Origin of the sequence: Rhizobium sp. BT-226 (genome assembly GCF_025847085.2) — a bacterium.
Taxonomy (GTDB): Bacteria; Pseudomonadota; Alphaproteobacteria; order Rhizobiales; family Rhizobiaceae; genus Rhizobium; species Rhizobium sophorae.
The window spans coordinates 833,648-891,318 of the sequence record NZ_JAOYTI010000002.1 but is presented as its reverse complement, the minus strand read 5'-3'; the positions used below and the strand labels follow the sequence as shown (position 1 = coordinate 891,318).

Here is a 57,671-nt window from a genome sequence, read left to right as displayed (position 1 = left end):
CGCTTAGCAGTGCGCAGCGTAGGGCGGGCTTGGAACCCCCCTCTGTCCTGCCGGACATCTCCCCCACAAGGGGGGGAGATTGGCAAGGGGAAATGTCTCGACTTTCCTGACTGCTTCGCGCAGGCGCTTTCGTTGTTTGGGGAAACCCTAGCCACTGGTCGATCTCCCCACCTGTGGGGGAGATGCCCGGCAGGGCAGAGGGGGGTATTCCCCGCTGCCACAAGGGTTAGGGTGAGAGGCGGCGAAGTCCTCTTCCATATCGGCCATCGCCGGCTGTCCGCCGCAAATGTCTTGACCCCCGCCGCCCTCCATGGCACCTGTCGCGCCGATAAATCCCAAGCAATCGGTGCCGTTCGATGTCAGCTATCCCAGACCATATGAACCCGAAGCGCTCCTTCCAGGCGCTGATCCTGACCCTGCATAACTACTGGGCGGACAAGGGTTGCGCGGTGCTGCAACCCTACGACATGGAAGTCGGTGCCGGTACGTTCCATCCGGCCACCACGCTGCGCGCCCTCGGCCCGAAGCCGTGGAAGGCGGCCTATGTCCAGCCGTCGCGGCGCCCGTCCGACGGCCGCTATGGCGAAAACCCGAACCGGCTGCAGCATTATTACCAATACCAGGTGATCCTGAAGCCGAACCCGCCCAACCTGCAGGAGCTTTATCTCGGTTCGCTGGCGGCGATCGGCCTCGATCCGCTGCTGCACGACATTCGTTTCGTCGAAGACGACTGGGAAAGCCCGACGCTTGGCGCCTGGGGCCTCGGCTGGGAATGCTGGTGCGACGGCATGGAAGTCTCGCAGTTCACCTATTTCCAGCAGGTCTGCGGCATCGAATGCTCGCCGGTCGCCGGGGAACTGACCTATGGTCTCGAACGCCTCGCCATGTATGTCCAGGGCGTCGACAATGTCTATGATCTGAACTTCAACGGCCGCGACGGCGACGAAAAGATCAGCTATGGCGACGTCTTCCTGCAGGCCGAGCAGGAATATTCGCGCCATAATTTCGAATTCGCCAACACCGAGATGCTGCATCGCCACTTCGTCGATGCCGAGAAGGAATGCCGGGCGCTGCTCGATGCCGGCGCCCCCGGCGACAACGCCAACCAGCGCCTGCACAAATGCGTCTTCCCGGCCTATGACCAGTGCATCAAGGCAAGCCATGTCTTCAACCTGCTCGATGCCCGCGGCGTCATCTCGGTCACCGAGCGCCAGAGCTATATCCTGCGCGTGCGCACGCTTGCCAAGGCCTGTGGCGAAGCCTTCCTGCTGACCGACGCCGGCGGCGTCAACCTGACGAGCGAGGCGGCGTAAAAGCCGTCTCGAAAATTTCCGTCGCTTTCGGCGCTACGCTTCTTTTGTATTGCGCAAACCGCCCCCACATTGTCTTGTGGGTGTTGCGATCACGTTCGGTATCTCTTTTGAAGAGCGGCATTCTTTACTTTAAACATTTGTATGAAAATTCCGCCCCCAGGATGTTGCGCCTTTTAGCATGGCCCATCTTATGCGCCATGCTGTTCGTCCTGACTTCGTGCAGCAATTTCGACAAAGAATTCACCGTCTCTTCGGCAAACACTACGATCGAAGTCTATACCGACGGCAGTGCGTTTGTGTCGGAACACTTCGACATTTTGGTCAAAAAGGCGGAAAATTACGGCGGCGTCTACGTTGATATCCCTCAACGTTTCACGGATGCGTCAGGTGGTGTTCACTGGCGAGATTTCGAACTGGCCGCAGCCCGGCGTGACGGAATCGACGAATATTATTTCAAAGAAAACAATGTGCCGGGCTATTCGGTTTACATAGGAACGGAGCACTGCAAAAGCTGTTCTGCAGATCTGCCCACCGGTGTCACAAAGATCCAGATCGCTTACTGGCTCGGACGCCTGGTTCGTCAGGAAGGCGATCGCGAGGTTCTCTTCCTGCCGGCCTATATGGGCCGCGTGCACGGCCAGGGAGCGAAAAAAACGCTTACTCTAAAACTGCCGCCCGGCGGAACGGTACGCCCCTCGCAACAGGATCGGGCGGCGGCCTATGACATTACGCGGAGCGCACCGAATGAGATCTTGGTATCTATTCCAGTAGGTAAAGCGGATCGAGAGCTGCCGGACATTGAGATCGAATATCCCGCAGGGACCTTTGTGACCGTAACGAGCGGCGAGCGGGTGCAGTGGTGGCTTTCCGATCACTTTCTCCCATTCATAAGCATTTTGGGACCGCTCCTCGCCGGTCTGTTTGTCCTCATTAGATTGGGGCAGAGCTGGCGATTGCCTGCACCTTCAATTGCTGTCGACAGCAAGAAGACGGAGAGCATATCGCCTGCTCTAGCCGCCTATGTGTTTCGGAACTGGAAGCTGGATGCTGCAAAGGCAGCCTTCATGGCGTCTGTCTGCCATCTCGCAATGAAGAGACTGCTTCGCATTTCTGGCCTTGGAGAGAATGCTGAAGCTTCGGATTTGTCTGCCAGGCAGGTGCGCAAGAAGGGCAAAGTGGCGCGCGCCAGATGGTATGGTCTTCCAGCTGTGACGCGTTCGGTGTTTGGTCGAATTGAAGGAGAGCGGCCTATCAATGATCGGCGCACCGTCGTATATGCCCTGTATGGTTTCGAACGTGACTTGCATCAGACAGTCGCTCAGGAATATCGGAAAGTTAGGGGCGGCGCAGATCGAGCAGCGTTGGCGACTTCGGCGACGATTCTAGCTCTTGGCATTGCCACGGCCTATTTGTCGGGCCTCTTGATCTTTTCAGCGGCTATCTGCGGGATATTGTTTATTCTTTTTCTAGTTGTAACAATGTTCCGCCATCCAGAGCGGTTTCCCGCGGCCACCGGCACCTCCGAGCAGTTCAAACAGGCGATTAGTTTGTTTGTGAGTCTTCCAGCGCTGATGATTCTTTCGCTTGGCTATATTGGCATGACTGAGGTGATCGGCGAACAGCAGCCATATCTGGTGGCGATCTTGCTGCACATTGTCGGCATTATCGTCGTTCTGGCGATGCTGCGCATGCCAACGTCGAAGCAGCGGCAGATGCGCAATAACATCCTCAGTTTGCACCGTTATTTCCACGGCGAGATCGATGGCCCGCCAATGTCGATCGAATGCTACGAGCACCATCTGCCCTTCGCCGTCGCGCTTGGTGTCGAGCAACGCTGGACCGAACGTTTCAACCTCTGGCGAGAGAGCGAGAAGATGGATGCCTATGCTCCGGATTGGCGAATAAGTTTTTAGCCGAGCGGTATTTCCAAAGTCTGATCGAAATCAGTCAAAGAATGATTGCGCCAAGATGACTTTGTTATGCCGAATCACTAACGTGCGATCATCAAATCGGGGAGCTCATCTGCATGTATGTGATACTCGCTGTTATCGTTGTCATCGCGCTCTATCTCGTCTTCATTTACAACGGCCTGGTTCGCGCGCGGCAGATGGCGGAAGAGGCCTGGTCGGGCATCGACGTCCAGCTTAAGCGCCGCGCCGACCTGATCCCGAACCTGATCGAGACGGTCAAGGGTTATGCCGCCCATGAAAAGTCGACGCTTGAAGAGGTGGTTGAGCTCCGCAACAAGGCGCAGGCCGTGCCATCGGGCGATGTCGCCGGCAGGGCGCAGGCGGAAGGTCTGCTCGGCCAGGCACTCGGCCGCGTCATTGCGCTCGCCGAAGCCTATCCCGATCTCAAGGCCAACCAGAACTTTGCCGAGCTGCAGGCTTCGCTGGAAACCATGGAAGGCGAGCTGCAGATGGCGCGGCGTTATTACAATGGTGCCGCCCGCGATCTGAACGTCAAGGTCGAAAGCTTCCCGTCCAATCTCGTTGCCGGTCAGTTCGGTTTTGCCAAGCGGGAATATTTCGAAATCACCAACGAGGCCGACCGCGCCGTCCCCACCGTGAAATTCTGACGATCCGGCATTTTGCCTTTGCGAGAAAGCGATTAAGAGCAGGGGCAGATCGCGGCCGGCTATAGCATGTCGCGCAAAAGTGTGCAGCGGTTTTGCGATGACGACATGCGCAAAACCAAATACCTAAAGCGCGGCACGCGCTTTAGAGTCGCCCCATGGACGGAAGAACAGCATGACACGTACAGCCAAACTCACGATCATCCCGCCGGGCAGGCCGCTTTCAGGCCGCGCCATGCCGCCGGGCTCCAAGTCGATCACCAATCGCGCCCTGCTGCTCGCCGGCCTTGCCAAGGGCACGAGCCGGCTGACTGGGGCGCTGAAGAGCGACGATACGCGTTATATGGCCGAAGCGTTGCGCGCCATGGGTGTTGCGATCGACGAACCCGATGACACCACCTTCGTCGTCACCGGCAGCGGCAGGCTCAAGCCGCCGAAAGCGCCGCTCTTCCTTGGCAATGCTGGCACGGCGACCCGCTTCCTGACGGCGGCTGCGGCTTTGGTCGACGGCACCGTCGTCGTCGATGGCGACGAGCATATGCGCAAGCGCCCGATCGGCCCGTTGGTCGAGGCGATGCGCACGCTCGGCATCGACGTGAGTGCCGAGACTGGCTGCCCGCCGGTCACGGTCAAGGGCACCGGCCGCTTCCAGGCCGACCGCATCCGCATCGATGGCGGCCTGTCCAGCCAGTATGTCTCGGCGCTGCTGATGATGGCGGCCGGCGGCGACCGGTCGGTCGATATCGAACTCGTCGGCGAGGATATCGGCGCGCTCGGCTATATCGATCTGACCACCGCGGCGATGAAGGCTTTCGGCGCCAAGGTCGAGAAGACCAGCCCGGTCACCTGGCGCGTCGAGCCGACCGGCTACCGCGCTGCCGACTTCATCGTCGAGCCGGATGCTTCGGCTGCGACCTATCTCTGGGCCGCCGAAGTCCTGACCGGCGGCGCGATCGATCTCGGTGTTCCCTCCGACGCCTTTTCGCAGCCGGATGCGCGCGCCTATGACATCATCGCCAAATTCCCGCATCTGCCGGCAGAGATCGACGGCTCGCAGATGCAGGATGCCGTTCCGACCCTTGCCGTGCTTTCCGCCTTCAACGAGACGCCGGTTCGCTTCGTCGGCATCGCCAACCTGCGCGTCAAGGAATGCGACCGCATCCGGGCGCTCTCGACCGGCCTCAACCGCATTGTTTCAGGCCTGGCCCGCGAAGAGGGCGACGATCTGATCGTGCAATCGGATCCCGCACTTGTGGGCCAGCATCTGCCGGCGGAGATCGACAGCTTCGCCGATCACCGCATCGCCATGAGTTTCGCACTCGCCGGGCTGAAGATCGACGGCATCACCATTCTCGATCCCGATTGCGTCGGCAAGACCTTCCCCGCCTATTGGCGGACGCTGGCAGCACTCGGCGTGACCTATCAGGACCAAGATTGACGAAACACGCAGCCGAGGCTGCCGGCGGGGAGACAGGGATGGGGCGTCGGTTTTTCGGATTTTGTTTTGCACTGCTCTTGATGCTTAGCGCCCCGGCGGCCCTTGCCACGGAGCTGATCGACAGTTTCGTCTCCGACATTGCGCTCGAAAAGAGCGGTGCGATGACGGTGAGGGAAACCGTCATTGTCAATGCCGAGCGCGACCGGATCAAGCACGGCATCTTCCGGGACTTCCCGCTCTATTTCACCGATGCCGGCGGCCGTCGCCGCAGCGTCGACTTCGATGTCATCTCGGTGAAGCGCGACGGCAAGGATGAGCCCTGGCATACGGAAAAGATATCAGGCGGCATCCGCATCTATACGGGCTTGGCCGAGTTGACCGTGACTCCCGGCCTTCACCGCTACGTCTTCACCTACAGGACCAATCGCCAGATCCGCTATTTCGATGATCATGACGAACTCTACTGGAATGCCACCGGCAATGGCTGGCTCTTCCCGATCCTTTCGGCCAGCGCGACGGTGAAGCTGCCGCCCGGGGTCGCTGCCACGGGGACGACCTTTTTCACCGGCCCGAAGGGCGCGACGGAAAAGAATGCCCGCGTCAGCCAAACTGCAGCCGGCCTCGTCTTTTCCACCACCGCGCGCCTCAACCCCAATGATGGCCTGACCTTCGCGATCCGCATGCCGAAAGGGTCGATCGATCCGCCGAGCAAGGATATGGAGAGCACATGGTGGCTGATGGATAACCGCGATTATTTCATCGGCTTCGGCGGCCTGATCCTGGTTTTCGCCTATTATGCGAGATCTTGGCTGAAGGTCGGCCGCGATCCCGCCCGCGGTGTCGTCGTGCCGCGCTGGGATGCACCAGAGGGCATCTCGCCGGCCCTGGTCAACTATATCGACAATAAGGGCTTCTTCGGCGGCGGCTGGACGGCGCTCGCCGCGACCGCCCTCGATCTGGCCGTCCGCGGGTATGTCAAGCTCGAAGACCTCAAGAATTCGATCATCATAAGCGGCACCGGCAGGCCGCTCGGCGGACAAAAATTGCAGGCCGGCGAGAGCGAACTCCTGAAAGCCGCCGGGGCAGCAGGCAGGACGCTGACGATTGACAAAGCCAATGGCGAGCATGTGAGATCGGTGGGTCAGGCCTTCCGCTCGGCGATCGAGAAGGAACACCGCGGCAAATATTACAATTCCAACATCGGCTACACCATCGGCGGCCTCGCGTTCAGTGCCGTCTTCCTGGCGGCGCCGTTCATTGTCGGGTCGCTGGAGCCCGATACGGTCGTGCTGATGCTGATTCCGCTCGCCATCTCGGCCTTCATTGCCGTCTTCGTCGCCACGTTCGCCCGGCCGCTTTATCGCAGCAGGTCGCTGTTCGGCAGGATCGTCGCACTCGTGGTCACCGCCATCATTGTTTTCGTCGGGGTGAGCATCCTTCTGCTCAGCGTTCTCTCCTTTGCCTCTTCGCTCGTGGAACTGCACGAGACGCCGTTGCTCTTTGCTATCGGCGGCATCGTGCTGCTCAACGTCCTCTATTTCTTCATTATGGGCGCGCCGACTCCGCTCGGCGCCAAAATGATGGACGGCATTGACGGCCTGCGGCAATATTTGACGCTTGCCGAGAAGGACCGCATGAACATGGCGGGCGCGCCTGAAATGTCGCCGCAGCATTTCGAGACCCTGCTCCCCTACGCCGTGGCTTTGGGCGTCGAAAAACCTTGGTCACGCACCTTCGAGACCTGGCTTGCGGCCGCTGCCGCCGGCGCGGCTGCGGCCTATGATCCCTCCTGGTACTCCGGCGATTTCGGCAGCGGCAGCTTCTCCGACCACGTCGGCGGGTTCTCCTCGTCGATGGCCTCGACCATTGCTTCGACGATACCCTCGCCGCCGTCGAGTTCATCCTCCGGTTTCTCCAGTGGCGGTTCCTCCGGCGGCGGCTTTTCCGGCGGCGGTGGCGGAGGCGGCGGTGGCGGGGGCTGGTAAGCTTTCTCGCTTGACCTTTCAGCCTGTGGCCCTTAACCGCCTGACGGAACAGGAAAGGGGTGGCGCATGAAGGTTCTGTTGATCGGATCGGGCGGACGCGAGCATGCGCTCGCCTGGAAGCTGGCCCAATCGCCGTTGATGAGCGAATTCTACGCTGCGCCCGGCAATCCCGGCATTGGCGAACACGCCGTCCTCGTGCCGGTCAATATCGAGGATCATGAAGCGGTATCCGCCTTCTGCCGGGACAAGGCGATCGACTTCGTCGTCGTCGGTCCCGAAGCGCCACTCGTCGCCGGCCTCGCCGACCGGTTGCGCGCCGACGGCCTGGCGGTCTTCGGCCCGTCCGCTGCCGCCGCCCAGCTCGAAGGCTCCAAGGGCTTCACCAAGGATATCTGCGCCCGCTACGGCATTCCCACAGGCGCCTATCAGCGCTTCAACAATGCGCCGAAGGCCAAGGCCTATATCCGCGCGCAGGGTGCGCCGATCGTCGTCAAGGCCGACGGCCTGGCCGCCGGCAAGGGCGTGACGGTGGCGATGACGCTCGACGAGGCGCTTGATGCCGTCGACGATTGTTTCGAGGGCGCCTTTGGCGCAGCCGGCGCCGAAGTCGTCGTCGAAGCCTATCTCGACGGCGAGGAGGCGAGCTTCTTCTGCCTCTGCGACGGAAAACACGCGCTGCCGCTCGCAACCGCCCAGGATCACAAGCGGGTGGGCGAGGGCGATACCGGCGTCAATACCGGCGGCATGGGCGCCTATTCGCCGGCGCCTGTGATGACTGCCGAAATGGTCGAGCGCACTATGAAGGAGATCATCGAGCCGACGATGCGCGGCATGGCCGAGAGCGGCCATCCCTTCTCCGGCGTCTTTTTCGCCGGGCTGATGATCACCAAGAAGGGGCCGGAACTGATCGAATACAATGTCCGCTTCGGCGACCCCGAATGCCAGGTGCTGATGATGCGGTTGAAGAGCGATCTCCTGCCGCTGCTGCTCGCCACCGCCAACGGCACGCTCGATCAGGTCAGCGCCGAATGGAGCGACGATCCGGCACTGACGGTGGTCATGGCCTCCAAGGGTTATCCCGGCGCCTACGAGAAGAACACGCCGATTCTCTCCCTGCCGGATGCAGGCGAGGGCGAGAAGGTGTTTCATGCCGGCACGGGTCTGAAGGACGGCGCATTGGTTGCGACCGGCGGCCGTGTGCTGAATGTTACTGCGTCAGACCGCACGGTCGCCGAGGCCAAGGACCGCGCCTACGCGCTGCTTGACAGGGTGCAATGGGAAAACGGCTTCTGCCGGCGCGACATCGGCTGGCGCGCGATCGATCGCGAAACCGGCTCGGAATGAGTATAAACCGGCCCGTTCTTTAAATTTTTACCCTTTCCCCTGACGGGATGGAAACAAAGCCGCGCTAATTTGCTCCGAAGATGAGACGGAGTAACTTTGATGCGTCAGATTTTCCTCGGTGCGGCAATCCTGCTGATGGCAGGTTCTGCGATGGCGTCCTCGATCGAGGTGGTCGGCAAGACTGCGCCGTCCGCTGAAGGCAGCATCGTCACCGAAACCTGCGCCCATTGCCCGCCGCTCCAGGCCGAGCTGACCAAGAGGGACTATACGGTGCCGGAGCTGAAGCCCGGCGTCCTCCAGGCGAGTGAAATCCGCGATGTCGGCGGCGAAAAGAAGATCTATCGCACCGAAGGCTGGATGGGCGGCTCCCCCGTCGTCTTCGTCAGCAAGGCGACCCCGGAAGCGATGCTTGCCGCGGCGCCTCCAGCCCCGCCTGCCGACGGCATCGACATGAGTGCGACGACCGCGGCCGTCATCGGCGGCGACGCCAGGCCCGTTGCAGCCGGGATTGCGGAACAGCCGGCAGCGCTTAACGTTTCCGATTTCAAGCTGCGTTTTTAAAGCAACTTCCAGGCAAAGCGCGAAGCGGTTTTGCCGGGAATTGCGTAAAGCAAAAGTTCCCTGCCCCCGCCTGATCAAGGTTTCGATCGTTTGGGGGTCCACCGCAGGTGGGCCGAATGCACCCTCGATGAGCAGCGGGGGTGCATTCATGTTTTGATGGGCCGGGCAAGCTGAGAACTCGAAAAAGAAGTGATGCTATGCCGACGGATGAAAATCCGGTGGTGCGCCTTGTAACTCTGCCCCCTGATTTTGAGGGAAGTTCACATCGCGTTCAATAAAGTTAAAGCTTTTTTATAGGGTGAGCTTTAACTGTTACTTACCCGGTCGCAGCATGTTTGTTTTAGCAGCGGTAGACGCGCCGTCTTGTTTGGCGCGCTCGCACAGGCGGTAGAAAACCGCACCGGAATGCAGCCATTCATTCCCGTTGCGAGGCGTCATGAAAAATTTGAAGATATCGAAGCAGCTCATATTGCTGGTTGTCGGCCTGATGATCGCCTTTGCGATCGCCACCTCCCTGCAGATCCGCTCCTCGGTCGATGCGATCTACAAGGAGCGCTATGACATGCTGCGCGCCGAGGTTCAGTCGGCGGTCTCCGTTCTCAAGCTTTACCAGGCCAAGGTCACCGCGGGCGAAATGACGCTGGAGGATGCCCAGAAGCAGGCCTATACGACCGTCAACGGGATGAAATACGATCCCGACGGCTATTTCTTCGGCTATAGTTACGACGTCCAGATGATGTTCCACTACGATGCCGCGAAAGTGGGGCAGAACCTGAAGGCCCAGCCGGACAGCAAGGGCAAGCTCTATCGCGAAGAGCTGGTCAAGCTCGGGCAGCAGGGCGGCGGTCTCGTCGAATTTCATTCCACCAGCAAGCCGGGCCAGCCGGTCGGCGATTACCGCAAGACGGCCTATGGACAGGCCTTCGACCCCTGGAAGGTCGTCGTCGTCACCGGCGTCTATATGGACGATCTCGATGCTCAGATAAACAGCACGATCCTGACCGCGCTCTCCGGCAGCATCGTTCTGTTCTTCCTTGCCATGACGGCCGCCTACGTGGTCATTCGCGGCATATCGGGACCTCTCAACAACGTCCATGCCGCGCTGAAGGCTGTCGCCGAAGAGGACGTTTCGATCGCCATTCCGCATATCGGCATGAACAATGAAGTCGGCATGATGGCCAAGGCGACGCTCTCGCTGCAGGAAAAGATCAGGGAGCGCCATCAGATGTCGGATCGCGAGGCGGCCCAGCAGCTGGCGCTGGAAAGCGAGCGCGAAAACAACTTGCGCCAGCAGCAGGACGAGGCAACGCTGCAGGCGCGCGTGGTGACGACGATCGGCCAGGCGCTGGAGATGATCGCCCGCGGCGATCTCACCGTCCGCTGCGCGGATCTCGGCCAGAAATACGCCGCCCTTCGCGACAACTTCAACGATGCGCTGTCGCATCTCGAAGCCGCCATGGCCAAGGTCAGCGCCAAAGGCACCGATATCGGCACCAGCAAGGAAGAGATCCGCCGCGCTTCGAACGAATTGTCGCAGCGCACCGAGCGCCAGGCCGCAAGCCTGGAAGAAACCTCGGCCGCCCTCGACGAACTCACCGTCGCCGTCCGCCAGACGGCCGATGGCGCCCATGAGGCGAGCAAGCGCGTCCATTCGGTCAGCACCGAAGCCACCCGCAGCGATGCGATCGTCACCCAGGCGATCGAGGCGATGAGCGGCATCGAGAAGTCGTCCTCGGAAATCACCAAGATCATCGGTGTCATCGACGAGATCGCCTTCCAGACCAACCTCTTGGCGCTGAATGCCGGCGTCGAGGCGGCTCGTGCCGGTGAAAGCGGCAAGGGTTTTGCAGTCGTCGCCCAGGAAGTCCGTGAACTCGCCCAGCGTTCGGCCGCGGCCGCCAAGGAGATCAAGGACCAGATCGCCCGTTCCTCCAGCCAGGTGGATCACGGCGTCCGTCTGGTCGGCGAGGCAGGCGAGGCGCTGAAGCGCATCTCCGACCAGATCAAGGCCGCCAACGAGATCGTCGCCAAGATCGCCCACAGCGCTTCCGAACAGGATACGACGCTGCGCTCGATCTCCTCGTCGATGAACCAGCTCGACGCCGCCACCCAGCAGAATGCCGCCATGGCCGAAGAGACCACGGCATCGGCCGAGACGCTCGCCAGCGACACCGACGAGCTGATCGATCTCATCCGCGGCTTCCGCGTCAGTGGCGAAAGCGCTGCCCCGGCCATGCATCAAGGTCGCCGTGCCGCCTAAACGACGCGGGGACAAAAAGCGTTTTTATCACCAAATTCTTAGCGGCCGTCGGATCTCCGGCGGCCGTGCCATTTGAAGCTCATTGCGCGATACGCTCGATCAGCCGTTCGATGTCCCGATCGGAAAACACCTCGACGCCATCAGCTTTCAGCGCCGCCGCCGTCACGCCGTTGCCGGCCTGCTTGCCGCCGGAAAATGTGCCGTCGTAGATGAAGCTGGATCCGCAGGACGGGCTGCCGTCGATGAGCAGCGCATAGCGGCAGCCGGCCTGCCTGGCGAGCGCCACGGCATTTTCCGCCGCCAGGAGGAACTCTACCGTCACGTCGGCCCCCGTCAATTCGACAACCCGCGCCTTGCCGGCCAGCACCTCTTCGCCGGTTGCCGCCTCTGCGATCTCCGCCGGCGGCCGCGGCACCGTCATGCCCGCCGACATCTCCGGACAGATCGTCACCAGCCTGCCCTCGGCCCGCCATGTCTTGATCACAGGATGAAGCAACGGCTTCGCCCGCCCGTCATAGCGGACGGCGTGGCCCATGAGACAGGCGCTGACAAGAATCTTGCTCTGCATGTCTGCATGAATAACGCCACGGCGGCGGCAATGCCAGACCGTCGATGGCGGCCGAACATCACCCCGAAATCTTCGAGAAATCCGCAACCGTTCCCGTCGCCTCGCGGATCAGCCGCAGCAAAGCGAGACGGTTGGCGCGGATGGCGGCGTCCTCGTCGTTGACGAGTACCTCTTCGAAGAAACGGTCGACCGGGCCGCGCAGCTTGGAGAGCGCTTCCATTGCCGAGCGGAAATCTTCTGCGGCCACGGCGCTTGCCGCATCCTTCGAGGCGCTGGAGATCGCGGCGAACAGCTCCTTCTCGGCATCGAGCTTCAGAAGCGCTTCCGAGACGGCATCAGCGATCACCGTGCCCTTCTTTTCCTCGGCGGCGAGCAGTTGCGTTGCCCGCTTGGTGCCGGAAAGCAGGTTCTTGCCGTCCTCCGAGGTGATGAAGGCCGTCAGCGCTTCGACGCGGCGCGCCACCATCAACAGGTCGTCGGCGTCGGGCGTCAGCACGGCGTCGATCAGATCGTGGCGGGCGCCCTGGTCGCGCAGATAGACCTTGAGACGATCGTGGAAGAAGGAGAGCAGGTCGCCATCCCTGGTCGTTGCCAGCAGCGGCAGGCGGATCCTTCGCTCCAGCAGGATCCTGACGACGCCGAGGGCCGCCCGCCGCAGGGCGAACGGATCCTTCGACCCGGTCGGCTTTTCGTCGATAGCCCAGAAGCCGATCAGCGTATCGAGCTTGTCGGCAAGGGCGATCGTGATCGCCACTCTGTCCTCAGGCACGCGGTCCGATGGGCCCTGGGGCTTGTAGTGGTCCTCGATCGCCGCGGCAACGGAGGCATCTTCACCCTGCAGCACCGCATATTTGCGGCCCATCAAGCCCTGCAGTTCCGGGAATTCGCCGACGGCCTCGGTGCGCAGATCGGCCTTGGCGAGCACGGCGGCGCGATCGACCAGGGCCGCGTCGGCGCCGGTGATGCCAGCCAATTCCTTGGCAAGCGTGCGGATGCGGGCGACGCGCGCGCCCTGTGTGCCGAGCTTGGCATGGAACGTCACATCGAGTGCATCGAGCTTGGCCATGCGCTGGTCGAGCGGCTTGTTGATGTCGAGGCCGAACTTTACCGCCGAAGCCGTGAGCGTCTCGAGATCCGGCAGATTGCCCTGGTCGCGTTTCCAGAAATGCAGCGCATCCGAAAGCCGGGCCCGCACCACCTTGCCATTGCCGTGGACGATTTCCTTGCCGCCGTCGCTCGCCTGGATGTTGGAGACCAGGATGAACTTGTTCGACAGCGTCTCGCCTCCCTGCGGCCGCGTCACGAAACACTTCTGGTTGGTCTTGATCGTCAGCCGGATGATTTCTGAGGGGATCGAGAGATAATCCTCCTCGAAACTGCCCATCAGCACCTGCGGCCATTCGACGAGGCCGGAGACTTCCTCCAGCAGGCCTTCGTCTTCCACTAGCTCCAGCCCGTTGGCAAAGGCGATGTCGCGGGCGTCGTGCAGGATGATGTCCTTGCGCCGCTCGGCGTCGAGGATGACCTTCGCCTTTTCCAGGTTCGCCGCATAATCGTCGAAGCGCCGCACCGTGATCGCCTCGGGCGCGTGGAAACGGTGGCCATAGGTGATGTTGGAAGCGGTGATGCCGTCGATCTCGAAGGGAATGACGGTGGTCTCTTCATGCTCCGGGCCGAAGGTACAGACGATCGACTGCAGCGGCCGCACCCAGCGCAGCGCACCGGGCTTCGACGAGGCCTTGCCCCAGCGCATCGATTTCGGCCAGGGAAAATCACGGATGATGCCGGGCATGACATCGCTGACGATCTCTTCTGTCGCACGGCCGGGCTTGGAGATGACTGCGACGTAGAAATCGCCCTTCTTCGGATCGCTCACCACTTGCGCCTCGGAGGCGGAGGACAGGCCAGCGCCGCGCAAAAAGCCTTCGATCGCCTTCTCGTTGGCGTCGGTTCGCGGTCCCTTGCGTTCCTCGCGCACATCGGCGGAACGGGCCGTCAGGCCATGGATGTCGAGCGCAAGCCGCCGCGGCGTCCAGTATTCGCGTGCGCCCTCGTAGGACAGACCCGCTTCGACAAGCGCATCGGTGACGAGCTTCTTCAGGTCGCCGGCAGCCTTGCGCTGCATGCGGGCCGGAATCTCTTCGGAGCGGAGTTCGAGAAGAAGGTTTGGCATGTCAATCTTTTCCTTGCGCCCGCGGGCAGGGCGATCCAAAAACGTTGCTTCTGCTATCAAAGAATGCCGCATCTGCACAACCGCAAAAACGGACGAGAGCGATGGGGTGGGGCGACACGCCGACGATCGCCCAACCACAACTTCCGCTGTGGAAACCACAGTCGGGCATTGCCTTGCCGCTTTTCGCCGCTATGGTCCCGCCACCTCTGACGAAACAGGAAATCCCATGGCCGCAGACCTTCGTTTTCTCGCAGCCCGCATCTCCGCCGAAATCAACGCCCGGCCCGAACAGGCCAAAGCCGCCATCGAGCTGCTCGACGAGGGCGCAACCGTGCCCTTCATCGCCCGCTACCGCAAGGAAGTGACGGGTGGGCTGGATGATACGCAGCTGCGCAATCTCGCCGAGCGGCTGGTCTATCTGCGCGAACTCGAAGCCCGGCGCGACGCGATCGTCGAATCGATCACCGGCCAGGGCAAGATGACCGACGAGCTGATGACCAAGGTCGCTGGCGCCGAAACGAAGGCCGAGCTCGAAGATCTCTATCTGCCCTACAAGCCGAAGCGCCGCACACGGGCGGAAATCGCCCGCGAACGCGGCCTCGGCCCGCTCGCCGAGACGATCCTTGCCGACCGAGCCAGGGAACCGGCGGTATTGGCCGAAGGCTTCGTCACAGCTGACGTACCCGATGTGAAGACGGCGCTCGAAGGCGCGCGCGACATCATCGCCGAAGGCATTGCCGAAAATGCCGACCTGCTCGGCAAGTTGCGCGCCCATATGCGCCAGGCCGCACTGCTGAAGGCAAAAGTCGTCGACGGCAAGCAGGCGACGGGCGAGAAGTTTTCCGATTATTTCGACCATTCCGAACGCTGGGCGACTGCGCCGGGCCACCGCGCGCTCGCCATGCTGCGCGGCTGGAACGAGGAGGTGTTGACGCTGACGATCGAGGCCGACGCCGAGACGATCTCTCCGAACAAGCCGGTCGAACGCATGATCGTGGCTGCTTACGAGATCGGTACGAGCCGTCCCGGCGACCGCTGGCTGATGGAGGTCGCAAGCTGGACCTGGCGCGTCAAGCTTTCCATGTCGCTCTCGCTCGACCTGATGCGGGAACTGCGCGAAAGGGCCGAAGAAGAGGCGATCCACGTCTTCGCCCGCAATCTCAAGGACCTGCTGCTGGCGGCGCCCGCCGGCTCGCGCGCGACGATGGGTCTCGATCCCGGCATCCGCACCGGCGTCAAGGTCGCCGTCGTCGACGGCACCGGCAAGGTGGTGGCGACATCGACCGTCTATCCCTTCCAGCCGCGGAACGATGTGCGCGGCGCCCAGGTCGAGCTCGCATCGCTGATCCGCAAGCATAATGTCGAGCTGATCTCGATCGGCAACGGCACCGGCAGCCGTGAAACCGAAAAGCTGGTGGCCGACATGCTGGCCGAGCTGCCGGCGCCGAAGCCGACCAAGGTCATCGTGTCGGAAGCCGGCGCCTCGGTCTATTCCGCCTCGGCGACTGCAGCGGCGGAATTCCCCGATCTCGACGTGTCGCTGCGCGGCGCCGTCTCCATCGCGCGGCGCCTGCAGGACCCGCTGGCCGAACTCGTCAAGATCGAGCCGAAATCGATCGGCGTCGGCCAGTATCAGCACGACGTCGACCAGCAGAAGCTGTCGCGTTCGCTCGATGCCGTCGTCGAGGACGCGGTGAATGCCGTCGGTGTCGATCTCAACACCGCGTCTGCGCCGCTGCTGTCGCGCGTCTCCGGCCTCGGCCCGTCGATCGCCGACGCCATCGTCCGCCACCGCGACAGCGAAGGCCGTTTCGAGACGCGAAAGGATCTCCTGAAGGTCGCCCGCCTCGGCGGCCGCACCTTCGAGCAATGCGCCGGCTTCCTGCGCATTCCCAACGGCAAGGAGCCGCTCGATGCCTCCTCGGTGCATCCGGAGGCTTACGGCGTCGCCAAGAAGATCGTCGCCGCCTGCGGCCGCGATCTGCGCGCGCTGATGGGCGACAGCGCGGTGTTGAAATCGGTTGATCCACGCCAGTTCATCGATGAGAAATTCGGTCTGCCGACGGTCAAAGACATCATCGCGGAGCTGGAAAAGCCCGGCCGCGACCCGCGTCCAAGCTTCAAGACCGCGACCTTTGCCGAGGGCGTCAACGAAATTTCCGACCTCAAGCCCGGCATGGTGCTGGAAGGCACGGTGACCAATGTCGCCGCCTTCGGCGCCTTCGTCGATATCGGCGTGCACCAGGATGGTCTGGTGCATGTGTCCCAGCTTGCCGATCGCTTCGTCAAGGATCCCCACGAAGTCGTGAAGGCCGGCGATGTCGTCAAGGTGCGGGTTGTCGAAGTCGACGCCAAGCGCAAGCGCATCGCTCTCTCGATGAAACGTGATGACGGCTCTTCAGCCCCTCCGCCGCGTGGTGATTCTCGCGGAAGTCAGGGTTCCCGGCCGCAGAGCGAACGCCGGCCGGCGGCGCAGAAAGCCGAAAGCCAGGGTGCATTCGGTGCAGCATTTGCCGAAGCCATGAAGCGAAAATAAGGGTTTAACCGCCATTTCGGCAAAAATGCAACAGTTTGGCAGCGTTCTGAGCGGAGTGCTAAATCCGGCGCTTGTAAGGCGAAAGAGAGCTATTAAGTTGATGTGACTATCCTGTCACATTTGCGAGGCGTCCATGGCGTCGGCATTCTTATCGATCGTCCAGCAAATCGTCCGCAAGGGTTCACTAAAACTTACCCTTGCCAATGGCGAAACCCACATTATCGGCGACGGCACCGGTGAACCCGTTGTCGCCCGCCTTGCCGATCAGGAGGCCGAGGACGCCATCCGGCGCGACCCGACCATGAAGCTCGGCGAAATGTACATGCAAGGCCGGTTCATTCTCGAACAGGGCAACATCTATGATTTCCTGTCGCTGGTGAAACAGAACACCACCAACGAGATCTTCGATTTCAAGATGGCGGCACTGCTCCTCGGCCGCATTGCCTGGCAGCAGCTGAAGAGCCGCGTGCCGGTCAATCGCAACAAGCACAATGTCGCCCATCATTACGACCTGTCGGCCAAGCTCTTCGATCTCTTCCTCGACGAGGACTGGCAATATTCCTGCGCCTATTTCGAGCCGCCGGGCATTGGTCTCGACGAGGCGCAGCTCGCCAAGAAGCGCCATATCGCTGCCAAGCTTCTGCTCGAGCCGAACCAGCGCATCCTGGAGATCGGCTCCGGCTGGGGCGGCATGGGCATGTACCTGACGGAGGCGACGGAAGGTGCCGAGTTCACCGGCATCACGCTGAGCGAGGAACAGCTCAAGGTCTCGCGTACGCGCGCCGAAAAGCGCGGCCTTGCCGACCGTGTGCGTTTCGAACTGCAGGACTACCGCACCATGACGGGCAGGAAGTTCGACCGCATCGTTTCGGTCGGCATGTTCGAACATGTCGGCATCGGCCATTACGGCAATTTCTTTCGTAAGGTATCGGATCTCCTCGACGACAATGGCGTCATGGTGCTGCATTCGATCGGCCGCCCCAAGCCGAGCTTCGGCACCAATGCCTTCATCGAGAGATACATTTTCCCGGGCGGCTACATCCCCTCCGTCGGCGAGGTGGTGCCTCCGCTTGAAAAGGCCGGGCTGCTGGTCAAGGATATCGAAATCCTGCCGCTGCATTATGCCTATACGCTGCGTCATTGGCGCGAGCGTTTCGTGGCGCGCAAGGCCGAAGCGGTGGCACTTTACGACGAGCAGTTCTTCCGCATGTGGGAATTCTATCTGGCGGGTTCCGAAATGGGCTTCCGCTGGGACGAGCTCTTCATCCTGCAGATCCAGATCGCCAAGAACCAGTTCGCCGTTCCGGACAATCGCAATTACATCGCGCGCAACGAAGCGAAGCTGAAGGAATTCGAGGCGAGGCGCGCTCCGCTCGAAAAGGTGACATTCTGATCCCCGGAAATGTCGCTTCCGCTGCGATTTTGCCGAGGAACCGGTCCTCATGAAAGGTTGTGCCGATGAGCAGTGCGTTTCCCGAGATCTACCTGGTCCGCCACGGTGAAACCGAATGGAGCCTGTCCGGGCGCCATACCGGACGCAGCGATATTCCCTTGACGGCGAACGGCGAGGCTGCTGCCCGCAAACTCGCCGACCGGCTGGCGGGCCTTAGCTTCTCCGCCGTCTGGTCGAGCCCGTCCGAGCGGGCCCGTAAGACCTGCGCGCTCGCCGGGTTCGGATCGGGCGCGGTGATCAAGGACGATCTCGCCGAATGGGACTACGGCGCCTATGAAGGCATCACCACCAAGGAAATCCTGGCGGGCCGCCCCGGCTGGCAGCTCTTTCGCGACGGTTGCCCGAAGGGCGAATTCGCCGCCGATGTCGGCGATCGCGCCGACGCCGTGATTGGCGGACTTCGTCAAACGGCCGGCACCATCCTGGTCTTTTCGAGCTCGCATTTCCTGCGCGTCCTCGCCGCCCGCTGGCTCGGCCTGCCGCCGGAAGACGGCTCCCGTTTCGTACTCGATACGGCCAGCATCAGCGTGCTCGGCTACGAGCACGATCTGACCGAGCCGGTCATCCGCCGCTGGAACCAGAGATAAAAATCAGACGCAGTCCACTGCCCGCTCAATCTCGCAGCCGTGGTTAACATTGAGGTAACGACATCGGGATAGATGTAGCGAGCGCCGCCCTCCGCGGCTTTGTTTTTGCGTTTTCTGGAGTGTGGACGTGTCTCATCGATCAGTCGTATCGATCTCTTTGGCTATTGCCTTTTTATCTGCTGGTTCGGCGGTCGCTCAGGAAAGCGGCCAGCACTTCTGGTCCGGCGACTGGTATCTGAGCGTCGGCGTCGCCGGCTTCTCCGCCCCGAAATTCGAGGGCTCGTCGCACAATGAATTCAAGTTCAGCCCGCTGATCTCCGTCGGCCGCCAAGGTGCCGGGGCGCGTTTTTCCTCGCGCAACGACAATCCCTCTTTCGCCCTCATCGACAAGGGCGCGTTGCGCGCCGGTATCGTCGGCAGGTTCGTGCCATCGCGCGATGACGGCGACGGCAACGAGCTGAAGGGCTTGAAGAAGGTCAAATGGGGGGCGGAAGCCGGCGGTTTCGTCGAGGTCTACCCGACAGATTTCCTTCGCGCCCGCGCCGAAGTCCGCCAGGGCATCCGCTCGCATGACGGCATCGTCGCCGATCTCGCGGTCGATGCCTTCACCGATATCGCGCCCGACCTGCAGCTGTCAGGCGGCCCGCGCGCGACCTTTGCCACCAGCGGCTATTACGACGCCTATTACGGCGTCAACGCCAAGCAGGCGGCGGCAAGCGGCCTTGATCCCTATAAGCCGTCGTCTGGCATCCAGTCCTATGGCGCAGGCGCGGCGCTCACCTGGAAGGCGACGGAAAACCTCTCGGCAAGTTCCTTCCTCGAATATAAGCGGCTGGCAGGCCCTGCCGCCGACAGCAGCCTCGTGCGTGACCGCGGCTCGAAGAACCAGGTCCTGATCGGCGTCTCGGCGACTTACAAGTTCAATTTCTCACTGCAGTGATTGATGCGGCTGCGCATCCCTCTCAGATGCGCAGCACTGTAACACTTTGAATTGCCGTATAATTTCATCCTTGGATCGATTTCGATCCAAGGATGATACAAATGGCAGCGCAATGATCGCTTCTTGACCGGATCGACGGCCCGCCGCTAGATGAGGGGCATGCACGATACCGGCGACTTCAACGATCGCGTCTCCGACGCACCTTCCGATAACTGGGTCTACCGGATCCTGCCGCCATGGCTTTGGCCTTATGCGCAGCTCGCACGCTGGGATCGCCCGATCGGCTGGCAGCTCTTGATGTGGCCGTGCTTCTGGTCGGCGACACTTGCCGCCAATGCGGCGATCGGCGAGGGGCTCTATTCCGGCAGCCTGCTGGTGTCGCACCTGTTCCTTTATTTCATCGGCGCGGTCGCCATGCGCGGCGCCGGTTGCACCTACAATGATCTCGTCGACCACGAGATCGACATGGAAGTGGCGCGCACGCGGTCGCGTCCGCTGCCCTCCGGCCGCGTCACGCGCGCCCACGCGAAGATCTTCATCGGCTTGCAGGCGCTGGTTGGCCTCATCGTGCTGCTGCAGTTCAACTGGCTCAACGTTTTCCTCGGCGTGCTCTCGCTCGGGATCGTGGCGTTTTATCCCTTTGCCAAACGTTTCACCGACTGGCCGCAATTCTACCTCGGACTTGCCTTTTCCTGGGGCGCGCTGATGGGCTGGGCCGGGATTTTGGGCGGCCTCTCCTTCGCCGCCATCCTGCTCTACGCCGCCTCCGTCGCCTGGACGATCGGTTATGACACGATCTATGCGCATCAGGACAAGGAGGATGACGAGCTGATCGGCGTCCGCTCCACTGCGCGCCTGTTCGGCGACAGGACACGGCTATGGCTGATCGGCCTTTATGGGTTGACGCTGGTGCTGATGTTTATCGCTTTCGCTCTCGCCGGCGCCAATCTCATCGCTTTTCTGGCCTTGCTCGGTGCGGCCGGCATGTTCGCCTGGCAGATCGTCCGGCTCGATATCAGCGATGCCGACCAGTGCCTGGCGCTGTTCAAATCGAACAACCGCGTCGGCCTGATCATCTTCTTCGGCCTCTTCGTCTCGCTGCTGTTTGCCATTCCCTGAATCAGGCAAAACCAGCAATCGTGTTCGCCGACCCTATAGTTCCAGGTCGTACCCGTTGTATGATCTGGTTGCAGGAGTCGGGGGCTGCGCCGCAACCTGTCGACAAACCTCCGTTCGACGTGTTCTATTCCGACCTTGCCGGACAGCGGGGTATGTCAACATATTCTTGCGACGATCGTGAAACCTCGAGGTTGAAATGACCATCTCTATTCGAGTCGGTAAAAAATCCGACGCCGAGACGGCCATCGCAGTCTTGCGCCAGTCTATAACGCAATTGTGCAGCGCTGATCATCAAGATGATGACGCTGAGATTGCGAGCTGGCTCTCCAATAAGACTGCCGCTTCCTGGGCAGCATGGATCAATCGCGAGGACGCCACAGTTCTGGTCGCAGAACTTGAGGGCAACATCGTCGGGGTCGGCATGGCGGATGCGCGGGGTGAAATTCTGCTCAATTATGCTCATCCCGACACACGCTTTAGGGGGATAAGCACGGCAATCTTGCTTGCGCTTGAAGCCGAGGTTCGCGCGCGTGGAATGGAGATGTGCGTCGTGGAAAGTACTCGAACCGCCAAGAAGTTCTACGAAACTAGGGGATACCAGGCTGCGGCGGGCGATTCCCTCAGCCTTTCCAAACGGCTGTAACGGCAAGATTACCTGGGAACCGAGAGCCACAGTGCCCTTGTCGCAGAAATCCCAATTAAGGCGACAGTTTTGCCACCGAATTCGACAGAGTCGCAAAACGGGCATTCCGCGACAGGTGAGTGCGCAGAATGCCCGGCAATGATGTCCGGTGTCGCGATTTCGGTCAGTTGCGGGCGATGATTTCCTTACCCTCGATCTTCATGGCGACGCCCAGCCGGCCGGTGGTGCGGCGCACGAGGAAGCGCGGGCGGCGATTGGCGAAGTAGGAATGGCGGCGGCGCGGCTTGAGGTCGCTGGTGCGCAAGGCGCCGATGTGGTCTTCGAGCGGCCGGGCGACGCCGTCGGCCTCGACCATCAGCATCGGAATGCGGAAGGCTTCCGACCAACTGCGCCAGTCGGCGGCAATGTCGCTGAGATCATGGGCGACGAGCAGCGGAATGCAGAGCTCCGGATCGGTGTGGTGAAGCTCGAGCGTAACGGTGACTTCGCCGTCGCCGTGGTCGATGGCGCGGGCGGCGACACCTTTGAAGACGCGCTTCGGCAGCGCAATCGAGAGCGGCAGGCCGCTGGAGGGGAGGACCTTGCGCAGGACCGCGCCACGTTCGTCTATGGTGATATTGACGTCATCCGAACAATCATGGATGGCGTAGCTGACCTGCTGGGGGAAGCGGGACGGATCGAGGCGTAACGTCGTGCCAGCCCAGGCGGGCTTCATAACGGGATTGTTCATTTCATTCTACCCTTGTCTTACCTGAGAGCCGATTTTCGGTCTTCTCCTTGGGACTTTTCGTCCTCTATGGCCGACAATAGGCAGCTGCCGTTCCGTACAGCTTAAAAATTGCGGTTAAGAAAACTTTGCCTCCTCTGATGGTTATCAAAACCGAATCCGGCAGGGTTTCCGGAAGGTGAACGATGTGGTGTCCTGGAATGATGCATCCGGAGGTAAGTCTCAGGTAAGCTTTCCATGGCAAAATATGCTCACCAGCATTTCGTCGTTCTTTTAGAGATTTTGCCGAAAAGGGCGCTTTCCATGATCACGGCTTCCCTCGCTTACACGATCCTGTCGCGGGACATGACGTCGAGCCTCAACAAGGTCGCGTCGCAGACGACGGTCAAGAAGGATGCCCAATACTACGCCGACCATATCAACAAGGTCACCAACGTCGACGACTTCCTCGGCGACTACAAGCTCTACAGCTATGCGATGAAGGCCTATGGCCTCGAGGACATGACCTACGCCAAGGCCTTCATGAAGAAGGTGCTGGAAAGCGATCTCACCGATCCCGACAGCTACGCCAACAAGCTCTCCGATACGCGCTACCGCGAATTCGCCGCCGCCTTCAATTTCAATGCGCCGGAAAAGGACGTGCAGACGGATGCGCAGGAGGACGAGCTCATCGGCCTTTACAAACAATCATTCGCCGATGCCGAAAAGGCCGCGAGCGCCGAGAGCACTTATTACAGCAACAATATCGACAGCGTGCAGAGCGTCGACGACCTGGTCAACAACACCCGGTTGCGCACCTATGTGCTGAAGACCTTCAAGATCGATCCCACCTATGCGTCGAAGGACTTTCTGCGGCAGGTGCTGACCAGCGATCTCAGCGACCCCACGAGCTTCGTCAATACGCAGGGCGGCGACAAGTATAAGGCGCTTGCCGCCCAGTTCAGCTTCAACGCCGATGGTACCGTCACCGGCACGGCCCAGACCGCCGCGCAGAAGGCTTCGGTCATCGAGTCCTACACGCTGAATTCCCAATCGGTCATCATCGACAATTCGGTTGGCTCCGACGTCTATTACGTCGGTAAGACGGCGGCCGAATACAACAAGGCCTATTACACCGCCAAGATCGGCACGATCACCAATGTCGATGACCTGATCGCCGACAACCGGCTAACCTCCTATATCAAGACAGCCTACAGCATGGGCGCCGACTTTACCGCGGCAGCGCTGCGCACGGTGTTGACCGACCCCGGCTATGCCCAGCTGATGGGCTTCACCAATGTCTACAATGCTTTCAATTTCAAGGCGGACGGTTCGACGTCGAACACGGCGCGCGCCCAGTCTATCGCCCAGGCGAACAATCTGCAGTCGGCTGCGTCGAACACCGGCAATTATTATACCTTGACCTCGCAATCGAGCAGCATCACCAATGTCGACGACCTGCTCGCCGACAATGTGCTAGCGCGCTACATCAAGGATGCCTATGGTCTCGGCACGAATTTCAGCAATGCCGAGCTGAAGAACATCCTGACGGATTCGGCCTATGCCGCGGCTCAGGGCCATGCAGGCATCAATGCCGACTTCAATTTCCAGGCGGACGGTTCGATCAACGGTTCGGTGATTCAGACGGAAGCGCAGCGCAAGTCGACCACCGACAAGTCGGCGGCGAACGCCGCGCATTTCAAAGGCATGATCGGCAATGTCACCAATGTCGATGACATCATGTCGGATGCCGCTGCCGTCAGCTACATCAGAAACAGCATGCAGATCGCCGACAGCGTCTCTGATGCGACGCTGAGGACGTTCCTGGTCGATCCCGCGGCTGCCAGCGCTCAGGGCTATAGCGACGTCCACGAACTTTTCAATTTCAAGACGGACGGTTCTGTCGCCACCCTTTACGCCTCGCAAAGTGCCTCGCAGAGCGCGACCACCACCAGCAAGGCCAATGAGGCGGCCGTCTACTATCAGGCGACCATCGCCGGCATCTCGGACGTCGATCAGTTGCTGGCGGACCAGAAACTGAACAATTTCGTCCGCAACGCCTTCGGCATCCCGTCGACGGTCAGCGATCTCGATCTCAGGAATATCCTGACCGACCAGAGCGGCACCGGCACTTATGCCGACGTTGCTGCCGCCTTCAACTTCAAGGCGGACGGCACGCTTGAAGATGGTATGCAGGCGCAGACGGCGGCCCAGATCAGCAATACGAAAATTAGTGCCACAGCGCGGACCAACGACTATTCCGCGCGGATGAGGGCAATCGCCAATGTCGATGATCTTATTGCCGATGACGGCATCACCAATTTCCTGAAGAGCACTTACAATCTGCCGTTCGATATCTCGGACGCCGATCTGAAGAGCATCCTGACCGATGCGACGGCGGCCGCAGCAGCCGGTCACGCCGATCTCAATGCCGACTTCAACTTCGCCGCCGATGGATCGCTTCCTGTCGTCAGCTCGGTCCAGACGGCCGACCAGGCGCAGACCACCAACGACAATTACGCGGCGCGTTATGACGACGAGCGCGACGAGGCGATCGACGAGGTCGCATCCAACTACCAGAAGCTCATGGCCGACAGCAGCAGCCTGCTGAATTTCTCCGACGTCGACAGCGTCAATGACTTCCTGCGCAGCAACTCGTCAGCGGATTTCACCAAGAGCAACGACAATTTACCGGATCTCTTCCATGTGGCGCTGCAGGCTTTCGGCCTGACCGACCAGGACGTATCGCGTTCGATGATGCGCAAGATCCTGACCAGCGATGCCTATGATCCGAACGGCTATGTCGCTTCGCTCAAGGATGAACGCATCACCAACCTTGCCCGCGCCTTCAACTTCGGCCCCGACGGCAAGGCGGCATCACCCTTCCAGGCGCTGCCCGACGCGACAATGGCCAAATACGCCACCGACTATAGATCGCATATGACCATGCTGATGAAGGACGGTCCGGTAAAGGACAAGGCAGCGAAGGATGCGACGGCCGAAGTCGATTATTTCGCCAAGGGCATGGCCAAGGTAAAGTCGCTCGACGACTTCCTGGACGACAGCCGGCTGACCGACCTGGTGCTGAAGGCGAACAACCTTGACCCCAAGGATTACGACAAGGCGACGCTAAAGAAGATCTTCACATCCGATCCCGACGACAAGAAGAGCTATCTCAACGCCACCGCCGATGCGCGATTCAAGGATATCGTCGCCGCCTTCAATTTCGATAAGGATGGTAACCTGACCCGCGCCAAGATCGGCACCATCCAGAACAAGGCGGCCGAGGAGCATACGCAAGAGCTCTATGTTCAGCAGACGATGGAAGCCCAGGAGGGCGAAAGCAACGACGGCGTCCGTCTGGCGCTCTATTTCAGCCGCAAGGCCTCGAGCATTACCTCGATCTATGGAATCCTCGGCGACAGGGCGCTTTATCAGGTCATCACCACAGCCTACAGCCTGCCGTCGCAGATCTCCGGCATGGATGTCGCCAAGCAGGCCGATCTCATCAACCGCTTCGTCAAGCTCGAGGATCTCCAGGATCCGAAGAAGGTCGACAAGCTGCTGCGCCGGTTCACCGCGATGTACGACGTCCAGAACGCCACCCAGCAGTCGCCGGCGCTGATGCTCCTGACCGGCGGCGGTACGCAGTAAAGCTGAGGTAATTTCAGGAAAGCGGGCGGTGGGTTCAGACATGTTCAGTGCTTGAGCTACAGCAGTCCGCTTCGCGTCAATGGCTGCCCCCACCCTAACCCTCTCCCCGTAAAAACGGGGCGAGGGACGTGCCCTACGAGAGGTTGGTGGGGAATGGGGAGGTCGCGACATCTCCCTTCGCCCCGTTTACGGGGAGAAGGTGGCGGCAGCCGGATGAGGGGCCGGTCTCGTCGACCTCACACCTCGAGGCTGACCACTTTTCCCGGATTCATGATATCGGCAGGGTCGAAGGCGCGCTTGATGCGGCGCATCAGCTCGATTTCGATTGCCGGGCGGATCGCCGCCAGTTCGTCGCGCTTCAGCTGGCCGATGCCGTGCTCGGCCGAGATCGAGCCGCCATGGTCAAGCACCAGCCCATGCACGATATGGTTCATCTCATGCCAGCGGGCAATGAAGGCGTCCTTGTCTGCACCGACCGGCTGGGAAATATTGTAATGGATATTGCCGTCGCCCATATGGCCGAAGGCGCAGATGCGGGCGCCAGGCATGGCCGCCATCACCGCTTCTTCAGCCTCGGCCATGAAATGCGGGATCTTCGACACGGGTACGGAAACATCGTGCTTGATCGACCCGCCTTCCGGCTTCTGCGCATCCGACATGCTCTCGCGCATGTGCCAGAGCGCCTTCTGCTGCGCCACGGATGAGGCGATTGCGGCATCCAGCACCAGCCCGGCCTCAAAACCCTGTTCGAGCACGCCATTCATCATCCGCTCCGCCGTCTCGGCCGAATCCGACGTCGAAATATCGATCAGCACGTACCAGGGATAGGCCGTTTCCAGCGGATCGCGCACGCCGTCGATATGGCGTGTGGTGATCTCGACACCGAAACGCGGCATCAGCTCGAAACCGGTGAGCGAGGCGCCGCAGAGGCTGGAGGCGAGATTGAAGAGGCCAAGCGCGTCCGTCACCGAATTCAGGCCGGCGAAGGCCACCTGATGGCCGAGCGGCTGGGGAAAGAGCTTCAGGACCGCGCCGGTGATGATGCCGAGCGTGCCCTCGGCGCCGATGAAGAGATCGCGCAGGTCGTAGCCGGTATTGTCTTTCTTCAGGCGGCGTAAGCCGTCCCAGATCTCGCCGGTCGGCAGCACCACTTCGAGACCGAGGCAGAGCTGACGTATATTGCCATAGGCAAGCACGGCCGTGCCGCCGGCATTGGTGGAAAGATTGCCGCCGATGCGGCAGGAGCCCTCCGAGCCGAGCGACAGCGGAAACAGCCGCCCATGCGCCTCGGCCGCCTTTTGCACCTCGGCAAGGATGGCGCCGCCATCGGCCACCAGCACGTTCGCCACCGGATCGACATCGCGGATCCTGTTCATGCGTTCGAGCGACAGGATGATATCGGACCTGCCCTGACGCGGTGTCTGGCCGCCGACGAGGCCGGTATTGCCGGTCTGCGGCACGATCGCCGTTCCGGTCTCCGTCGCAAGCTTCATGATCGCCGAGACTTCTTCGACCGAACCGGGTTTCAAGAGGAGAGGGGAGGAGCCGTGATAGAGCCCGCGGTTTTCGATCAGATGCGGCGCAAGGTCGGCCTCGCTGCGAAGCGCGTATTTTTCGCCGACGATCGCCACGAAGCGGTCGAGATCCTCGCTGGAAATGCTGCTCATCGGGCTCGATTCTCCATCCTGTTCCTGGTCCTTCAGTCGCGGGGCGCGGCTGCCCGCTGCAGGCGGTCGTTGATCGCCTCGCCCAGCCCCTCCTCGGGAATCGGCGAAAAGGCGATGCTCCGAGCGCCGCTGGCATCGGCTCGCTTCATATAGTCGAAAAGATTGGCCGCCGCCTCTGCAAGGTCGCCGCGCGGGCTGAGATCGAGGACGACCCGCGCACTGTCCGCGCCGGAGACCGCGGCGCTGCCGAAGGCGATCAGCGCTTCGCCGGGTTCGACTGCCGTTGCATTGAGGCGCACGGAAGCACCCGGCGCGTAATGCGAGGCGAGCATGCCCGGCGCCTCGATGGCCGCCGATGCCGCCTTCGCCCGCAGCAGCGGTTGGCCTGCAATGCGTTCGATCTCGCGCGCCGCCAGTCCACCCGGCCGAAGCAGCCTGAGTTGGCCGCCCTCTGCCTTGACGATCGTCGATTCGACGCCGACCGCACTTGGGCCTGCATCGAGGATCAGCGGGATTTTCGCCCCGAGATCGGCGTCGACATGGGCGGCACTCGTGGCGCTGACCCCGCCTGAGGTATTGGCGCTGGGGGCTGCGAGCGGCCGTCCGAAGGCGCCGATCAAAGCGCCTGCAAACCCCTTCGGCACGCGGATGCCGACGCTGTCGAGTCCGGCGGTCGCCAGCGAATGGATCGGGCTTTCCCGCTTCAGCGGCAGCACGAGGGTCAGCGGACCGGGCCAGAAGGCTGCAGCGAGCGCCCGCGAGACCGGGTCGAATTCGGCATGTTCTTCCGCCATCGCGAGGTCGGCCATATGGCAGATCAGCGGGTTGAAGCGCGGTCGTCCCTTTGTCTCGTAGATGCGGGCGATGGCTAAAGGATTGGTGGCGTCGGCGGCAAGGCCGTAGACGGTCTCCGTCGGGATGGCGATGGCAAAGCCGCCGGCAAGAGCGGCTGAGGCCGCCTCGAGCGCTGCCTGCCTGTCTGCCTCTATGTTGATCGTGCGTGCCATATCCTGCCTGTGTTCGTCCCGGCAGTCATTAGGCTTTCCGCCGCCCACGATCAATCGCTTTAGAGCTGCCGGATGATTTCGCGCAGCTGTTCGTTGCGGGCGCCGAGCAGCAGGATGTTGCGAATCGCCGCCTGCGGATCATGCGTGCGGAAGAGCAGGCCGTTGCCGCGCACCGACCGGTCGATAGTCATCTTTTCCGCGGAGTTCTCGCCGGGTTTGATCGCGACGGCGAAATACATGCGGGAATAACCGACATCGATGCGCTCGAAGAAATTGTCGTTCTCGCCGATCTCGGAATAGAAATTGGAGATGTAGAAGGCCCAGCTTACCTCTTCGTAATGGGCGAATTTCGTCCGCGCGGCGGTGACGTGGCAATAGCCGAGATGCGGGCTATCCTCCAGCGTCCGGTGGAAGATCATCTTCGGAAACTGGATCGAGTGGTGAAAGCCGTTGATGTGCTGATGTGTCTTCTCGCCGGCCACCTGCAGCTTTCGTCCGGTCTTCGCTGCGACCTCGTCATGGGTGAAATACCGCTTTTCCTCGGCCAGCCAATGCCGCCGCTCGCGGGGGATGCGACCGGTTCGCAAGAATTCGGAATGGGCGGCAATCAGCTGCGGTTCTTGCGATCTGCTCGCATCTTTCGCGTCGAAATAACGGAGTCTGGCCATGGTTCGCGTTCTTCGGTCGGTCGGTGATCATCAGGAGGATAGGACCGTATGCTTAAGGCGATGTTAAAAAATGGCCCCGCGGCCGGCCGGCTGGGAGGCAAATGCCGGCAGATGTCGCAAATGCGACGGCGATCGATATCAGGCAGCCGGCCTCTTTGCGGAGCGGGTCTTTACGCCATGTCGCAATTGAGGATAATTGCCCGGAGAGTCGGGCAATGTCATCGACCGGGATCGGCGGCTTGCGGCTTGCCGTATCCTGTCGTCAATTTCGAAGCCGATGTCGCATTACAACCAAGCGGCAGGCAGGCTCGGTGATTAAATGACGCCATGAACACTTCTCCCCAAGGAGAAGGAAGCGGGCGCGCTTCCGCCGGCCTTCTTGCCGGCAGCCGGCAGCCGGGTGCACGAGGACATGAAGATGGATATTCGCAGCAACGTTTTGCGTCAGCTCAAGAGCCGCCGTGAGGGCTTCAGCCTCGAACAGCCGTTCTACATCGATGAGGATTATTTCCAGCTCGACATGGAGATGATCTATTATCGCGACTGGCTGTTCATCGGCCATGATTGCGAGTTGCCGAAGCCGGGCGCCTATTTCACCGTTCAGATCGGCAGCTATCCTGTCGTCATCGTCCGCGGCCGCGACAATGTCATCCGTGCCTTCCATAACAGCTGCCGCCATCGCGGTTCGCGCGTCTGCACCAAGGAGCACGGCTCCTCCGTGCGCCTCGTCTGTCCCTATCATCAGTGGACCTATGATCTCGACGGCAAGCTCGCCTTCGCCCGCCACATGGGTGATGACTTCGACAAATCAGGCTTCAACCTGAAGCCCGTCCATTGCGAAATCGTCGCTGGCTATGTCTTCATCTGCCTTGCCAACACCGCCCCGGATTTCCAGCCGGTGCGCGACAAGATCGAACCCTATGTCGCGCCGCACCGGATCAGTGAGAGCAAGGTCGCCTTCCAGAGCACGATCATCGAGAAGGGCAACTGGAAGCTCGTCTGGGAAAACAACCGCGAGTGCTATCACTGCGCCGCCAATCACCCCGAACTCTGCCGCACCTATCCCGAAGCCCCGAGCGTCACCGGCACGGATGGCGGCGCCGACGATCCCGAGATCGCCGGCCATTGGGCGCGCTGCGAGGCGGCCGGCCTGCCGAGCAAGTTCCAGATTTCGCCGGACGGTCAGTTCCGCACCGCCCGCATGCCGCTGATCGAGGATGCCGAGAGCTACACCATGTCGGGCAAGCGCGCCGTCAAGCGCCCGCTCTCCGACGATATCTCGATCGGTCATATCGGCACCATGCTGCTCTTCCATTACCCGACGACGTGGAACCACCTGCTCGGCGACCACGCCATCTCCTTCCGGGTTCTGCCGCTCAGCGCCAATGAGACGGCGGTGACGACCAAGTGGCTCGTCCACAAGGACGCCGTCGAAGGCGTGGATTACAATCTCGAGGAACTGACCCACGTCTGGACCGAGACCAACGATCAGGATCGCCGCATCGTCGAGGAAAACGCCTTCGGCATCCACTCGCCCGCCTATGAGCCAGGCCCCTATTCTTCCCTGCATGAAGGCGGCGTCATGCAGTTCCTCGAATGGTATTCGAACTTCATGGTGAACCGCCTGCAGGGCGACCAGGCGAAAATCTCCGCCGTTGCCTGATCGCATCGCCGGCGCCGGTTAATCTCCGGTTCAGTTCAGACTCTCTAAAAGGGAAAGCAGCCGGCCCCGGCTGCTTCTGGAACCATTCGGGCGCGGAAGCGTTGCTGGGCAGGCGGTGATCGCTGTTGAATGGGAGTTGAAGCAATGATCGGGCTGAGAAACAAGATTGCGACCGCAGTTCTGGCTGCCGCCGTGGTGCTGACGGGCTTTGCGCCGTCGCAGGCAATCCAGATGCCCACCGCCCCGCAGGTGGAAAAATCCTCCGCCGTCGAGAACGTCCAGTATCGCCGCTACTATCGCCCCGGTTACCGGCCCGGCTATCGTCCCGGCGCCTACTACCGGCCCGGCTATTACGGCGGCTATCGCGGATATTCCTATTACCGCCCGGGATACCGCCGTTATAACGGCTACTGGTATCCGCTCGCCGCCTTCGGCGCCGGCGCGGTCATCGGTGGCGCAATCGTCGCGCAGCCGCGTTACGTCGCGCCTGCGCCCCGCATGGGTTCGAGCCACGTCGCCTGGTGCGCAAACCGCTACCGGTCCTATCGCGCCTACGACAACACGTTCCAGCCCTATAACGGCCCGCGCCAGCAGTGCTATTCGCCGTATTGAGGCTGGAAGCGCGCCGCGCTTCCGATTGGTCTGTGTCAATGCGATGTGACGTGATGCGATAGCCGCAACGCCGCTGCATCGGCGGCGAGTTTGGCAGGAACGTTATCCCACCCTCCGTCATCCTCGGCCTTGAGCCGAGGATCCATGCCCGCTGCTGATGGAGGAGGCCTGCGTGGATCCTCGGGTCAGGCCCGAGGATGGCGGAGAGTGGGGTGAGCTTTGTGGCAAATACCACGACGTTTGATGGATTAGGAGCGGACCCGCGCGCCCCCGGTCACGCCAAGCTTTTCCCGCTCAAAGAATATCCACCCGCCGCAGCAGCCACCAGGCTAAGGCGATGGAGGCGACCATGAGGACGACGGCGTATTCCGTGCCGTAGTCGCCGACGGCGAAGGGCAGGTTTGCGGTGTTCATGCCGAAGAAGCCGGTCACCAGGGTCGGCGGCAGCAGGAAGGCCGTCATAATCGATAGCAAATAGAGGTGACGGTTGGTTTCGGAGGATTGTTTCGAATCGATTTCTTCGTGCAGCAGGCGCGCCCGGTCCTGCAGCGCATAAATATCGTGGTCGACCGTTTCCAGCCGGCTGGTCAGCCGCCGCGCCACATCGTCGAAGCCGAAGGGCATCTCGTCGTCGTCGGCCGCCGCCGCCCGGCGCATCAGCGCCAGCACGGTGCGCAGATGCCGATGCAGCCTGACCACGGTGCGCCTGACCGGCGCCAGGCGCCGGCGTTCATCGCGCTGCGCGCTGTCGTAGACGATATCCTCGATCTGGTTCAGTTCTTCGGTGAGTTCGATGACGATTGCGATCAGCGTGCGCTGGAATTCGATCACCAGCAGTTCGAAGAGATCGACCGGCCGGGAAAATTTGCCCGGGTTCTTCTCGATCAGCGCCCGCGCCCGTTCGACGCTGCGCAGCGGCTGCAGCCTTGTGGTGATGAGAAAGCGGTCGGACATGGCGAAATGCAGCCAACCGAGATTGTTGGTGTCCTGGGCGAAATCGCGCTGACAGTCGACGAGCGTGCCATAGAGCATCTGCTCGTCCACGGTGATGGCCGCATGCGTATCCCGCGTCGTCAGCGCCGATTTCGCGTCCTCCGTCAGCCCCTCCAGCGTATCGAGCAAGGCCGGCACGCGGGCGTCGACAAGGTTGAGGTGCAGCCAGTAGAAACAGTTTTCCGCGGTCAGTTCCGCCACCGTCGCACTGTTGTTCAGCCGCACCGCGGTCTTTTCACCCGGCGAGAAGCGATAGGCCCAGACGAAACCGGGTATGTTGACGGGCAATGTATCCATTGGTCGCCGGTCCTTTGCGAAGGCGATGTCATTCCCTACTGCATAATTCCTTAAATCGGAATCGATTTACGGATAAAATTATGCAGCATTCAAAGTGATACAGCGTCCTTTGCGCGTCTGAAAAGACGCGCGGCGCTGTAGTGTCTCCATGACGGCTATTTATGCAACGGTGCAACAGCAAAGCGTCATCTCAGCCAAACTATCGCATGACCACTGAAGAAATCGAAATTGACGTTTACGTAAAAATCAATTAGCCCTTGCCTCGGAGGGGCTTTGCCGCGCGAGGCCGGTCTGCGGAGGAAAAACCATGTATAAGGCGCCCGTCGAGGAAATCGCGTTCACGTTGAAGCATGTAGCGGGTATGGACGAGGCGATTTCAAAGGGGCTGCTCGGCGATCTCGGCGAGGATCTCGTCGATGCGATCCTGGCCGAAGCGGGACGTTTTGCCACAGAGGAAGTGGCGCCGCTCGCCGACATCGGCGACCGCCAAGGCGCCCGCCTGATCGATGGCGAGGTCAGGCTGCCGGATGGCTGGCGCGATCTCTATCGCCATTGGATTGCCGGCGGCTGGAACGGCCTGACGGCGCCTGAAGCTTTCGGCGGCCAGGCCTTGCCGCATATGCTGAATGTCGCGGCCCTCGAAATGTGGAATTCCGGTTCCATGGCCTTTGCGCTCGCTCCGACGCTGACGATGGGCGCCATCGAGGCGGTCAGTGCCCATGGCAGTGCTGCGCTGAAAGACAAATATCTGGAGAAGATGGTCTCCGGCGAATGGACCGGCACCATGAACCTGACGGAGCCGCATGCCGGCTCCGATCTCGGCGTGCTGAAAGCCCGCGCCGAGCGCAGCGACGACGGCAGCTACCGCCTCTTCGGCCAGAAGATCTTCATCACCTGGGGCGAGCATGACGCGGCCGACAACATCATCCACCTGGTGCTGGCCCGCCTGCCGGATGCGCCGGCCGGCACCCGCGGCATCTCGCTCTTCCTGGTGCCGAAATTCCTGGTGAACGACGATGGATCGCTCGGGCGCCGCAACGATCTCTTCTGCCATTCGCTGGAGCACAAGCTCGGCATCCATGGTTCGCCGACCTGCACGATGATCTACGGCGACGGAAAATTCGGCGGTGAAAAGGGCGCTGTGGGATGGCTGGTCGGCGAGGAGAACAAGGGGCTCGCCTGCATGTTCACGATGATGAACAATGCCCGCCTTGCGGTCGGCATGCAGGGCGTGGCGATCGCCGAGGCCGCCACACAGAAGGCGCTCGCCTATGCCAGGGAACGCACTCAGGGCAGGGCGCCGGGCTCAGGCAGTGCCGGCATGAGCCCGATCGTCGAACATCCCGATGTCGCCCGCATGCTGCTGACCATGAAGGCGCTGACGCAAGGGGCGCGCGCGATCTCCTATGCCTGCGCCCATGCGATCGACATGTCCCACCGGGCAAGCGATACCAGCCGTCACTGGCAGGAGCGCGCCGCCCTTTTGACGCCGATCGCCAAATCCTTTTCGACCGATGCCGGCGTCGACGTAGCCTCGCTCGGCATTCAAGTGCATGGCGGCATGGGCTTCATCGAGGAGACCGGCGCGGCGCGTTATCTCCGCGATGCCCGTATCGCCCCGATCTACGAGGGCACCAACGGCATCCAGGCGATCGACCTCGTCACCCGCAAGCTGCCGCTCTCCGGCGGTGATCAGGTGAAGGGCTTCATCGCCGAGCTTAAGCAGATCGCCGATGGTGTCCGCGGCTCCAATCTCGATGGTTTCGGCGAGACCGCTGTCAGGCTCGACGCGGCCATCGCCGATCTCGAGCAGGCGACCGCCTGGCTGATAAAGACGCTTGCCGAGAACAGCACCGCCGAGGCGCTCTCGGGTGCCACCCCCTATCAGCGCCTGTTCGGCCTCGTGCTCACCGGCTGTTATCTCGCCAAGGGCGGTCTCGCCGAGAGCAGCGATGGTGCGGCCGAAAACCGCATCGCGCTCTGCCGCTTCGCCGCCGAAAACCTGCTTGCCGAGACCGCAGCCCTTCGCGACCGCGTCGTCAGTGGCGCAGCAAGCCTTGCCGCCGCCCGCATCCTGCTTGCCTGAGGAGACCTTATGACCGATCACATCGTCGTCGAGCAGCCTACCGCCCATCCCGGCGTCCAGTCTATCCGCTTCAATCGGCCGGAAAAGAAGAACGCCATCACCCGCGCCATGTACCGCACCATGGCCGATGCGCTGAATGCCGCCAACACAAATCCCGGCATCCGCGCCACCGCCTTCCTCGGTACCGAGGGCTGCTTCTCGGCCGGCAACGACATGAACGATTTTCTGGCTGCCGCAATGGGCGGCCGCGGCCTGGAGCAGGAAATCCTCGATTTCCTCTATGCGCTGGTGAACGCCGAAAAACCCGTCGTCTCGGGCGTCGACGGCCTTGCGATCGGCATCGGCACGACGATTCATCTCCATTGCGACCTGACCATCGCCTCCAGCCGCAGCCAGTTTCGTACACCCTTCGTCGATCTGGCGCTGGTGCCGGAGGCGGGTTCCAGCCTCGTCGCGCCGCGGCTGATGGGCCATCAGCGCGCCTTCGCCCTGCTGGCCGCCGGCGAAGCATTCTCGGCAGAGGAAGCGAAGGAAGCCGGCCTCGTCTGGAAGGTCGTTGAGTCAGGCGAGGTCGATTCTCTGACTTTGGCCACGGCAGCAAAGCTCGCTTCAAAGCCGCCGGAGGCGTTGCGAATCGCCCGCGACCTCATTCGTGGCAATCGCGGCGAGATCATCGCCCGCATCGACGAGGAGGCCCGCTATTTCTCCGCGCGGCTGAAAAGCGCCGAGGCCCGGGCGGCCTTCGAAGCCTTCATGCGCCGCTGAGCATCGCCTGACATCGCTTCTTAGACCGCCGGCACGTTGAATACCTCGCCGGCCCTGAGCGGCCGGAACCGTTCCGGGGAAATATCATGCTCGCTCATGGCGTCTTGCAACGCTTTTGCTGGCGCGTCGACCGCTTCATTTGTCAGTTGGAACGTGGCGAAGTGATGCCCGGCCACATAGGCAGCATTTGACAGTTTCATCCCGATCACCGCCTCCTGCGGATTCTGGTGCTGCCCTTTCATGAACCAGCGCGGCTCATAGGCGCCGAAGGGTAAAATGGCCAAACGAAAGCCGCCATGCTTCTGCTGTGCCGCTTTGTAATTGATGCCGTTGTGAAAGCCCGTATCTCCGACGTGATAAATTTTTCCGGCTGGCGTCGACAAAACGAACGACGCCCAGAGTGCCATCCGGCGATCGGCGGTTCCGCGAGCGGACCAATGGTGCGCAGGCTCCGCATCAATGCTTATTCCGGCGTGCGAAATGCGCTCGCCCCAGTCCATCGATGTCGTCTGCATATCGGGCACGGCACGGCGAATGATCGTGTCATTGCCAAGTGGCGTCACCACACGTGGCCGATGCTTCGCACCCAACCGTCTGAGCGTTGCGATATCGAGATGATCATAATGATTGTGCGACACCAGCACGAGATCAATCGGCGGCAAATCATCGAACGCGATGCCCGGTGGGACGACGCGCTTGGGTCCGGCAAAAGCGAAGGGACTCGCGCGCTCCGACCATACCGGGTCGGTGAGGATATTGAGCCCAGCGACCTGCACGAGCATTGTTGCATGGCCAACCATGGTCACCCTTAGATCCTCGCCGTCTAAGCGTGGATCCGGCTTGGCCGCCGCGTACGGACTTGGGACCGACCGCGGCCAACGCTCACGGCCACCGCCGAATTGCCACCGCAGCAGATCGCGGAAACCAAGGGGCTCAATACCTTCGGGATTGAAGAAATGCGTGCCGTCGAAGTGATCGGACACTGGGCCATTATAGTAGGGGTTGCGTCTTTTGGTCTTTCCGACAGCCACGCCTATTTCTCCAGCGTCGCCACCACCTCGACATGCGAGGTCCAGAGGAACTGGTCGATCGGCGTCACTTGCGTGATCCGGTAGCCTCCCTCGACGAGGATCGCGAGATCCCGCGCCAGCGTCAGCGGATTGCAGCTGACGGCGACGATCCTCTTCACGCCTGAGCGGGCAAGCTCCTGGCACTGGAACTCGGCACCGGCGCGTGGCGGATCGAAGACGACGGCGTCATAGGGCTTGAATTCCTGCGTCATCAAAGGACGGCGGAAGAGATCGCGCTTTTCGACGGTGACCGGTTTCAGCCCTTGCGTGTTGCGGGCCGCATGGTCGAGTGCGGCGAGCGCCTTAGCTTCGGCTTCGACGGCGTGCACGCGGCCGATCCGCGCCAGCCGCAGTGAAAACGTGCCGGAGCCGGCAAAGAGATCGGCGATCCGCTTCGACTTGCCGACATGGGCCGTGACCAGCTCCGCCATCGCCTCTTCCGCGGGCTTGGTTGCCTGGGTGAAGCCGCCCGGCGGCGGTGAAACCTGGACGCCGCCGAATTCGACCATCGGCTTCGACGGCTCGACGAGGATTTCGCCGTTCAGCGAAACACGGGCGATACCGCGCAGGCTGAGCGCCGTCTCGATCGCCTTGCGCCGCTGCGGGTCGGAAAGTTTCTTCACTTCATCGACGGAGATATCGAGGCCGGAAAGCGTTTCGAGCACGGCGACGCGGAAGGGTTCGGCACTGGTCGCCAGCGATGCGGCAATCGCCCTGATCGCCGGCAGCCGGGCGATGATCCCTGCCGACGAGATCGGACATTCCTCGATGGCGACGATATGGTGGCTTTCGGCCTGATTGAATCCAACAAGCATGTCCTTCTCGGTCTTGCGCGCCGCAAACACCACGCGCCGCCGTTCGCCCGGCCGGGCCGGAACGATCTCGCCGACCTCCGGCGTCAGCCCCTTGGATTTCAGCGCGTCGATGACCAGTTGGCGCTTGAAGGCGCGGTAGGGCGCATCTGCCATATGCTGCAGCGTGCAGCCGCCACAGGTGCCATTGACACCATCCGGACCGAAATGCCGGCAAGGCGGCTCCTGCCGGTCGGGCGAGGACGTCGTGATCGACATGATCGTGCCCTGGCTCTTGACGCGGGCGATCGCTACGGTTTCGCCGGGCAGGGAAAAGGGCACATAGACAGGCCCGCCGGCGCTGCTGGCGATGCCGTCGCCCTGGGCGCCGAGCTTCTCGATCGTGACGGTTTCGGTGCTCACGGTTTCAATCCTGCCAGAAGGAATTCCTGATTGCCGTCGCCGCCGGAAATCGGGGAGGGGATGAGGCCAAGGCTTTTCCAGCCCATATCCTCGGTGAACCAGCGCTCCAATTCTGCAGCGACGGCGGGAGCGGACGAGGGGTCCTTCAGCATCCCGCCCTTGCCGATCGCCTCGCGCCCGGCCTCGAACTGCGGCTTGACCAGCAGCACGGCGACAGCGCCGGGTTCGGCGATCTCAAGGGCCGGCGCGAGCGCCAGCTTCAGCGTGATGAAGGAGACGTCGGAAACGATGAAGGTGGCGGGATGGTCGATATCGTCTGCCGTCAGGTTACGGGCGTTGAGGCCCTCCCTGTTCGTCACCCGAGGATCGCCTGATATGCGCGGGTGCATCTGCCCATGGCCGACATCGATCGCGGTGACATGCGCGGCACCGCGCTGCAGCAGCACCTCGGTGAAGCCGCCGGTGGAGGCACCGACATCGAGACAGTGATGGCCGGCAGGATCGAGCCGGAAATGGTCGAGGGCCGCGGCAAGCTTCAGTGCGGCGCGCGAGACATAGTCCTGCGCCGGATCGTCGATCTCGATTGCCGCGTCTGCGCCAAACAGCGCGCCAGCCTTCGTGACCACCTGGCCGCCGATCCTGACAGTGCCGCGCTGCACGGCGTCGCGGGCGCGCGAGCGGCTGGCAAAGAGGCCGAGGGAGACGAGAAGCTGGTCGAGACGTTGGGTGTTTTGATCTGACATCGGCTGTGCATGACCGGCAAAGCCGCCGGTTGCAAGCATTTTGTTCCCAAGACCGTCATTGACCCTCAAAAGCTTTCGGCGATAATCCCACCGCGGCGATCGCGGGGCGTGCCGCAGACACGGGGGTGTTCCATGCTGAAGCTCTTCACTCTACCTGTCTCGGTGGGGCTTGTCGCGGCGGGGATCGTATCGTCCGCGCTCGCGAACGATACTCTGGCAGAGATCAAGACCGGCGGGCTGATCTTTGCCCAATCCGACGATGTCAGCATGGCGCAAGAGGATCTCTTCATCTCCGCTTCGGAAGTGCGTGTCGACTACGTCTTCGAGAACAGCTCCGACAAGGATGTCGAAAGCCTGGTCGCCTTTCCAATGCCTGATTTATCAGGTCAGGTCGACAACAATTCCGCCATCTCCGACTACGATAGCGATAATTTCCTGCATTTCTCGACCCTGCAGGACGGCAGTCCGATCACCGCCAAGCTGCAGCAGCGCGTCGTCTCGCTCGGCATCGACGTGACCGACGAGTTTGCCAAGCAGGGCATCCCCGTCTTGCCCTACAGCCAGAAGACCACCGAGGCGCTCGCCAAGCTTCCCGAAACCGTCCGCAAGGACTGGATCGCCCGCGGCCTCGTTTATCCCATGGGCGCCGGCGATGCCAAGGTCGATCTCGTACCGCTCTGGACCCTGCGCTCGACCTATTGGTGGCGCACCACCTTTCCGGCGAAGAAGAAGGTCAGCGTAGCGCACCGTTACAAGCCGGCCGTCGGCGGCACCGTCGCCATCAGCTTTCTCGAAGGTGGCGAGCCGAAGGGTGAGCGCTTCGAGGAATATTCCCGCAAATACTGCCTCGACGGAGATTTCGTCCGGGTTGCCCAGCAGCGCGCGCGGGAAGCCGAGGCCGGCGGCGCCAACTATACCGAAAGCTGGATCTCCTATGTGCTGTCGACTGGCGCCAACTGGGCGGGACCGATCAAGCGCTTCCAGCTGACGATCGACAAGGGCAAGCCCGGCAGCCTCATCAGCTTCTGCGGCAGCAATGTTCAAAAGATCGGCCCGACGACCTTCCGGATGACGGCTGAGGATTTCGATCCCACAAAGGATTTCGACATCCTCATCCTCAATCCTCCGGAAGCTGCACAATAATCCTCAGGTTCGGCCGCTGCTGCGATGCACAAATTTAAACAAATTTAAAGCCTGCCCGGATAGGTTCGGCGTGATTGTAGCGGTTCATCCAAGCCGCTCGGCGCCATGACGGCGCAAGTGTTTGCACGTCGATCATGTTCTCAGCTTCAAACATCCCGGCGGTTGCGTCTCGCGCGACCTGCCTCTCGCCGCGTCGACTGTCGTCAGGAGAAATCACCGATGTCCGCCAAAAACATATCCTTGAACGGTAAGCTTGCGGCCACGTTCGCAGCCCTCATTCTCATTTTCATCGCCGTTTCCGCTTTCGTTTATTCCAAGGCGACGGCGTCCGCTGCCGCGTCTGCCGAGCAGGAAAAATCCGAGCTGCTCGTTAACCAGATCGACGATGCGCTGCAGGCGATGCTCGAGCAGGCCGTCAACCTGCGCGGCTTCATCCTCTTCCGCAGCGACAGCACCTATGGCGATGTCTTCGCCAACCGCGAGCGCATGCTGAAGGCGATTGCCGCCGCCAAGCAAACGGCGGCCGGCGAGCCGCAGCTGATCGAGATGATCGACGGCATGCAGAAGGCCGCCGATCTCTATTTCCATGAGCTTGCCGAGCCGCAGACCAAGGCGCGCAAGGAAACCGACATGCCGATCGAAGAGGTCGTCAAGATCGGCGTCAACGCCACCAAGGGCCAGCTCGACGGTTTCCGCCAGGCCTCGGCCAAGATCAAGGCCACCGCGCGTGAAAAGTCCAACGCGTTGGCCGCAATCCGCGCCGATGCCAACAGCGATCTGAAGATGACGCTGCTTGCCGGCGGCATCGTCGCCTCGCTTGCTGCCGCCATGCTTGCCTGGCTGATGTCGCGCATCATCGTCCGCCCGGTCGTCGGCATGACGAGCGCGATGGACCGCCTCGCCGGCGGTCAGAACGACATCGAGGTTCCGGCTGTCGAGCGCGGCGACGAAATCGGCCGCATGGCTCAATCCGTCCTGGTCTTCAAGCAGGCGGCAATCGAGAAGCTGCGTCTTGCCGGCGAGACCGACCGCATGCGCGACGATGCCGAGCGCCAGCGCCGGGCAGGCGACGAGCAGAAGGCGCGCGAGGAAGGCGAGCTCCGCCATGCCATCGACGCTCTGGCGGGCGGCCTTGCCGAGCTTGCCAATGGCGATATGGCCGGTCGTATCCAGATGCCGTTCGCCTCGCAATATGACAGCCTGCGCAATGACTTCAACCATGCCGTCGAAAAGCTGCAGGCAGCGCTGCAATCGGTCGGCCGCAACGCTTCGGCGATCAATGCCGGCGCCGGCGAGATCCGCTCCGCCGCCGACGATCTGGCCCACCGCACCGAGCAGCAGGCTGCCGCCGTCGAACAGACCGCAGCTGCGCTTGAGGAAGTGACGACGACCGTCCGCGACAGCGCCAAGCGCGCTGAGGATGTCGGCAATCTCGTCGAGCGCGCCCGCCTCGGCGCCGAGAAATCAGGCGAAGTCGTCCGCAAGGCCGTCTCTGCCATGCAGCAGATCGAGAAGTCCTCGGGCGAAATCTCCAACATCATCGGCGTCATCGACGACATCGCCTTCCAGACCAACCTTTTGGCTTTGAACGCCGGCGTCGAAGCCGCCCGCGCCGGCGATGCCGGCAAGGGCTTTGCCGTCGTCGCCCAGGAAGTGCGCGAGCTTGCCCAGCGCTCGGCCAAGGCGGCCAAGGAGATCAAGGCGCTGATCACCACATCCGGCGAACAAGTGGTTGCCGGCGTTGGTCTCGTCGGCGAGACCGGCAAGGCGCTGGAGGTCATCGTCTCCGAAGTGCAGGAGATCAACCACCACGTCAGCGCCATCGTCACCGCCACGCGCGAACAGTCGATCGGCCTGCAGGAGATCAACACAGCCGTCAACAATATGGACCAGGGCACGCAGCAGAACGCTGCCATGGTCGAGGAGCAGACCGCGGCCAGCCATGCGCTCGCCCAGGAGGCAAACGCCCTCGAAGAACTGCTGCACCAGTTCAAGCTAGGCCAGGTGGCCCCGACGCCGCGCGCTGCCGTCGCCGGCACGAGCTCCCGCCCGGTCGCCTCTCCGGCCCACGCCCTGACCAGCACCGTCGCCAAGGCCTTCGGTGGAAGACAGGCAGCCGCTGCGGCCGTGAAGGAAGACTGGACGGAATTCTGAGAACGCCTTCACAGGGACGTCAAATGAAGAGGGCGGTGCAGTGATGCGCCGCCTTTTTTATTGAGAGGACCTGCCGGGCAGCCCCCTCATCCGCCTGCCGGCACCTTCTCCCCGAGGGGAGAAGAGATTTGCGGCGACGTTTCGATTCCCTCTTCTCCCCCTCGGGGAGAAGGTGCCCGTAGGGCGGATGAGGGGGCCCCACGGCACGCCCTCACATAGTCACCTATCCCGCAACCCCAACCGCAACACCGCGCCCCAGCGCCTTGAACACCGTCGAGACGATTCCGGCGCGGTCGAGCCCCGCATGGGCGTTCATGGCTTCGGGCTTGGCCTGCTCCATCCAGATGTCGGGCATCACCAGCGAGCGCAGCTTCAGGCCGTTGTCGAGCAGGCCTTCGGTGGCGAGGAAGTGCATCACATGGCTGCCGAAGCCGCCGATCGAGCCTTCCTCGACGGTGATGACAATCTCATGGTGGCGGGCAAGCTGGCGGATCAGGTCGCGGTCGAGCGGCTTGGCGAAACGCGCATCGGCGACTGTCGTCGAAAGCCCCGCGGCATCGAGATCCTCGGCGGCCAGCAGACAATCGGCCAGCCTTGTGCCGAAGGAGAGCAGCGCCACCTTGGTGCCTTCCTTGACGATGCGGCCCTTTCCGATCTGCAGGATTTCGCCGCGCGCCGGCATGTCGACACCGACGCCTTCGCCGCGCGGATAGCGGAAGGAGATCGGCCCGCCATCATAGGCGACAGCCGTGCGCACCATATGCTTGAGTTCGGCCTCGTCGGCCGCCGCCATTACCACGAAGCCGGGCAGGGTAGTGAGGAAGGCGGTGTCGAAGGAGCCGGCATGGGTCGGCCCGTCGGCGCCGACGAAGCCGGCACGGTCGATCGGAAAACGCACCGGCAGTCCCTGGATCGCCACGTCATGCACGACCTGGTCGTAGGCGCGCTGCAGGAAGGTGGAATAGAGGGCGGCGAAGGGCTTGTAGCCTTCCGCTGCCAGGCCGGCGGCGAAGGTCACGGCATGCTGCTCGGCAATGCCGACGTCGAAACAACGCGACGGAAAGGCCTCGGCGAGCTTGTCGAGACCGGTACCATTCGGCATAGCGGCGGTGATGCCGACGATCTTGTCGTCGAGGGCGGCTTCCTGCACCAGCGCTTCGGCAAAGACGCTGGTATAGCTCGGCGCATTCGGCTTGACCCTTGCCTGGGCGCCGGTGATGACGTCGAACTTGTTGACGCCGTGATATTTGTCGGCCGCAGCTTCCGCCGGCGGATAGCCCTTGCCCTTCTGGGTGACGACATGGATCAGCACCGGCCCGCGCCCATTGTCGCGCACGTTGCGCAACACAGGCAGCAGGTGGTCGAAGGAATGCCCGTCGATCGGCCCGATATGATAAAAGCCCATCTCTTCGAACATCGTACCGCCGGTGACATAGCCGCGCGCATGCTCGACGGCACGGGTGATCGCCCGGTCGATGTTCTTGCCGAGATAGGCCGTCAGCTTCTTGCCGAAGTCACGGAAGCCCATATAGGTGCGACCGGAGGCAAGGCGCGCGAGATAGGCGCTCATGGCGCCCGTCGGTGGCGCGATCGACATGTCGTTGTCGTTGAGGATGACGATGAGCCGCGCATCGAGGGCACCCGCATTGTTCAACGCCTCATAGGCCATGCCGGCCGACATCGCCCCGTCGCCGATGACGGCGATGACGCGGCGGTCTGATTTGTCGAGGTCGGCGGCAATCGCCATGCCGAGGCCGGCCGAGATCGAAGTCGAGGAATGCGCCGCGCCGAAGGGATCATATTCGCTTTCGGCCCGGCGGGTGAAGCCGGAGAGCCCGTCTTCCTGGCGCAGCGTCCGGATGCGGTCACGCCGGCCGGTGAGGATTTTGTGCGGATAACATTGATGGCCGACATCGAAAATAAGCCGATCATCAGGTGTGTCGAAGACGCTGTGAATGGCGATCGTCAATTCGACGACGCCGAGACCGGCGCCGAGATGGCCGCCGGTGCGCGACACCGCATCGATCATTTCATCCCGGACTTCGCGGGCGAGCTGCGGCAGGTCGCGATCCTCGAGCTTGCGCAGGTCGGCGGGGTAGATGACCTGGTCGAGCAGGGGGGTCTTCGGCAGTTGTGTCACGGGCGGGCGCTCTTTCTTGCTTTTCCTTGCTCCGCTTTTATTCGATTAGATTGCGGCAAAACAAGTGCATTTCAGGAACCGAAGCTTTTCACCTTAGAGCATGATGCCGAAAAGTGTGAGCGGTTTTCGGATAACATCATGCTCCCATCATTAAAGCATGATGCCGAAAAGTGTGAGCGGTTTTCGGATAACATCATGCTCCCATCATTAAAGCATGATGCCGAAAAGTGTGAGCGGTATTCGGCGGATATCCTGGTCTATTTCTCTCATCTCGTGTCATTCAGCCTTCCGGCAAAGGCACGAATTCCTCTTCATCTCCGGGCACGATATCGAAGCGGCCGGTGCGCCATTCCTCCTTGGCCTGTTCGATCCGCTCCTTCGAGGAAGAGACAAAATTCCACCAGATATAACGTTTCGAATTGAGCGCCGCACCCCCGAAGAGCATCAGGTGGCAGCCATCGCGGCCGGCTTCCAGCGTGATCGCATCGCCTGGCCGGAAGACCAGCAGCTGGTCGGCGGCAAAACGGTCGCCTGATATGACGACCTCGCCCGAGAGCACATAGACGGCGCGCTCTTCATGCGCCGCGCCGAAGGGAAATTTGGCGCCCGGCTGCAGGTCGAGATCGACATAGAGCGTGTCGGAGAAAACGCCGACCGGCGATGTCATGCCTTCGAACGAGCCGATGACCACGCGCCCACGCACGCCTGCCGTCTCGATCAGCGGCATGGCGGATTTTTCCGTATGGGCGAAGGCGGGATCGATCTCCTCCTTGTCATCGGGCAGCGCCAGCCAGGTCTGCAGCCCCGACATCAGCAGCGGATGACCGCGCAGATTGTCGGGCGTGCGTTCGGAATGGACGATGCCGCGGCCGGCCGTCATCAGGTTGATATCGCCGGGACGGATGACCTTTTCGGTGCCGAGGCTGTCGCGATGGCGGATCTCGCCGTCGAACAGATAGGTGACCGTTGACAGTCCGATATGCGGATGCGGCTTGACGTCGAGCGCCTCGTCCGGCTTCAGGATCGCCGGTCCCATGCGGTCGAAGAAGATGAACGGCCCGACCAACCGCCGCTGCCGGCTGGGCAGCGCGCGGCGCACCTGGAAACCGCCGATATCGCTGGTGCGCGGGATGATCAGGTTCTCGATCGCGTCGCAGGCGAAGGCATCGCCGGGCAGGGGGTCTTTACCGGGAAAGAAGGACATTGGGATCTCCGATCGCTACAGTGCCGAGCGTCATCGCCCACAGATAGCGCCTGGAGCGCCGCGCGTCCAATCGGACGCGCCATGGACGCTCCAACACATGAAAGCGCGCCACGCGTCCAATCGGACGCGCGTCGGGGCTCAGATCGCGGTAAAACCGTTGTCGACGAAGAGATGGGCGCCATTGACGAAGCTCGATTCGTCGCTGGCGAGATAAAGCGCGGCCCGCGCCACGTCTTCCGGTTCGCCGATCCGCCCCTGCTGCGCGGCAATGGCGGCATCCGAAACATCGACGCCGAGCGCCTGCAGGTCGGCCACCTCGCGCAGACCATGCGGCGTGCGGATGAAGCCGGGGCAGACGGCGTTGCAGCGGATGTTGCGGTCGCGGAATTCCACCGCGATGGCGCGGGCAAACATATGCACGGCACCCTTGGTCGTGTCGTAAAGCACCTCCATTGGCGTGGCGGCAACCGCCGAGATCGACGAGGTGCAGACGATCGACCCGCCGCCGCTGGCAATCATCTTCGGCAGCACGGCCTTGGTCATCAGAAACATCGAGCGCACATTGACGGCATGCAGCCAATCCCATTCCTCGACGGTCGTTTCCAGGAAAGGTTTGATGACGATCGTGCCGGCGTGATTGAAGAGAACGGTGACTGCGCCGTAGCGTTCCTCCACACCGGCGACAGCGGTATTGACGGCTGCTTCGTCCGAGACATCGGCCGTCCAGCAATCGGCCTCGCCGCCGGCGTCACGGATCGCTTGGACGGTCTCGGCCGCCGCCTGGCCATTGCGGTCGATGATCGCAACACGCGCGCCTTCCGCTGCAAAAAGCTTCGAGGCGGCACCGCCCATGCCGGTCGCGCCGCCCGAGATAATGGCGACCTTACCCTTCAACCTGTCCGTCATTTTTACGTCCCCTCATCGTTTTGCAAGGGGATCATAGATCGGCCGGAAGCCGATAGCCAAGCGTCTTCGAAAGGGAGTTTGCCGCCTCAGGCGCCGTCCAGCGGCTCGACGCCCTGCGGCTTGCCGGCGCGGTCGAGCCGGATCTTCTCGATGCGGTTTTCGGCGGCCGAAAGCAGGGTCTCGCAATGTTTCTTCAGCGCTTCGCCGCGCTCATAGATCTCGATCGATTCATCCAGCGCCACATCGCCGCGTTCCAGACGGGCGACGATGCTTTCGAGTTCGGCAACCGCCTTTTCGAAGGAAAGACCGGACACCTCCGGCTTGGCGCTGTCAGTCATTCTCAACCCTTCATCATTCTCAGAATATGCATGCCCGCCGATTCGGCGAGTCCCTCGAGATCATAACCGCCTTCGAGCAGGCTGACGACCCGGTTCTTCGCGTGCCGGTCCGCGAGTTCCAGCACGCGCCCGGTCGCCCAGTCGAAATCCTCGCCGGTCAGATTGATCTGCGCTAAGGGGTCGCGGTGATGCGCGTCGAAGCCGGCGGAGATGATGATGAGATCCGGCCGGAAATCGTCAAGCGCGGGCAGCACGCGCGATTTGAACGCCTCGCGGAAATGATCGCTGCCGACATTCGGCGACAGCGGCGCATTGACGATGGTGTTGTGCTTGCCCTTCTCGTCCTTGGCGCCGGTGCCGGGATAGAGCGGCATCTGATGGGTCGAGCAGAACAGCACCGAAGGATCGTCCCAGAAGATATCCTGCGTGCCGTTGCCGTGGTGCACGTCCCAGTCGACGATGGCGACGCGCTCGGCGCCATGGATCTTCTGCGCATGGCGAGCGGCGATCGCCGCATTGTTGAAGAAGCAGAAGCCCATCGCCGTCATCTTCTCGGCATGGTGCCCGGGCGGGCGGGCGGCGACGAAGACATTGTCGGCCTGGCCGGTAAACACATCGTCCACCGCCGCCATCGCCCCGCCGATGCCGGTCAGCGCCGCCTGCAGGCTCTTGCTGCTGGCATAGGTATCGGCTTCGATCTGGTTGATCTCGCCCTCTTCCTCGGGGATCTCCCGCATGACGGCGGTCAGATGCTCTTCGGGATGGGCAAGCAGCACCGCATCCTCGTTGGCCTGCGGCGCCTGCCGGCGCTCCAGCCGCTCGAAATTCGGATGTTCCAGCGCGACGTTGATGGCGCGGATCCTGTCCGATCGCTCCGGATGGCCGGCGGGCGTGACATGTTCCAGGAAGATCGGGTGTTCATAAAGACGGGTGCTCATGAAGACACTCTATCGGTCGCTTATGTCATGTGCCACAGCAGATGGGGCATCGCCTGACGATTTCAACAAGCGCTCTTGCCGCGCCGTCCGACCCTTCGCCTATCACAACTGTCTCGTTCGCGCCGTTTCCGTCAATCAGGTCCGCGGCTACTGCGCCGCATCCTTTCAGGCGCGTGGAGGACACTGTAACACTTTGAACTATTGCGTAATTCTATCCTTAAGCCAGTTCCGGTATAAGCAATTATGCAGTAGTGTTCATGGGGAACTGAGTAGGGCAGATCTGTTGATGAGTCAGTCGAAACGCCCGGATGTGGCGGAAATACGCGTGCCGTTTCGCGATGTCGATATGAACGGCCAGATGTTTCTGGCCTCCTATATTTCCTATGCCGAATCCGTCCTGGCAGGCTTCTGGTCGTCACGGCCCGATGTCGATGACGAACCCGTCTATAGCCCCAGCAAGGTTTCCTGCATGCTTCACCGTCCGCTGCACTATGACGAACAGGCAACCTTCACCGCCACCATCGACAAGATCGGCATGCATTCCATCGGCTTCCTCATTTCGATCGACACCGGGGAGGAGCGCGCCGCCGAGGTCGAGATCATCTGGCAGGCCCGCATCCGCGAGGACCAGGCGCCGGCCTCGCTGCCGGAGGAGACGCGCGACTGGCTTTATCGGTTTTTGGATTAGGGTGGGGTGCGGACGGCGGGATGTGCTTTTCGTTTTCCTGCTGCAGTCCAATCATCTCGCCGCCATGCTTGCGACCAGATCGCTGAACCTCTCTCCCTGAATGCCGACATGCGCCCGCAGCAGGCGGCGGGCTTCGTCGCCGTCTCCGGCAAAGATTGCGTCGACGATGGCGCAATGTTCCGAGAAGGAGGTCGACAGGCGGTTGCGCACACGCAGCTGGAGGCGGCGATAGGGTCTGAGGCGGCGGTGCAATTGCAGGCATTGCTCCTCGAGGAATTCGCTGCGGCCGGCTGCGTAGATGGCCTTATGGAATTCCTCATTGTCGTAATAATAGGCATCGCTGTCACCGGCGGCGGCCGATTGCTCGCAGCGGCCGTGGGTGGCGGTGATCGCTTCCCGGGAAGCCTTGTCCAGCCGTCGGGCGGCGAGCGACCCGGCCAGGCCCTCCAGCTCGGCCATCACCTCGAACATCTCATAGACGCGGTGCGGTCCGGGATCGATGACGATGGCGCCTCTGCGCGGTCGAATTTCGATGAGGCCGATCGCATCGAGCTGCATCAGCGCCTCGCGCACCGGCGTGCGGGAGACCCCGAAACGCGTCGCAAGCACCATTTCGTCGAGCCGCTCACCGGGGGAGAACTCGTTGGAAAGAATTGAATTTTCAATCTCATCCCGAAGCCATCGGCCGACATTCTCGGACATTCGTCTCACTTCCATCATACATAAACATAATTCTTGTATACACGATTGTTGACCTCGTGTACGAAGAGTGGCATTCTACATACTACCGGTGAAACCCGACGATGGGAAGCAGCCGTCAAAAACGGGCCGCACCCAAGCCGGCCGGCAGAAGAGAGGAGAGATGGCATGTCTGAGGCTTCCTTCTTCACCGACATGCTGCAGAGCATCACGGATCGCGGACGCCAGCTTCTGTTTTCCGGCTCGCGCGCCACGCAGGTCGCAGCCAAGGCCGATCTCCAGACACTCTGTGAAATGCTGCTGTCGAGCCGGGGCGAAGCCTCGGGCATGGCGCTTGCGGCCGAGATCCTCGATCGATGGGGGGCGCTCGACAGCGAGGGCGCGCAGGCATTCCTCCTTATGCTGCATGAAAAGTTCGGGCCTGACACGACCAAGCTCGACCAGGCGATCGAAATCTACCGCACCGATAAAAGCTCTGCCGCGGTCATCGCGCTCCACCAGGCAGCCGAGCCGCGGCGACAGGAGCTTCTGCGCCGATTGAATCACGCGCCGAACGGCACCGCCAAGCTTGTCCGGATGCGTGAGCAGCTGCTTGCTTCCAAAGACCAATCCGAAGGTTATCACGCGCTCGACGCCGACTTCACCCATCTGTTCGGCTCCTGGTTCAATCGCGGCTTTCTGACGCTGCGCCCCATCGACTGGACGACGCCGGCTTACATCCTTGAAAAGATCATCAAATACGAAGCCGTGCACGAGATCGCCGGCTGGGAGGAGTTGCGCCGTCGTTTGGCGCCGGCCGACCGCCGATGCTTTGCCTTCTTCCACCCCCGGCTGGTTGACGAGCCGCTGGTGTTCGTCGAGGTGGCGCTGACACGATCCGTGCCGAGCGCGATCGGCGATGTGCTGGTCGAGGGGAGGGAGCAGATCAATGCCGACGAGGCGACGACGGCTGTCTTCTATTCGATCTCCAACTGCCAGGATGGCCTGCGCGGCATCTCGTTCGGCAACTTCCTGATCAAGCAGGTCGTGGAAGACCTGCGCAGAGACCTGCCTGGCCTGAAGAATTTCGTCACGCTGTCGCCCGTGCCGGGCTTTACCCGTTGGCTTGCCAAGGCGCGTGCCTCGACCGCCGATCGGTTGCTGCCGGAAGCGGCCCGCGAAACACTGATGGCGCTGGACGATCCGAACTGGCCCGACGACGAGAAGACGGCGACGGAAGTGGAGCGCGTATTGCTGCCTCTTGCGGCGCGCTATTTCCTGACCGAACGGACACCGGAGGGCCGCCCGGTCGATCCTGTCGCCCGCTTCCATCTCGGCAACGGCGCTCGACTGGAAAGACTGAATTTTCTCGGCGACCGCTCGGCCAAGGCGATGCAGCAGGCCCACGGCCTGATGGTCAACTACCTCTACAAGCTCGACGATATCGTGGCCAACCACGAGGCCTTAGCGCAGCGCGGCGAAGTAATTGCCTCGCCTGCCGTCAAAAACCTGCTCGGCCAGAACGACGAAAGCCGCCGCGGCGGCAATGGCCAGCAAGGCTCCCGGCCATTCCAACAAATAGTGAACTCAACGCTTGGAGGAGGGCGAAAGTGAGCAACCATCTTTTCGACGCCATGCGGGCGGCTGCGCCCGGTGACGCACCGTTCATCCGGATCGATGACACCCGCATATGGACCTATGACGACGCTTTCGCTCTTTCCGGCCGCATTGCCAGCGCGATGGACGCGCTCGGCATTCGCCCCGGCGACCGGGTGGCGGTGCAAGTCGAGAAAAGCGCCGAGGCATTGATCCTCTATCTCGCGTGCCTTCGGACCGGCGCCGTCTACCTGCCGCTCAACACCGCCTATACGCTGGCCGAGCTCGATTACTTTATCGGCGATGCGGAGCCGCGTTTGGTGATTGTTGCGCCGGCCGCCCGGGAAGGCGTTGAGACGATCGCCAAGCCCCACGGTGCGATCGTCGAAACGCTCGATGCCGACGGTAGCGGCTCGTTGCTGGATCTCGCCCGCGATGAGCCGGCCGACTTTGTCGATGCCTCGCGTTCCGCCGATGATCTGGCTGCGATCCTCTATACCTCGGGAACGACGGGACGCTCCAAGGGGGCGATGCTCACCCATGGGAACCTGCTCTCGAACGCCCTGACCTTGCGGGATTATTGGCGCGTCACATCAGGTGATCGGCTGATCCACGCCCTGCCGATCTTCCACACCCATGGGCTGTTCGTCGCCACGAATGTCACGCTGCTCGCCGGCGCCTCGATGTTTCTGCTGTCGAAATTCGACGCCGACGAGGTCGTTTCGCTGATGCCTGAGGCAACGATGCTGATGGGCGTGCCGACCTTCTATGTGCGCCTGCTGCAAAGCCCGCGCCTCGACAAGCAAGCGGTCGCCAACATCCGCCTGTTCATTTCCGGTTCGGCTCCCCTGCTTGCCGAAACCCATACCGAGTTCCACGCTCGTACCGGTCACGCCATTCTTGAGCGCTACGGCATGACGGAAACCAATATGAATACGTCCAACCCCTATGACGGCAAACGGATTGCCGGAACGGTCGGCTTCCCGCTGCCGGGTGTCACGGTGCGCGTCACCGATCCCGCCACCGGGCTCGAGCTGCCGCCTGAAGAAACGGGCATGATCGAGATCAAAGGGCCGAACGTCTTCAAGGGCTATTGGCGCATGCCGGAAAAGACGGCGGCCGAATTCACCGCCGACGGTTTCTTCATCAGCGGCGATCTCGGCAAGATCGACCGGGACGGCTATGTCCACATCGTCGGCCGCGGCAAGGACCTGGTGATTTCGGGCGGATACAACATCTATCCGAAAGAGGTCGAGGGCGAGATCGACCAGATCGAGGGTGTGGTCGAAAGCGCTGTCATCGGCGTGCCGCATCCCGATTTCGGAGAAGGCGTAACGGCCGTCGTCGTGTGCAAGCCCGGCGCCGTCCTCGATGAAAAGACCATCGTCAGCGCCCTCCAGCAACGTCTCGCCCGCTACAAACAACCCAAGCGCATCATCTTCGCCGAGGATCTGCCGCGCAACACGATGGGCAAGGTTCAGAAAAACATCCTGCGGCAGCAATACGCCGATCTTTATACCAGGAGGTAAGGCGGCTGCGCCCTCTGGGAGGAGGGTGCGTCGACATCAGCATCGATCTTGAACACAACAGCTACGGCGCTGGAGGCGTCGGAGGGAGGGGAATCATGGGTATTGAATTACTGGCCATAGGCCTACTGGTCGCCATGTTCATCATTGCGACGATCCAGCCGATCAACATGGGTGCGCTGGCGTTTGCCGGCGCCTTCGTGCTCGGCTCGATGATCATCGGGATGAAAACCACCGACATTTTCGCCGGCTTTCCGAGTGACCTGTTCCTGACGCTAGTCGCCGTCACCTACCTCTTCGCCATAGCGCAGATCAACGGCACGATCGACTGGCTCGTTGAATGTGCCGTCCGCCTGGTGCGCGGTCGGATCGGCTTGATTCCCTGGGTGATATTCCTGGTCGCCGCCATCATTACAGGTTTCGGTGCCCTTGGGCCTGCCGCGGTCGCCATTCTCGCACCCGTCGCGTTGAGCTTTGCCGTTCAATACCGCATTCACCCGGTGATGATGGGTCTGATGGTGATCCACGGCGCGCAGGCGGGCGGATTTTCGCCGATCAGCATCTATGGCGGAATCACCAACCAGATCGTTGAGAAGGCCGGCCTGCCTTTCGCTCCGACCTCGCTGTTTCTCTCCAGTTTCTTTTTCAACCTGGCGATTGCGGTGCTGGTCTTCTTCATTTTCGGCGGCGCAAAAGTGATGAAGCAGGACGCCGCATCGATTGGCCCCTTGCCCGAAATCCATCCCGAGGGCGTATCGGAGTCGATCAGAGGTCACGGCGGCACGCCGGCAAAACCGATCAGGGAGCATGCCTATGGCACGGCGGCCGATACCGCGACGACATTGCGCCTGAACAATGAGAGAATTACCACCTTGATCGGCCTGACGGCGCTCGGCATCGGCGCCCTGGTTTTCAAGTTCAATGTCGGCCTCGTCGCCATGACCGTGGCGGTCGCGCTGGCGCTGCTGTCACCGAAGACCCAGAAGGCGGCAATCGACAAGGTCAGCTGGTCGACCGTGCTGCTGATTGCCGGCATCATCACCTATGTCGGCGTCATGGAGAAGGCCGGGACTGTCGACTACGTGGCGAACGGCATATCCAGTCTCGGCATGCCGCTGCTGGTGGCGCTCCTGCTTTGCTTTACCGGCGCCATCGTCTCGGCCTTTGCATCCTCGACCGCGCTGCTCGGCGCGATCATCCCGCTCGCCGTTCCGTTCCTTCTGCAAGGACACGTCAGCGCCATCGGCGTGGTCGCGGCGATCGCGATCTCGACGACGATCGTCGATACCAGCCCATTCTCCACCAATGGCGCGCTTGTCGTCGCCAATGCACCGGATGACAGCCGTGAGCAGGTGCTGCGACAGTTGCTGATCTACAGCGCGTTGATCGCGATCATCGGCCCGATCGTCGCCTGGTTGGTGTTCGTCGTGCCCGGGCTGGTGTGACGGGCTGGCAACGACTGGGCTTGTTCGAAACCGCCCTTGATGGTAAGAAAATCGCATGGACAACACCGTGATCAGCACTTTCGTGATGATGATGCCGCGCTCATAGCGTGGCGGGTTTCGTGCGTCCATAATGCACCAGAGACCGCCCTCGAGGCGGTCTTTTCATGGGTCGATCCGTCTCGCGGGCAATAACAGCCTTCGAAAGGAAACGCCGATGAACAAGATCTACATCACCACCTCGATCCCCTATGTGAATGCCGCGCCGCATGTGGGCTTTGCCCTCGAACTCGTCCAGGCCGATGCCTATGCCCGCCATTTCCGCCTTCTCGGCCACGACGTCCGGTTTCAGTGCGGAACCGACGACAACAGCCTGAAGAATGTCCGGTCGGCGGAAGCCGCGGGGGTGCCGGTCAAGGACTTCGTCAATGCCAACGCCGACAGGTTCGAGCGCCTTGGCGACCTGCTCGACATCTCCAACGAGGAATTCGTCCGCACGTCTCGCGATCAGAGGCATATCGCCTGCGTCCACGCCTTGTGGAGGGCATGCGCCGGCAATGGCGACCTCTATCGCAAGGCATATGAGGGTCTCTATTGCGTCGGCTGCGAGCAATTCTACGAGCCGTCGGAACTCGATGACGGGCGCTGCCCGGAACATGGCATTGCTCTTGAGACCATCCGTGAAGAGAACTGGTTCTTCCGTCTCTCCCGTTACGGCGACCGGCTCATCGAGCTGGTCGAGACCGGCGAGCTTCGGATCGTCCCGGCTCATCGGCGCAACGAAATCCTTGCCCTGCTGCGGCGTGGCCTGACCGACATCAGCGTGTCGCGCAGTGCGGAGCGGGCGCGAGGCTGGGGTGTTCCCGTCCCCGATGGAGATGAGGTCGTCTACGTCTGGTTCGATGCCCTGGCGAACTATCTCACAGGTCTCGGCCACGGCTCCGATGAAACCCTCTTGCAGCGCTATTGGAACGGCGGCCAACGCATCCACGTCGTCGGCAAGGGCATCTCCAAGTTCCACGCAATCTACTGGCCGGCCATCCTGTTATCCGCAGGCCTGCCGCCGCCATCCTCGATCCTGGTGCACGGCTACGTCACGGTGGACGGCCGGAAGCTCGGCAAGTCGGCCGGCAACGGCATCGATCCGGAACGTATCATCCAATCCTACGCAACACCGGACGCACTGCGCTATTACCTGCTCCGGCATATACGCTCGGGAGATGACGGCGACTTCTCCGCCGAGCGTCTCGAAGCCGCGTGGTCGGGAGAGCTCGCAGGGCAGCTCGGAAATCTTGCCAACCGGGTGCTTGCGCTTCTCTCCACGTCATTCGACGGCATCGTCCCGCCCGTGCCGGAAAGCGCGTTCGTAGACGAGGCTGCCCGCCTTCCGGGGAAGGTGGCTGAAGCCTTCGATGCCTACGAGCTCCATGTCGGCCTCGCTGATATTTTTGCGTTTATCGGCGAGGCGAACAGGCGGTTTACACAACGCGCGCCGTGGGCGGATGCAAAAGCCCTGCTTGCCGATCTCACGCCCGAAGATCGGAGGGCGACCGCCGCGCGTCTCGGCGCTTGCCTGGCCGAGCAGGCCTATGGCCTTGCGATCATTGCCCGCTGCCTCCTGCCGTTCCTGCCGAGCGCGGCCGCAAAGCTGCATTCGAGGCTTGGAATAGCGTCTCCTCGCCTCTATCGGGACCCCTTGATCGTGGCTGGAGTCAAAGCCGCTCCGCAAGCCGTCCTCTTTCCGCATCGAGCGGCGGCTTGAAGAAGGCAGCCCGAAATTCTCTGCGCTGCAACCTAGGCAGCGCAGAGTTTTGACGTGATTCAGAATGTCATGAAAGTTTCATATTCAGGCTATTTTCGGGAGTGGGAAAATAATCTACTATTTTAATCAGGAAACAAGATTTCCTGAAACAAACGAAGGAGACTGATTGAGTATATTTCTTATGACTACCATGCTCATCGCAGGCTTTGGCCTGTTTGCCCTGATCACCGGGACCGCCCGGACCACCGCAAACACCAAGCGCAGGTCGGGCAGTTCAGGAAGCTCCGGCGATGGAGGTGGAGGCTGGTTCGACGCTTCAGGCGACTGTGACGGCGGTGGCGGAGATGGTGGAGGAGGAGACTAAATCAAACTGAAATCGATAGAATGCCCGACCGCCTCAAGGCGGTTTTTTGTTGCTCGGATTCCTGGCTGTGCCGTGACGGCAATCAACCCGATAGTCGCGCATACCGGTGCAACTGAGCGGTCCGGTTCAATCCAAAGGCATCACAAAGGTGAAGCGCGTCTCCTTGTCATCGGAACTGGCCGTGATCGTCCCACCATGGGCGCGGGCGATTTCCGAAGCAATGTGCAGACCCAGCCCCAATCCTCTTTGACCTGTGCCGGCTTCGCCTCTGAAGAAAGGCTGAAAAAGCCGTGTCATCGCGTCGCTGGAAATCGGAGCGCCGCCGTTGGCGATCCAAAGCTCCAGTTTTCCGTCGACAGTTGCCGCCGATAGCCGCACCGGTTCGTCCGGCGTCCCATGGGTCAGGGCATTTCCCAGAAGATTGGACACCAGTTGGCCGATCCGGCCGCTGTCGCAGTTTATCGGCCCGTCGAATTCGATCGTCACCTCAATTGCGCGGTCGAGATGACTGAAGCGGAGTTCTTCGATGACCTGCCGCAAGAGCGGCTCGAGATGCTCCGCCCGCCTCTCGATCGTGATGCCGCCGCCCAATCGTCCGCGCGCGAAGTCGAGGACGTTGTCAATCAGGGCGGACATGCGAACGACGCTGCCCTGCATCAGGTCGAGAACTTTAATCGCGCGATCGGTCTGCTTCTCTTTTCGCAGCACGCGCGCCGCGGCTGCAATCGAGGCAAGCGGGTTGCGCAGGTCGTGGCCGAGGACGGCAATGAACTGTTCCCGCAGCTCGGCGGTTTCCTGTTCGAGCTCGAGCTGGGATTTGACGATGGCGCCGGCAGCATCGGCGGCGGCGCGCGCGTCGACCAGCTCCCGTTCATAGCGGCGACGCTCGGCAGCCTGGAACATCGTCACGCGGGTGAAAAGCAGGGCGCCGTCTTCGGCCCGTCTTTCCATGGCATTGGCGAGCACAGGCAGCTTTCTGCCGTCCACTGCGACAAGATCGAGGGCAACCTCGTTGAAAAACCCTTGCATGCGCAGCAAAGGCGCAAAATGGGTCTCGTAGAATATACGGCCCGACGTGTTGAGCAGGTCGTGAAGGCGTTTGCCGAGGAGCTGATCGGCAGGGATGCCGATCCAGGTCGACAGCGTTCTGTTGACCTTGACGATGCGCCCGTCCGGCTGCAGCGAAAGATAGCCGCATGGCGCGTTTTCGTATAGGTCCTCGAGGTCCTCAGCCGGCGTGGAGATTTGCGTATCGGCACCGGTCATCGGACGAACCGCCGGATTGCAGATATGACCTCGTCGGGAGCGCTGAGGTTAGGGCAGTGGCCACTCGCGTTCAGCACCACCAATTGACTGTTTGGGACCTGCTGATGGACGAATTCGCCGACCTCTTCGGAGGCGATGATATCATCGCGGCATTGAAGGATCAGCGTTCTGGCGGTGACGCGCGGAAGGTCGCTGCGATTGTCCGACGTGAATGTCACCCGTGCGAACGCCTTGGCGATCTCCGGATCGGTGCGGCAGAAGCTATTTGTCAGCTCTTCGCTGAGTTCCGGTCGATCGGGATTGCCCATGATGACGGGCGCCATGGCGGCAGACCACCCCATATGGTTGTCGTCCAACGACGTCAGCAGTTCGTCTATGTCAGCCCCGCTGAACCCACCGACATAGTCACCGTCGTTGATATAGCGCGGCGACGGCCCGACAAGGATCAGGCTTTCAAACAGCTCCGGCGTCTTCAGCGATGCGACAACGCCGATCATTGCGCTGACGGAGTGCCCGACGAAGACCGTTTGCGTCAGGCCGAGCGCGCGGCAGATTTCCACGAGGTCATCGGCATAACCTGCCAATGACGAATACTTCTGGGCATCATAAGCCGCGAGATCGGATCGTCCGGCGCCGACATGATCGAACAGCACCGTCTTGAAGTCGTCTTCAAAAGCCGGCGCCACGAAGCGCCACATATTCTGGTCGCACCCGAATCCATGCGAAAAGATCATCGCACGCTGGCCGTCGCCCCGGACTTGAACATGATTTCGATCGATGACGGTCATCTCGTCCTCTTCCCCGCTTTCATAGCATGTTCCGCCTGTCTTGGATTGAGGAAAGATCGGGGAGGCAAAGGGTTCGATGGTCGGGTGACACGGTATTC

At 61.7% G+C, this 57,671-nt stretch carries 44 protein-coding genes; 26 read left to right on the top strand and 18 right to left on the bottom strand.

Annotation, left to right across the window (positions count from 1 at the left end):
• Positions 1-356: 356 nt before the first annotated feature.
• The 8 genes from OIU37_RS14645 to OIU37_RS14610 all read left to right on the top strand — a co-directional run bounded on the left by OIU37_RS14645 (position 357) and on the right by OIU37_RS14610 (position 11,476).
• Entirely contained in the window at positions 357-1,313 is a 957-nt protein-coding gene (locus OIU37_RS14645) for a glycine--tRNA ligase subunit alpha (protein ID WP_171601456.1), read from the top strand.
• Positions 1,314-1,474: 161 nt separating this feature from the next.
• Positions 1,475-3,226: a DUF2207 domain-containing protein gene (locus OIU37_RS14640; protein ID WP_264258491.1), complete on the top strand. Its 1,752-nt coding sequence runs from the start codon at positions 1,475-1,477 to the stop codon at positions 3,224-3,226.
• A gap of 113 nt (positions 3,227-3,339) precedes the next feature.
• The gene (locus tag OIU37_RS14635) at positions 3,340-3,891 is read left to right on the top strand and encodes a LemA family protein (protein WP_264257868.1); all 552 of its coding nucleotides are present in this window, start codon (positions 3,340-3,342) and stop codon (positions 3,889-3,891) included.
• A 172-nt stretch (positions 3,892-4,063) separates the two neighbouring features.
• Positions 4,064-5,326, top strand: a complete 1,263-nt coding sequence (locus OIU37_RS14630; protein WP_264257866.1) for a 3-phosphoshikimate 1-carboxyvinyltransferase — start codon at positions 4,064-4,066, stop codon at positions 5,324-5,326.
• Positions 5,327-5,364: 38 nt separating this feature from the next.
• A complete protein-coding gene (locus tag OIU37_RS14625; RefSeq protein ID WP_264258490.1) occupies positions 5,365-7,311 on the top strand; it encodes a DUF2207 domain-containing protein in 1,947 nt (648 codons plus the stop codon).
• Between the two features lie 66 nt (positions 7,312-7,377).
• The gene (gene purD, locus OIU37_RS14620) at positions 7,378-8,655 is read left to right on the top strand and encodes a phosphoribosylamine--glycine ligase (RefSeq protein WP_264257864.1); all 1,278 of its coding nucleotides are present in this window, start codon (positions 7,378-7,380) and stop codon (positions 8,653-8,655) included.
• Between the two features lie 99 nt (positions 8,656-8,754).
• Positions 8,755-9,216, top strand: coding sequence for a plant virulence effector HPE1-like domain-containing protein (locus tag OIU37_RS14615; RefSeq protein WP_182210450.1), 462 nt, complete (start codon positions 8,755-8,757; stop codon positions 9,214-9,216).
• A gap of 436 nt (positions 9,217-9,652) precedes the next feature.
• Positions 9,653-11,476, top strand: coding sequence for a methyl-accepting chemotaxis protein (locus tag OIU37_RS14610; RefSeq protein ID WP_264257861.1), 1,824 nt, complete (start codon positions 9,653-9,655; stop codon positions 11,474-11,476).
• A gap of 79 nt (positions 11,477-11,555) precedes the next feature.
• Here the strand turns inward: OIU37_RS14610 and OIU37_RS14605 are convergent, their stop codons facing one another.
• Together OIU37_RS14605 and glyS are read right to left on the bottom strand one after the other, a co-directional pair.
• Positions 11,556-12,044: a DUF523 domain-containing protein gene (locus tag OIU37_RS14605; protein ID WP_264257859.1), complete on the bottom strand. Its 489-nt coding sequence runs from the start codon at positions 12,042-12,044 to the stop codon at positions 11,556-11,558.
• A 58-nt stretch (positions 12,045-12,102) separates the two neighbouring features.
• Positions 12,103-14,217, bottom strand: coding sequence for a glycine--tRNA ligase subunit beta (gene glyS, locus OIU37_RS14600; protein ID WP_180693663.1), 2,115 nt, complete (start codon positions 14,215-14,217; stop codon positions 12,103-12,105).
• Between the two features lie 226 nt (positions 14,218-14,443).
• On the opposite strand from glyS, the gene OIU37_RS14595 reads away from it, so the two are divergent.
• The 6 genes from OIU37_RS14595 (at position 14,444) to OIU37_RS14570 (ending at position 21,495) form a co-directional block, all read left to right on the top strand.
• Positions 14,444-16,753: a Tex family protein gene (locus tag OIU37_RS14595; protein ID WP_180693662.1), complete on the top strand. Its 2,310-nt coding sequence runs from the start codon at positions 14,444-14,446 to the stop codon at positions 16,751-16,753.
• 133 nt (positions 16,754-16,886) lie between these two features.
• Positions 16,887-18,146 carry a cyclopropane-fatty-acyl-phospholipid synthase family protein gene (locus OIU37_RS14590; RefSeq protein ID WP_264257857.1) on the top strand — a complete coding sequence of 420 codons (1,260 nt, stop codon included), beginning with the start codon at positions 16,887-16,889 and terminating at the stop codon, positions 18,144-18,146.
• A 65-nt stretch (positions 18,147-18,211) separates the two neighbouring features.
• Positions 18,212-18,793 carry a histidine phosphatase family protein gene (locus OIU37_RS14585; RefSeq protein ID WP_180693660.1) on the top strand — a complete coding sequence of 194 codons (582 nt, stop codon included), beginning with the start codon at positions 18,212-18,214 and terminating at the stop codon, positions 18,791-18,793.
• Positions 18,794-18,920: 127 nt separating this feature from the next.
• Positions 18,921-19,733, top strand: a complete 813-nt coding sequence (locus OIU37_RS14580) for a MipA/OmpV family protein (protein ID WP_180693659.1) — start codon at positions 18,921-18,923, stop codon at positions 19,731-19,733.
• 159 nt (positions 19,734-19,892) lie between these two features.
• Entirely contained in the window at positions 19,893-20,852 is a 960-nt protein-coding gene (gene ubiA, locus OIU37_RS14575; RefSeq protein WP_180693658.1) for a 4-hydroxybenzoate octaprenyltransferase, read from the top strand.
• A 196-nt stretch (positions 20,853-21,048) separates the two neighbouring features.
• On the top strand, positions 21,049-21,495 hold the full coding sequence (locus tag OIU37_RS14570) for a GNAT family N-acetyltransferase (RefSeq protein WP_180693657.1): 447 nt from the start codon (positions 21,049-21,051) through the stop codon (positions 21,493-21,495).
• Positions 21,496-21,658: 163 nt separating this feature from the next.
• Here OIU37_RS14570 and OIU37_RS14565 read toward each other — a convergent pair whose 3' ends face one another.
• Positions 21,659-22,225 carry a DUF6101 family protein gene (locus tag OIU37_RS14565; protein ID WP_003556960.1) on the bottom strand — a complete coding sequence of 189 codons (567 nt, stop codon included), beginning with the start codon at positions 22,223-22,225 and terminating at the stop codon, positions 21,659-21,661.
• Between the two features lie 300 nt (positions 22,226-22,525).
• Here OIU37_RS14565 and OIU37_RS14560 point away from each other — a divergent pair, with 300 nt between their 5' ends.
• Positions 22,526-25,855, top strand: a complete 3,330-nt coding sequence (locus OIU37_RS14560) for a DUF1217 domain-containing protein (protein WP_264257852.1) — start codon at positions 22,526-22,528, stop codon at positions 25,853-25,855.
• A 236-nt stretch (positions 25,856-26,091) separates the two neighbouring features.
• Here OIU37_RS14560 and OIU37_RS14555 read toward each other — a convergent pair whose 3' ends face one another.
• From OIU37_RS14555 to OIU37_RS14545, 3 genes are read right to left on the bottom strand one after another with little or no spacing between them, the layout of a single operon-like run.
• The gene (locus tag OIU37_RS14555) at positions 26,092-27,522 is read right to left on the bottom strand and encodes an FAD-binding oxidoreductase (RefSeq protein ID WP_240602077.1); all 1,431 of its coding nucleotides are present in this window, start codon (positions 27,520-27,522) and stop codon (positions 26,092-26,094) included.
• A gap of 32 nt (positions 27,523-27,554) precedes the next feature.
• A complete protein-coding gene (locus tag OIU37_RS14550) occupies positions 27,555-28,529 on the bottom strand; it encodes an L-threonylcarbamoyladenylate synthase (protein ID WP_171601443.1) in 975 nt (324 codons plus the stop codon).
• Between the two features lie 59 nt (positions 28,530-28,588).
• Positions 28,589-29,197, bottom strand: a complete 609-nt coding sequence (locus OIU37_RS14545) for a DUF6656 family protein (protein WP_168311038.1) — start codon at positions 29,195-29,197, stop codon at positions 28,589-28,591.
• A 418-nt stretch (positions 29,198-29,615) separates the two neighbouring features.
• Between OIU37_RS14545 and OIU37_RS14540 the strand changes: the two genes are divergently transcribed.
• Together OIU37_RS14540 and OIU37_RS14535 are read left to right on the top strand one after the other, a co-directional pair.
• Positions 29,616-30,860 (top strand): aromatic ring-hydroxylating dioxygenase subunit alpha, encoded by a 1,245-nt coding sequence (locus tag OIU37_RS14540; protein ID WP_171601442.1) that lies wholly within the window; start codon positions 29,616-29,618, stop codon positions 30,858-30,860.
• Positions 30,861-31,004: 144 nt separating this feature from the next.
• Positions 31,005-31,472, top strand: a complete 468-nt coding sequence (locus OIU37_RS14535; protein ID WP_171601441.1) for a BA14K family protein — start codon at positions 31,005-31,007, stop codon at positions 31,470-31,472.
• 294 nt (positions 31,473-31,766) lie between these two features.
• On the opposite strand, the gene OIU37_RS14530 is transcribed toward OIU37_RS14535, so the two are convergent.
• The gene (locus tag OIU37_RS14530; protein WP_171601440.1) at positions 31,767-32,762 is read right to left on the bottom strand and encodes a transporter; all 996 of its coding nucleotides are present in this window, start codon (positions 32,760-32,762) and stop codon (positions 31,767-31,769) included.
• Between the two features lie 307 nt (positions 32,763-33,069).
• Between OIU37_RS14530 and OIU37_RS14525 the strand changes: the two genes are divergently transcribed.
• Together OIU37_RS14525 and OIU37_RS14520 are read left to right on the top strand one after the other, a co-directional pair.
• Positions 33,070-34,848: an acyl-CoA dehydrogenase gene (locus tag OIU37_RS14525; RefSeq protein WP_264257848.1), complete on the top strand. Its 1,779-nt coding sequence runs from the start codon at positions 33,070-33,072 to the stop codon at positions 34,846-34,848.
• Between the two features lie 9 nt (positions 34,849-34,857).
• Positions 34,858-35,613, top strand: a complete 756-nt coding sequence (locus tag OIU37_RS14520) for a crotonase/enoyl-CoA hydratase family protein (protein WP_264257846.1) — start codon at positions 34,858-34,860, stop codon at positions 35,611-35,613.
• Positions 35,614-35,633: 20 nt separating this feature from the next.
• Here the strand turns inward: OIU37_RS14520 and OIU37_RS14515 are convergent, their stop codons facing one another.
• The 3 genes from OIU37_RS14515 to OIU37_RS14505 are packed head-to-tail and all read right to left on the bottom strand — an operon-like array spanning position 35,634 to position 38,679.
• Positions 35,634-36,644 (bottom strand): MBL fold metallo-hydrolase, encoded by a 1,011-nt coding sequence (locus OIU37_RS14515; RefSeq protein WP_264257844.1) that lies wholly within the window; start codon positions 36,642-36,644, stop codon positions 35,634-35,636.
• 2 nt (positions 36,645-36,646) lie between these two features.
• Positions 36,647-37,897: a class I SAM-dependent RNA methyltransferase gene (locus OIU37_RS14510; RefSeq protein WP_264257842.1), complete on the bottom strand. Its 1,251-nt coding sequence runs from the start codon at positions 37,895-37,897 to the stop codon at positions 36,647-36,649.
• Positions 37,894-38,679, bottom strand: coding sequence for a TlyA family RNA methyltransferase (locus tag OIU37_RS14505; protein ID WP_240602083.1), 786 nt, complete (start codon positions 38,677-38,679; stop codon positions 37,894-37,896). The genes OIU37_RS14510 and OIU37_RS14505 overlap by 4 nt, the downstream gene beginning before the upstream one ends.
• A 93-nt stretch (positions 38,680-38,772) precedes the next feature.
• Between OIU37_RS14505 and OIU37_RS14500 the strand changes: the two genes are divergently transcribed.
• Both OIU37_RS14500 and OIU37_RS14495 read left to right on the top strand, forming a co-directional pair.
• Entirely contained in the window at positions 38,773-39,783 is a 1,011-nt protein-coding gene (locus tag OIU37_RS14500; RefSeq protein WP_264257839.1) for a DUF4424 domain-containing protein, read from the top strand.
• Between the two features lie 219 nt (positions 39,784-40,002).
• Positions 40,003-41,937: a methyl-accepting chemotaxis protein gene (locus OIU37_RS14495; protein ID WP_264257837.1), complete on the top strand. Its 1,935-nt coding sequence runs from the start codon at positions 40,003-40,005 to the stop codon at positions 41,935-41,937.
• Between the two features lie 223 nt (positions 41,938-42,160).
• Here OIU37_RS14495 and dxs read toward each other — a convergent pair whose 3' ends face one another.
• The 5 genes from dxs to OIU37_RS14470 all read right to left on the bottom strand — a co-directional run bounded on the left by dxs (position 42,161) and on the right by OIU37_RS14470 (position 47,463).
• Positions 42,161-44,077: a 1-deoxy-D-xylulose-5-phosphate synthase gene (dxs, locus tag OIU37_RS14490; RefSeq protein ID WP_130681400.1), complete on the bottom strand. Its 1,917-nt coding sequence runs from the start codon at positions 44,075-44,077 to the stop codon at positions 42,161-42,163.
• Between the two features lie 280 nt (positions 44,078-44,357).
• Positions 44,358-45,281 carry a pirin family protein gene (locus OIU37_RS14485; RefSeq protein ID WP_264257834.1) on the bottom strand — a complete coding sequence of 308 codons (924 nt, stop codon included), beginning with the start codon at positions 45,279-45,281 and terminating at the stop codon, positions 44,358-44,360.
• A 138-nt stretch (positions 45,282-45,419) separates the two neighbouring features.
• Entirely contained in the window at positions 45,420-46,187 is a 768-nt protein-coding gene (locus tag OIU37_RS14480; RefSeq protein WP_264257833.1) for an SDR family NAD(P)-dependent oxidoreductase, read from the bottom strand.
• 86 nt (positions 46,188-46,273) lie between these two features.
• Positions 46,274-46,525, bottom strand: coding sequence for an exodeoxyribonuclease VII small subunit (locus tag OIU37_RS14475; protein WP_003545921.1), 252 nt, complete (start codon positions 46,523-46,525; stop codon positions 46,274-46,276).
• Positions 46,526-46,527: 2 nt separating this feature from the next.
• Positions 46,528-47,463, bottom strand: coding sequence for a histone deacetylase family protein (locus OIU37_RS14470; protein WP_264257817.1), 936 nt, complete (start codon positions 47,461-47,463; stop codon positions 46,528-46,530).
• 286 nt (positions 47,464-47,749) lie between these two features.
• Between OIU37_RS14470 and OIU37_RS14465 the strand changes: the two genes are divergently transcribed.
• Entirely contained in the window at positions 47,750-48,151 is a 402-nt protein-coding gene (locus OIU37_RS14465) for a thioesterase family protein (protein WP_264257816.1), read from the top strand.
• Between the two features lie 51 nt (positions 48,152-48,202).
• Here the strand turns inward: OIU37_RS14465 and OIU37_RS14460 are convergent, their stop codons facing one another.
• Complete coding sequence (locus OIU37_RS14460) at positions 48,203-48,853, bottom strand: GntR family transcriptional regulator (protein WP_240602089.1); 651 nt, start codon at positions 48,851-48,853, stop codon at positions 48,203-48,205.
• 165 nt (positions 48,854-49,018) lie between these two features.
• On the opposite strand from OIU37_RS14460, the gene OIU37_RS14455 reads away from it, so the two are divergent.
• From OIU37_RS14455 to OIU37_RS14440, 4 genes are all read left to right on the top strand, one after another.
• Positions 49,019-50,443: a malonyl-CoA decarboxylase gene (locus OIU37_RS14455; RefSeq protein ID WP_182210468.1), complete on the top strand. Its 1,425-nt coding sequence runs from the start codon at positions 49,019-49,021 to the stop codon at positions 50,441-50,443.
• Positions 50,440-51,954, top strand: a complete 1,515-nt coding sequence (locus tag OIU37_RS14450; protein ID WP_171601427.1) for a malonyl-CoA synthase — start codon at positions 50,440-50,442, stop codon at positions 51,952-51,954. The genes OIU37_RS14455 and OIU37_RS14450 overlap by 4 nt, the downstream gene beginning before the upstream one ends.
• Before the next feature lie 95 nt (positions 51,955-52,049).
• Positions 52,050-53,396, top strand: a complete 1,347-nt coding sequence (locus OIU37_RS14445) for an SLC13 family permease (RefSeq protein ID WP_264257815.1) — start codon at positions 52,050-52,052, stop codon at positions 53,394-53,396.
• Positions 53,397-53,610: 214 nt separating this feature from the next.
• Positions 53,611-55,155: a methionine--tRNA ligase gene (locus OIU37_RS14440; protein WP_264257814.1), complete on the top strand. Its 1,545-nt coding sequence runs from the start codon at positions 53,611-53,613 to the stop codon at positions 55,153-55,155.
• Positions 55,156-55,645: 490 nt separating this feature from the next.
• Here OIU37_RS14440 and OIU37_RS14435 read toward each other — a convergent pair whose 3' ends face one another.
• On the bottom strand, positions 55,646-56,785 hold the full coding sequence (locus OIU37_RS14435) for a PAS domain-containing sensor histidine kinase (protein ID WP_264257812.1): 1,140 nt from the start codon (positions 56,783-56,785) through the stop codon (positions 55,646-55,648).
• Positions 56,782-57,573 (bottom strand): alpha/beta fold hydrolase, encoded by a 792-nt coding sequence (locus OIU37_RS14430; RefSeq protein ID WP_171601423.1) that lies wholly within the window; start codon positions 57,571-57,573, stop codon positions 56,782-56,784. The genes OIU37_RS14435 and OIU37_RS14430 overlap by 4 nt, the downstream gene beginning before the upstream one ends.
• Between the last annotated feature and the right edge of the window lie 98 nt (positions 57,574-57,671).

What these genes read in the sequence shown, in the direction of transcription:
- OIU37_RS14645 (WP_171601456.1), top strand. Translation starts at nt 357, where the DNA reads ATGTCAGCTATCCCAGACCATATGAACCCGAAGCGCTCCTTCCAGGCG.
- OIU37_RS14640 (WP_264258491.1), top strand. Translation starts at nt 1,475, where the DNA reads ATGTTGCGCCTTTTAGCATGGCCCATCTTATGCGCCATGCTGTTCGTC.
- OIU37_RS14635 (WP_264257868.1), top strand. Translation starts at nt 3,340, where the DNA reads ATGTATGTGATACTCGCTGTTATCGTTGTCATCGCGCTCTATCTCGTC.
- OIU37_RS14630 (WP_264257866.1), top strand. Translation starts at nt 4,064, where the DNA reads ATGACACGTACAGCCAAACTCACGATCATCCCGCCGGGCAGGCCGCTT.
- OIU37_RS14625 (WP_264258490.1), top strand. Translation starts at nt 5,365, where the DNA reads ATGGGGCGTCGGTTTTTCGGATTTTGTTTTGCACTGCTCTTGATGCTT.
- purD (WP_264257864.1), top strand. Translation starts at nt 7,378, where the DNA reads ATGAAGGTTCTGTTGATCGGATCGGGCGGACGCGAGCATGCGCTCGCC.
- OIU37_RS14615 (WP_182210450.1), top strand. Translation starts at nt 8,755, where the DNA reads ATGCGTCAGATTTTCCTCGGTGCGGCAATCCTGCTGATGGCAGGTTCT.
- OIU37_RS14610 (WP_264257861.1), top strand. Translation starts at nt 9,653, where the DNA reads ATGAAAAATTTGAAGATATCGAAGCAGCTCATATTGCTGGTTGTCGGC.
- OIU37_RS14605 (WP_264257859.1), bottom strand. Translation starts at nt 12,044, where the DNA reads ATGCAGAGCAAGATTCTTGTCAGCGCCTGTCTCATGGGCCACGCCGTC.
- glyS (WP_180693663.1), bottom strand. Translation starts at nt 14,217, where the DNA reads ATGCCAAACCTTCTTCTCGAACTCCGCTCCGAAGAGATTCCGGCCCGC.
- OIU37_RS14595 (WP_180693662.1), top strand. Translation starts at nt 14,444, where the DNA reads ATGGCCGCAGACCTTCGTTTTCTCGCAGCCCGCATCTCCGCCGAAATC.
- OIU37_RS14590 (WP_264257857.1), top strand. Translation starts at nt 16,887, where the DNA reads ATGGCGTCGGCATTCTTATCGATCGTCCAGCAAATCGTCCGCAAGGGT.
- OIU37_RS14585 (WP_180693660.1), top strand. Translation starts at nt 18,212, where the DNA reads ATGAGCAGTGCGTTTCCCGAGATCTACCTGGTCCGCCACGGTGAAACC.
- ubiA (WP_180693658.1), top strand. Translation starts at nt 19,893, where the DNA reads ATGCACGATACCGGCGACTTCAACGATCGCGTCTCCGACGCACCTTCC.
- OIU37_RS14570 (WP_180693657.1), top strand. Translation starts at nt 21,049, where the DNA reads ATGACCATCTCTATTCGAGTCGGTAAAAAATCCGACGCCGAGACGGCC.
- OIU37_RS14565 (WP_003556960.1), bottom strand. Translation starts at nt 22,225, where the DNA reads ATGAACAATCCCGTTATGAAGCCCGCCTGGGCTGGCACGACGTTACGC.
- OIU37_RS14560 (WP_264257852.1), top strand. Translation starts at nt 22,526, where the DNA reads ATGATCACGGCTTCCCTCGCTTACACGATCCTGTCGCGGGACATGACG.
- OIU37_RS14555 (WP_240602077.1), bottom strand. Translation starts at nt 27,522, where the DNA reads ATGAGCAGCATTTCCAGCGAGGATCTCGACCGCTTCGTGGCGATCGTC.
- OIU37_RS14550 (WP_171601443.1), bottom strand. Translation starts at nt 28,529, where the DNA reads ATGGCACGCACGATCAACATAGAGGCAGACAGGCAGGCAGCGCTCGAG.
- OIU37_RS14545 (WP_168311038.1), bottom strand. Translation starts at nt 29,197, where the DNA reads ATGGCCAGACTCCGTTATTTCGACGCGAAAGATGCGAGCAGATCGCAA.
- OIU37_RS14540 (WP_171601442.1), top strand. Translation starts at nt 29,616, where the DNA reads ATGGATATTCGCAGCAACGTTTTGCGTCAGCTCAAGAGCCGCCGTGAG.
- OIU37_RS14535 (WP_171601441.1), top strand. Translation starts at nt 31,005, where the DNA reads ATGATCGGGCTGAGAAACAAGATTGCGACCGCAGTTCTGGCTGCCGCC.
- OIU37_RS14530 (WP_171601440.1), bottom strand. Translation starts at nt 32,762, where the DNA reads ATGGATACATTGCCCGTCAACATACCCGGTTTCGTCTGGGCCTATCGC.
- OIU37_RS14525 (WP_264257848.1), top strand. Translation starts at nt 33,070, where the DNA reads ATGTATAAGGCGCCCGTCGAGGAAATCGCGTTCACGTTGAAGCATGTA.
- OIU37_RS14520 (WP_264257846.1), top strand. Translation starts at nt 34,858, where the DNA reads ATGACCGATCACATCGTCGTCGAGCAGCCTACCGCCCATCCCGGCGTC.
- OIU37_RS14505 (WP_240602083.1), bottom strand. Translation starts at nt 38,679, where the DNA reads ATGCTTGCAACCGGCGGCTTTGCCGGTCATGCACAGCCGATGTCAGAT.
- OIU37_RS14500 (WP_264257839.1), top strand. Translation starts at nt 38,773, where the DNA reads ATGCTGAAGCTCTTCACTCTACCTGTCTCGGTGGGGCTTGTCGCGGCG.
- OIU37_RS14495 (WP_264257837.1), top strand. Translation starts at nt 40,003, where the DNA reads ATGTCCGCCAAAAACATATCCTTGAACGGTAAGCTTGCGGCCACGTTC.
- OIU37_RS14485 (WP_264257834.1), bottom strand. Translation starts at nt 45,281, where the DNA reads ATGTCCTTCTTTCCCGGTAAAGACCCCCTGCCCGGCGATGCCTTCGCC.
- OIU37_RS14480 (WP_264257833.1), bottom strand. Translation starts at nt 46,187, where the DNA reads ATGACGGACAGGTTGAAGGGTAAGGTCGCCATTATCTCGGGCGGCGCG.
- OIU37_RS14475 (WP_003545921.1), bottom strand. Translation starts at nt 46,525, where the DNA reads ATGACTGACAGCGCCAAGCCGGAGGTGTCCGGTCTTTCCTTCGAAAAG.
- OIU37_RS14470 (WP_264257817.1), bottom strand. Translation starts at nt 47,463, where the DNA reads ATGAGCACCCGTCTTTATGAACACCCGATCTTCCTGGAACATGTCACG.
- OIU37_RS14465 (WP_264257816.1), top strand. Translation starts at nt 47,750, where the DNA reads ATGAGTCAGTCGAAACGCCCGGATGTGGCGGAAATACGCGTGCCGTTT.
- OIU37_RS14460 (WP_240602089.1), bottom strand. Translation starts at nt 48,853, where the DNA reads ATGTCCGAGAATGTCGGCCGATGGCTTCGGGATGAGATTGAAAATTCA.
- OIU37_RS14455 (WP_182210468.1), top strand. Translation starts at nt 49,019, where the DNA reads ATGTCTGAGGCTTCCTTCTTCACCGACATGCTGCAGAGCATCACGGAT.
- OIU37_RS14445 (WP_264257815.1), top strand. Translation starts at nt 52,050, where the DNA reads ATGGGTATTGAATTACTGGCCATAGGCCTACTGGTCGCCATGTTCATC.
- OIU37_RS14440 (WP_264257814.1), top strand. Translation starts at nt 53,611, where the DNA reads ATGAACAAGATCTACATCACCACCTCGATCCCCTATGTGAATGCCGCG.
- OIU37_RS14435 (WP_264257812.1), bottom strand. Translation starts at nt 56,785, where the DNA reads ATGACCGGTGCCGATACGCAAATCTCCACGCCGGCTGAGGACCTCGAG.
- OIU37_RS14430 (WP_171601423.1), bottom strand. Translation starts at nt 57,573, where the DNA reads ATGACCGTCATCGATCGAAATCATGTTCAAGTCCGGGGCGACGGCCAG.